This is a genomic window from Streptomyces sp. ADMS (genome assembly GCF_033441795.1).
Taxonomy (GTDB): domain Bacteria; phylum Actinomycetota; class Actinomycetes; order Streptomycetales; family Streptomycetaceae; genus Streptomyces.
Window position 1 is genome coordinate 53721 of the sequence record NZ_JAVFVX010000012.1, and the last position, 56362, is coordinate 110082.

Sequence of the window (56362 nt, forward strand, 5' to 3'; positions counted from 1 at the left end):
GTGGTCCCGGTGGTCCCGGTGGTCCCGGTGGTCCCGGTGGTCCCGGTGGTCCCGGAGTCCGTCGACCGGTCCTCGGCAACCGCCCCGGCCGGTCGTCCGGCGATGGCGGCGACCAGGTCCCGTCGGCGCTGTCCCGCTCCCACCGCGTGGTGGGCGACGCGGCCGTCCCGCAGCACGGTGACCGCGTCCGCGAGTCGCTCGACCTCCGCCAGCAGATGGGTGACGTAGACGATGGCCAGTCCCTGCGCGCGCAGGTCCTCGACCCGCCCGGCCAGCGCGTCGCTCTCGGCGGTGGAGAGGGCGGCGGTGGGCTCGTCGAGGACCAGGACCGAGGCGCTGCGGCTGAGCGCCTTGGCGATCTCCACCAACTGGCGCTGTCCCATGGGGAGTTCGCCCACCCGGTCGCGGGGTGAGCAGGTCGCCGCCACGCGTTGCAGGAGTCCGGAGGCGACCTCTTCCTGGGCGCGGCGGTCGATCCGGCCGTACCGGGTCCACTCCTGGCCGAGGAAGATGTTCTCGGAGACGGTGAGCGCGTCGACCACGCTCAGTGTCTGGAAGATGATCGCCACACCCGCCGCGATCGACTCGCGCGGGCTCAGCCGCTCGTACGCCCGTCCGCCGACCTCGATCGTGCCCGAGTCCGGCGGGAACGCCCCGCCCAGGCATTTGATGAGCGTCGACTTGCCGGCGCCGTTGTGGCCGAGCAAGGCGTGGACCTGTCCCATCGGCACGGTCAGGTCCACGCCGTCCAGTGCCCGGACCCCGCCGAAGGACTTGGTCAGTCCGCGGATCCGGAGGCTCGCCTCGGTCATGACTGCCCCCTAGCCGTTCTGGGCGAGCAGCGCGTCGATCTTCGCCGTGTCCTTGGGACCGACGAGCGCGATCGGTACCTCCACGCCGGGGTCGGCCTCGCCCGCGGCGACCGCGAGCGGCACGTCCACGATGGCGTTGGCGATGTCCTGCGGGGCGAGGGCGGCGGAGGCGCGGTAGAACGTGCCCTGCCTGATCGCGAGGAGCGAGGGCGCCGCGCCGTCCTGCCCGCCGACGAACGTCTTCGCGTCGTCCTGCGCCCGCCCCGTCTGCTCCAGCGCCTTGTACCCGCCGTACGCCGCCGCGTCCGTGACCCCGAGGACCAGGTTGAGGTCGGGGTGCTTGGCCAGGATCGCCTTGGTCCTGGTCAGGCCCGTGTCCGGGTCGATGGCCTGTTCCTCGGCGACCACGTCGACGCCCGGCGCCAGTCTGGTGAAGGCGTCGACCATGCCCTTGGTGCGCTCGCGTCCCAGTTCGATCGTGCTGTCGGTGAGGAAGGCGATCTTGCCCTTGCCGCCCAGGTTCTCCAGCGCCCACTTGGCCGCCGCCTCGCCGAGCAGCGTGCCGCCCGCCCGGAAGCTGAACCGGATGTCGGCGCTCTGGTTGTCGAGTGTGCCGCCGTACGTCACCCAGATCAGGCCCGCGTCCAGCGCGGCCCTGGCGATCGGTTCGGCGGCCTCGAACACCATCGGGAACGACACGATCGCGGGCGTCTTGCGGGCGACCCAGGTGTTGAGGTTGGTCGCCTGGGTGTCGGCGCTGCTGCCGTCGCTGGTCGTGAGCAGGGAGACGCCGTGCTTCTTCGCGGCGGCAGTGGAGAGCTTCACCAGCGTGGCGTAGAGCGGGAGCTGGGTGAACGGGTAGTCCAGGCCGATCTTCGTCAGTGGCTCACCGGAGCCCTTGCCGGCGGCCGCTTTCCGCCCCGATGACGCCGAGTCGCCGCCGGGCGCCGAACAGCCGGCGGCGGCGAGGGCGAGGGCCCCGCCGGACCAGGCGAGGAACTGTCTGCGCGAGGCCGCGGAGCCGGTGAACGGGGATGTGGTCATGGCGGTGCTCTCCCGGGGGACGTGCCCGTCGGGGACGGGCTGCGAGGGGCTTGCGGCGCTGCCGGCCGGTAGGACCGGCTGTGCCGAACAGACAAGACCCCGGCGCTCCGCCGCACCATCCGTACAAATACCGAGCCGGTCCCGACCGGGATCCACTGCGGTGGCCGGGCCGGGCCGGGCCGGGACCGATCCGGTCACGTCGTGGTGAACGTCTTGCCCGGCACCGGCGGCAGCCCTACCGTTAGGGGTCAAACGACTTTGCTGCTGGATGACTCCCGGGCAGCTCCCGGAGGCGCGCATGCTCAGCCACCACCAGATCGCGGCGGCCACCCGCATCGGCATGCTCACACGCGAACGTGACACCATGTCGGCCTGCGCCCAGGCCCTGGACGAACTCGGCCGGGCCCTGCCCCTCGACCTGGCGACCCTGCTGTCCATCGACCCGCTGACCGGCGAGCACATCCAGGTCGCCGGCATCGGCTACACCGCCGAGACCTCGCAGGCGCTGGCCGCCGAGTTCGTCGGCACGCCCTGGTACCGCAACGTCGTCAGACAGGACGTGCCGCCCTCCATCTCCGAGGACGCGGACGACCCCGGACAGCGCTTCCGGCACGGCTGGTTCTACGCCGAACGGGTCCGCCCGGCCGGCCTGCGCGACGCCATGACCGGAGCGCTCCGGCACGAGGGACGCCTCGTCGGCCTGATCATCCTCTCCACCCGCGACCCGGGCGCCTACGACACCGAGGCCCGTCGCCTCCTCGCCTCCGTCATCCCCGCGCTCGGAGCGCTCGCCGACCCGACGGCGCACACCGGCGACCTGCACGGACTGCCCCCCGAGGGCGCGGCGAGCCTCGTCGCCGAGAGCGGGAGCGTCGACCTGCCGGGGCGGGAGCGCGCCCGGGTCGCGGCCGACGAGGAGTTCCGTCCGCTGCTGCGCGCCTTCGCCGAGACGGGCGGCCGACGGCTGCGGCTGCTGTGGCCGCTCGACGGCACCTGGTACCGCGTCTCCCTGCACCGGCACACCACGTCCCCCGGTCTGACCGGCCCCGCGGTCGCGGTACTGGTCCACGAGACGCCGACGGAACTGCCGTACGGGCTCAGCCCGCGTGAGCTGGAAGTGCTCACGCGTGCCGCCACCGGCCAGACCAACCAGGCGATCGCCCAGGCCCTGTTCCTGTCCCCGCGGACCGTGCACAGCCACATCGAGCACCTGCTCCGCAAGACGGGCGCCGCCTCCCGCGCCGAGGCCACCGCCCTCGCGGTCCGCGACGGCCTGCTGCGCCCGACTCCGGACCACCTCGGCCGGTTCGTCGAGCGTGGCGGCAGCGGTGACGGCAGCGACGGGCGCCGCACTCCCCACCACCTCCGCCCGCCGCGCTGAACCCGGTGGCCCCCGAACGCGTATCACTCCACGGAGCGACGGCATCGCCGTACGCGGCCGTGTGGAGTTCTACGCAGGGAAGGGGAGCAGAGTGTCGACACCGCCTGGACCGGGCAGGCCGGAACACCGCCGGACCCTGGAGCCGACGCGCGTGCTGCGCCGCCGCCGTACCGAGGCGCTGGCGCAGCTCATGCGGGAGCACGACGAGGCGATGGCCGGAATGGCGGAGGGCTACGAGTCCGTGCCCCTGCCCAGCCCGGCGCCCGGCGCCGAGGACATGACGCAGGAGTTGCCGCCCGTCACCCGGCGCCGACGTGCCGGACGGACGGAACGGGCCGACAGCGGCTTCGGGTTCGGCCCGAACCTGCGTCGCGCCGCCGTAGCGGTGGCCGTGGCCGCGGCGGCCCTGGTCGGCTTCGGCTCGGCCCTGCTGCTCCCGGGCAGCGCCGAGGGCGAGGAGGTCCGGCCGGCGCCCTCCGTCACGCCCACCCCGTCGGCACCGGCCGCGGCCGGCCCGGACGGCGCCGGCTTCCTCCGTGAGGGGGACAGCGGTGCCGAGGTGACCGAACTCCAGGAACGTCTGCTGCGCATCCCGGACGTCTACGACAACGGTGCCACGAGCGGCAGTTACGACACCGCCCTCACCGAGGCCGTGGCCCGCTTCCAGCTCTGGTACGGGATCCGCGGCGACGAGACCGGCGTCTACGGCGACGACACACGCAGGGACCTGGAGTCCCGTACGGCGTTCTGAACGCCCGCGGCGCTCAGCGCCCGGCGTGGGTGTCGACCAGGGCCTGGGTGACCGCGCGGATGCTGCGGGCGATGTGCTGGAGCTGGAGCACCTCGGCGGCGTACATCTTGATCGTGTGCTCGATGACCGACTCGCTCAGGCCGAGACCGGGCAGGTCGGCACGGGCGGTCTGGAGGGCCGTACGGGCGACCCGGATCTCGTGCTGGACCTGGATGTGCGCATGGCGGGCCAGCAGGACGGGGTGGCGGATCAGCGTCGGGTAGCCCGCGTAGCGCGTCGGCACCAGCTCGCGCAGCCACTTGACCGCCGAGCGCTCCCAGTCGTAACTGCCGGGAATCTTGACCTGGCACGGCCAGTCCGGGCCGGTCCGCGTGGTCATCGTTGACGTCAGGGGCATGGTCATCGCTCCGGGAGTGCGGCGTCGACAGGGTGGTGCGACGGGATTCAGCGGCCCCGGCCTAGGGGATGGCCGGGGCCGCAACGGGCGTTCGCGCAGGCGATACCCGTCCGGACACCCGCGGCGCCGACGCGGGTAGGAGACGGCGGCAGCGGGTGTACAGGCGTGGAACGTGTCCCGGAGTCCCACCGGGAAGCGATCCGTGAGCAGTATTTATATATGCCGTTCGGTTTGCAAGAAGTATGAAAAAATTCATGCACAAAACGGGATGAAACCCCATACGGGCATGCAGGTCCCTGGCGGGGAGGGAAGCGGTGGAATCAGTCCCGGAGGAAGAACTGGTGCAGGTCGGCGCTCTGCTCGTACTCCTCCAGGCGCCCCTGCGTCCGCTCGGGATCGGCGTCCGTCATGGCCTGGAGCAGCGCCGCCGACAGCACCGCCGGCCCGGCGTACGAGTCGAACACCAGGCGTGAACCCGTGCCGGTGGCGAAGGTGACGTCGGCCTCGTCGGCCAGCGGGCCGAGGGCCAGGTCGGTGATCAGGGCCACCCGCAGCCCGGCCCGCCGGGCGACCCGCACCGCGGTGAGCGTCTCCTGCGCGTGCCGGGGCATCGAGAAGGCCAGCACCCAGGTTCCCCCGGCCTCCCGCGACTGGAGGAGCGCGTCGTAGGCGACACTGCCGCCCCGGGTCACCAGCCGTACGTCGGGGTGGATACGGCGGGCGGCGTAGGCGAAGTACTCGGCCAGCGAACCGGAGATGCGCAGCCCGAGCACGGTCAGTGGAGTCGAGCGCGACAGGCTCCGGCCGACCTCGATCACCCGGTCGGGGTCGGCGAAGTCGCGCCGCAGGTTCTCCAGGTTCGCGATCTCGGCGTCCACGGCCGCCTGCAGTTCGTTGCTCCGGTTCTCCTCCGCCGTGCCCGGCGCGCTCGCGAGGGTGCTGAGCGCGATGGCCTGGAGCCTCTCGCGCAGCGCGGGGTAGCCGCTGAAGCCGACGGCCGCCGCGAACCGGGTCACCGACGGCTGGCTCACGCCCACCCGGTCCGCCAGGTCCGTGATCGACAGGAACGCGGCCTCGGTGATGTGCTCGATCAGATACTGCGCGATGCGCCGTTGCCCGGGGGAGAGCCGGGGCCCGTCGAACAGCTCCCGCAGCCGGGAGGCCGGGGCCGCTTCCGCCTCGGGGGCCGTCCTCCCCGAGGTGATCGCGGATGCCTGGGCGCGTGCCTGCTGCGGCGATGGCACCGATGTGCCTCGTTCGTCTCCCACAGCGACTCAACATAGCCCACCGTTCACCTGCGGAAGATCGTGATCGAGTGGCCGACCTCGTCGACCTCGCGGCTGTCGCGGATCAGCCGCGCCAGCCGTCCCTCGGCCTTGGCGGCCGACGAGTCCGACACCACCAGCAGCCCGCGCACCTTCCGTTCGGGCTGGCGGCGCGGATCGGACGCGTGGATCCCGTAGTACGACGGCACGCCGCTGCCCTTGTAGACCAGCCAGACCCGCTGACCCGCGTACCGGTCCCGCAGCCGGTCCGCGAGCCGCCCGAGATCCTGGCCCCAGTCGACGTTGGAGTCGTGCAGCCTCTCGTGCGTCCTCGCCGTTCCGCCGAACGCCTCGTTGGCGTACGGCAGATAGAACGGGAACGTCCGCAGCGAACTGACCGCCACGAACACCAACAGCCCGGCCGCCAGGGCGGGCGCCCACCGCCGCCGCAGCGCGAGCACACCGACCGCCGCCACCGCCCCGAACATCGGCACGAAGATGGCGTACCGCACCCCGAAGTCCCGCTCCCCGCCCATGGCGGCGGCCAGCAGTACGGCCGCCGGAAGCAGCAAATAGGGTGCGACGGGCCGGAGTCGATGGGCCGTCACAAAGGCGACGGTGCCCGCCGTCCACAGCGCGAGCATGCCGAGCGGCGTCTTCACCAGGAGCGCGGCCGGCAGGTAGTACCAGAGGGAACCCTCGTAGTGCCGCCCGAAGAGGAAGCCCTCCCAGTGCGCGTTCTCCAGGCCGAACTGCGTCCGCAGCCCGTCGCGGAAGGCCTCCGGGAACGGCAGCAGACCGACCAGCTGCCCCCGCAGCCCGTGCACGGCCGGCACCTGGCCGGACACCGGTGTCCAGCGCAGCCGCGGGTCGACGGCTAGGTAGGACGCCCATACGACGGCCACCGCGACCAGCGCGACCAGGGCCGCGCCCGCGACAGCCCGCGCGAGCAGCCGCACGCGCGGGCTCGGAGCCGCCGTATGCCGGGCGTGCCACACCGACAGGCCGGCCAGCAGGAGCAGCACGGGGACGGCGGCGAGGGTGTTCATCTTCGTGGCCACGGCCGCCCCGAGCGCCGCTCCGGCGAGCGGGAGGTACAGGCGGGGCCGTCGCCGCGCCCGCCACAGCAGCCACACCGACGTCAGCACGAACCCGGCCGCCGGTACGTCGAGCGTGGCCAGTGAGCCGTGCGCGACGACGTCCGGCGAGAACGAGTACAGCGCGAGCGATCCCAACCCGCCCACCGCACCGGCGAGTTCACGGCCGAAGGTGAACACCACCAGCCCGAAGAGCAGCGTCAGCGCGATCACCGGCAGGCGCGCCCACAGCATCAGACGCCAGGGGTCGTTGCCCGACTCGTAGAGCAAATGGCGGCCCAGGTGGCTCTGGTCGCCGTCGTGGCCCCGGTCGAAGCGCGGGTCGGCCGCGGCCACTCCGGCGGCGATGACCAGCTTGCCCAGGGGAGGGTGCTCGGGGTTGAGACGCAGGCTGTGCTCGCGGAGGTAGACGGCCGCCGTGCCGACGTACACGGGCTCGTCGATGGTGGGCGTCTGCCCGACCGCAGTGGTGACCATCGCCACGGCCATCTGGAGGAGCAGGACGGCCACGGCGAGCGGGACCAGCAGGCGCCGGTGGTGTCTCGCACGGGCGGACAGTCGCGCGCGTCCGGTCGGGGGCACCGGCGCGGCGGCAGCGGCACCGGGGAGCACCTCCTCCGGAGCCTCGGGGGGAGTCCCGGGGGCGAGAACCGTGTGCCCGTCGCGCGTCATCGTCCGCCCCGCGGCGACACCGACCGCGCGGCGGCGGGAGTGATCCGGAGCCGGGCCATGGCCCTACTCTCGCATCAGCTCCCGCCCCGCAGCGTGCATTACCGCTTCAGGAGTCGTACCGACAGACCGTCAGCCGTGTAGACGGGTACCGCGCGCAGCTTGTCCGAGTTCAGCTCGATACGGTCGAACCGGCCACGCAGCACCGGAGCTTCGATGACGGAGACGACGCTGCCCGCGGCCGGCGGCCTCTCGGCGTCGAGGGTCAGCGACAGGACGCTGCCCTTCTCCAGGACCACCCGCCGCGTCACCGTCACGACCTCCTTGCGGCGGCCCGCGCGCAGCGTGACCGCCAGCGTTCCCGACTGCTGGGTGTACGTGCCGTGCAGCTGGACCGGCTCGGTCACCCGCAGCGTCCCGTCCAGCACCCGGACGTCACCGTGGCCCAGCGCGTGGGCCGAGGAGGAGACCAGCGTGCCCTCCTTGAGGACCGTCCCGCCCCGGTAGCTGTTGTGCCCGGTGAGTGTGAGCGTGCCGGTGCCCTTCTTGGTCAGTCCGCCCCGGCCGTCGATGTCGTTGCGCCAGCTGTCGGCCGCACCGAAGCCGCCGGCCGCCGCATCGAGCGCGACGGTCACGTCGGACTCGAAGGCCCCGTAACCGTCCGCCGCGGCGAACAGGTTGAGCCGCCCCCACTGCTCGAACCCGTCGAACAGGACGTACCCGGCGGGCAGCGCGGTGCTGCGCAGCACCGCACGTCGCTGCGCCGCGTCGAGGTACGGCTGACGCGTCTCCAGCAGCACCTCCGCGCCCTTCGGCACGGTCAGCGCATGGTCGCGGCCCTTCCGGTTGAGGATGTACGTCAGCCGCGGCTTGACCGCGCACTCGTTGGCGGACCGGTCGGCGTACGGGTCGGTGCCGGGGGCGGCCGAGTGCGCGTAGGCGTACAGGGTGTCCGCCGTCGTGCCGGTCTGCGCCTGGAAGTAGGCGAGAGCCTGGGCGCGCGCCGCGGCCTTGAGGCCGGCGTTGGCCGGATCGGCGAGGGCGGCGGCGGCCAGAGCGGTGGCCATGACGCGGGCGCCCAGGACGTCCACGGGGGAGTGCATGCCCGACATGATCCGGGTGTGGCTCAGCTCGAAGGCGCGCGTCACGATCTCCTGGAAGCGCTCCGGAACCGCGTACGCGAACGCCAGCGCCGCCAGGTGGAAGGCGTTGGTGTGGCCGCTGGGGAAGCCGCCGTCCTCGGCCGGGTTGGTGCTGCGCTGCCGCAGCAGCTGCGTGACGACGACCACGTCGGACTCGTACACCGGGTAGCCGAGGGCGTCGGTCGCACCGGTGGGGACGACCTCGCTGTCCGCGTTGAGGCGCCACGGGCGCGGGTACTGGAAGGCGTACTTGGCAGGGTTGCTGGAGGCGAACGGGCCGCGCACGGTGTCGACCAGCCTGGCCACCTGACCGAGGTCCGAGGTGTACGAGCCCGCACCGAGGGCCGATCCGGCGGGGGCGTCCGCCGGGACGGAGTCGCTGATGTGGGTCGCGGGCGTCGTCTCCGGCGCCGCCGTGATGGACGTGACCGCCTTGGCACCCGCCCTGTACAGGTCGGCCAGCGGGCCCAGCGCGGCGATCATCGCGTAGCTCTGGTGCTGGCGGTCGTAGACGAACGCCTCCCTCGCCTGCGCCTCGGTACGCGCGTGGGTGATGCGGGCGCAGTAGCGCACGTTGGCGCGCAGCACCTCGGGCATCAGCGGAGTGCCGGTGTTCCAGGCGTCGCCGGTCTTCCACACCTCGGCGAAGCCGCCGAGGGCCCTGATCACCGCGTTGGTCTCGGGCGTCTGGTTCGCGACGATGTTGGTCGTGTAGTCGTCGACGAACGCGGCGGCGGCCGTCGCGGCCGTCGCCGCGTTCGCCTGGCCGACGCTCGCCCAGGTGATCGCGGTCGGGGCCACGACCAGACCGGCCGACGCGGCCAGGGACGTCCTGAGGAACCCTCGGCGGTTCAGGGCGTGTTCACGGACCGACGCGGGGGAGCGGTGCCCGGCTGATGACGGCATGTATCTGCCTCTCTGGAGTTCTACGGCCGTAAGGCCGGGGAGGGATGCGAGTGACTGCGGCTCGTGGTGCGCTCGTGACGCAAGCGGTGAATGCGCTTTCCCGAGCATACGAGCGAAGATCTACGGGCGAGTTGTGTCCGGCCGGAGTTGGTCCGGCGACCGGCACATGTCATACGAGTGAACGGGCCATCGCCAGTGCCCCTTCGACCGGCGGAACGTCGAGGTGCCTCGGCCGGGCGTGGGGCACGCGTTCGGCCAGCGACGCCACGAAGGCGTCGTACAGGACGGGTTGGGCGAGGACGGTGCTGCCCGCGACCACGACGTCGTCGACCGGGACACCGCGCGCGGCGAGCCGGGCGACGAGCGCGGCGAGCGACCGGCCGCCCTCGGCGATCACCGTGCCGGCGAGCGACGAGCCCGCCTCGGCGGCGGCGAACACGGCCGGTGCGTGCCGACCCCAGTCGGCGGAGGGAGAAGTGGCGCCCTCCAGTGCCCCGCCGAGCGCGGGCACTTCGGGCACATCGAACGCGGCGAGAAGTCCCTTGGCGAGTACGTCGGGTTCCTCGCCGCGGTCGTGTGCCGCCCACACCGCGCGGACGGCCTCGCGGACGAGACCGGCGGAGCCGCCCTCGTCGCCGACAAGCGCGCCCCAGCCGCCGACCTGGACGGGGGTGCCGTCCTCGTGGCGGCCGACCGCGACGGAACCGGTGCCGGCGACCAGGCCGACGCCCCGGTCCAGACCGGCGGCGGGAACGAGCAGTTCGGCGTCGCCGACGACCGACGCGGGCGCGTCGAAGTGAAGATGCAGGGCGGTGCGGATCTGGGCGCACTGACGGGGTGTCTCGCAGGCGTGTCCGCCCACGGCGACGGCGGACGGGCGCGCGCCCGCGGGCAGGGCACCGGCGACCAGCGCGGCCAGCCAGCCGGCGGCGGCCACGGGGTCGTGCGGCCGCCAGCCGCTGCTCGGGCGGACGTGATCGGCGATCAGATCGTCCCCGGCGCAGGCGCGCAGGTGCGTCTTGGTACCGCCCACGTCGATGCCCACGACGAGCGGGCGCGGGAGGGGAGAGTCCTGCACGGATCCTCTTTCGTCGTTGCGCTGTGGCTGCGACGGTGGGCGAACCGTGCCTGGAGCAGGGAAGACCTGATGTACAGAAGAGCTAGGGAAGCCCCGGGACGGGCCTCTGAGCGGACACGGCAGGCGAGTTCCGTGACATTCGTTAGGAAGTTAACTAACGAAGTACAGTGCGTGTCAAGTGGTAGCGCGCACTCGACCGCGGCGGTGTCCCGACCGGGGACGGAACGCGGCGGGAAAACGCGTTACCAGGGCATCCCATCGCCGCATCCCACGACGTCGAGCTACCGGGGGAGCGCGGCCCTCGACCTTGGGGAGACTGTGGAACACGACGTGGCGAAGGCCCTTCGCCTGACCGAGAGCGCGAGCGCGGTGTTCGCCGTGCTGGCCGGGGCGGGCACGGCTACCCGGCCGCAGCTCGCGAGTCTGGCGGGCCTGTCGAAGCCGACCGTGTCCTCCGCCGTGGCGGAGCTGGAGAGCGCCGGGCTCGCCGCCCACTCGGGGATCGCCTCCGGCGGTACGGGCCGTTCCGCCGCCGTGTACGGACTCGGTCCCGCGGCCGGTTCCGTACTCGCCGTCGACCTCGGCCCCGCCCTGACCCGGGTGCGCGGCTGCGCCCTGGACGGCACCCTGCTGGCCGAGGCCACCGGCTCCCGCGAGGAGTCCGCCGACGTGGCGCGCGAAGCGCTGTCCGCGCTCCCCGCCGACGCTCCGCTGCGCACCATCGTCGTGGCCGTCGGTGACGTCACCGCGCGCGCCGAGGAGGGCACCGTGCGTCCGGCGACCGCCAAGGGGGGACCCGTTTTCGACGCGGTGGCCGTGGCGCTGCCGCCCGGGGTGCCCGTCCACCTCGAGAACAACGTCAACTGCGCCGCGCTCGCCGAGCTGCACGAGGGCGCGGCACGCGGCCGGCACACCTTCGGCTATCTGCGGATCGGTGTCGGTATCGGTCTCGGCATCGTCGTGGGGGGCCACGTGCTGGCAGGCGCCAACGGGGCGGCCGGAGAGCTTGCCCGGCTGCCCTACCCCTGGGACGACGGCCTGGAGCCCCGCCGTGAGGCCCTGGAGGAGTACATCGGCGCCCGCTCCCTGCTGCGCCGGGCCGCCGAGGTCTGGCCGGAATCCGACGGTTCGTGCCCCCGTAACGCCGAACAGCTGTTCTCGCTGGCCGGACAGGGTGGCGCCACGGCCCGCGCGATCGTCGACCGGCATGCAGTGGACGTGGGCCGGCTGGCCGCGGCGGTGACCGCCGTACTGGACCCCGGGCTGCTCGTCCTGGGTGGCAGCACCGGTGCGTTTCCGCAGCTCCTGCCCGGTGTGCGGGCCGAGCTGGAGCGGCTGAGCTGGCCCACCGAAGTGGTCAGCAGCCAGATCGGTGATCTCGGCACCGTGGTGGGCGCGGCGCGGCTCGCGGTCGCCAGAGGAGTCCAAACCGTGACCGAGGTGGCGCGGACGAAGGATTGACGGGTTCGGACTCGGTCTGCCAATGTCCGGACAAGCGCTTTCTAAGTCGGCCGGGACGCCGGCTTGGGGCGAGCCTCCCGCCCGTACTCGACGTACGGCAACCGCACGAGGGCGTGCCCGTGCGGTGACGGCCAGAACGGCCGGGGATCCCGCCCCGCGTGGACGACGCGGCCGGGCGAGGCTGCGCCCCCCCGGGAAGCCACTTTCCTGCAAACTGCACCCGTGCCGCCTCGGTCGGCGCCGTGCTCCGTCCCCTACGACGAAAAAGGGATCGAAGATGACCATTGTAGGTGTGCGGCGCTCTCGCCGACTCGGCCGCGGCGGTATGCGCCGCCTGGCTCCCCTCGCTGCCGTTGCCACGGCAGGTGCCCTGCTGCTCTCCGCCTGCGGAGGGGGATCCGACTCGGGCGGGACCTCCAAGTCGCTGACGTTCTGGATCTCCACGGTTCCGGGGCAGGACGCGGGCTGGAAGGAGATGGTGGCGCAGTACGAGAAGGAGACGGGCGTCAAGGTCAAGCTCGTCAACATCCCCTACGACGGCTACACGACGAAGCTGCGCAACTCCGCGCAGGCGAACTCGCTGCCCGACGTGGCGGCCGTGCCGGCGCTCGACCCGATCTGGTCGAACAAGCTGATCGACCTCAGCTCCATCGCCAACGACAAGACCAACAAGATCAACGCCAACTTCCTTGCCAAGGACTCGTCCGGGAAGGTGCTGTCCATCCCCTCGGACGTCACCGCGTCCGGCATGTTCATCAACAAGTCGCTCTTCGAGAAGGCCGGAGTCTCCTACCCGACCTCGCCCGACAAGACGTGGACCTGGACCGAGTTCATCAAGGCGGCGGACGAGGTCAGGGAGAAGACCGACGCCAAGTACTCCCTGACCTTCGACCAGTCGCCGTCCCGGCTGCGCGCCATGGTGTACGAGATGGGCGGGAAGTACGTCCACGCCGACGACTCCGGCAAGTTCTCGGTGGACGCGGCGACCAAGAAGGCCGTGAACACCTTCGTCGGATGGAACGACGACAAGACCATGCCGAAGTCGGTGTGGACCAGCGGCGCCGACCCGTCGGCCATGTTCCAGAGCGGTGACGTCGTCGCCTACTGGTCCGGCGTGTGGCAGGTTGCCGCCTACGCGGAGAGCATCACGAAGTTCGAGTGGGCGAGCGTCCCGACTCCCGCCCAGCCGGTGCAGGCCAGTGACGTCAACAGCGGCGGCATGACGGTGGGCTTCAACAACAACGCCGACGCGGCCGCCGCCGCGAAGAAGTTCCTTTCCTGGCTGTACGAGCCCGACCACTACAAGGCGCTGTGCGAGGCCTCCGGCTTCCTGCCGGTCGAGAGCGGTCTGAACCCGGAGTACCCCTTCGAGTCCGAGGCGGCGCAGGCGGCGTTCAAGCTCTACAACGAGTCCATCCCGCTCTACGACCCGATCTCCGGCTACTTCAGCGGCGCGCAGACGAACTGGGTGCTGAAGGGCAAGAGCCTCGCCGACGACCCGACCAAGGCGGAGCTCGGCAAGGCGATCAACGGCGAGCAGTCGGCCGACAAGGCCCTGCAGAACATCGTGGACGGCTACAACCAGCAGGTCGGCGGCTGATCGTAGGCCGGCGGGCCGGGCGGCGGGTCAAGACTCCGCCGCCCGGACCTGGGAGCCCACGTCATGCCGGGCTCATGGCGTGAGCCCACCGCAATCCATCCCCCCAGCACGGAGTCAGGAAGATGACAAAACGCGCCTCGGACGTGTCCGCCGTGTCCGTGAGCCCGCCCAGAAGACGCAGTAAGTACACCCTTGCGCCGCTCGTTCTCATCGCGGCCAATGTCGTGCTCTTCGCGCTGTTCTTCGTCTGGCCGGCGGTGATCGGGCTCGTCTACTCCTTCACGAACTACACGGGAGTGGGGGCGTTCCAGTACATCGGACTGGACAACTACAGCAAGCTGCTCGGGGACTCCACGTTCTACGACGCGATGAGCCGGACGCTGCTGTACACGGTGCTCTTCGTTCCGCTGAACTTCGTGTTCTCGCTGCTCATCGCCAACGTCCTGGTGAGCAAGCACGCCAAGGGCGTGTCGGTCGCCCGCATCTTCTTCTTCATCCCGTGGCTTCTGTCGCCCATCGTCGTGGGTGTCCTGTGGCGGTGGCTGTTCGGTGAGAACTTCGGACTGGTCAACTACCTCATCGAGGAGTTCGGCGGAAGTGCCGTTCCGTGGCAGTCGAACGCGGACCTGTCGCTGACGGTGGTCGTGGTGGCGGCATCCTGGGCCTGGACGGGCTTCTCGATGCTGCTGTTCATCGCGGCGATCAAGAACGTACCGACGTCGTACTACGAGGCGGCCGCGCTCGACGGTGCCGGTCCGTGGCGCCAGTTCGTCAGCATCACACTGCCGAGCATCGCGCCCACTTCCTTCATCGTCATCCTGCTCAACACGATCCACGGGATGAAGGAATACCCGCTGTTCGCCTCCCTCAACAACGGCGGACCCGGAACGTCGAACAACCTGCTTGTGCAGTACATCTACCAGACCGGCTTCAAAGCGGGCCAGATCGGCTACGCGAGCGCCGCGTCGTTCGTGCTCATGCTCATCCTGATGGCCGTCGCGATCATCCAGATGATGGTCAACCGGCGGGTGGAGAACCGATGACAACCACAGACATGCCGCGCCCGGTCGACGCCGAGCCCGGACGGGCTGTTTCCAAGAAGCGGCCCCGCAGCGCCGCCGGCGGTGGGCTTCGGCGCGCGGTGCCCGCGACGACTCTGCTGTGGGTCCTGGCAGCTCTCTACGCGGTGCCGGTGCTGTGGTTCGTCCTCAGCTCCTTCAAACCGGCGGGAGACCTGTTCTCCCTTCCGCTGACGCTGTTTCCGGAGAACCCCACGCTGTCGGGCTATACGGAAGCGTGGCGCAGCGCCAACTTCTCCCAGTACTTCATCAACACGACCATCGTGTGTGTGATCGCGACGATCCTCACGGTGGGAGTCAGCTGCTGCACGGGGTACGCGCTGGCCAAGTACGACAACAAATGGCTCAAGGCGTTCTTCATCTGCATCCTGGCCACCACGATGCTGCCGGGCGAGGTCATGCTCGCCCCGCAGTTCCTGGTGGTCCGCGACCTCGGCCTCTACAACTCGCTCGCCGGCATCATCCTCCCGGCCGTGCTCACCGCGACCGGCTGCTTCATGTTCCGCCAGTTCTTCCTGACGGTCCCCGACGAGCTCATCGAGGCCGCCCGTATCGACGGCGCGCCTGAGCTGTCGATCTTCCTCAGGATCATGGTGCCGATCTCCCGGCCCATCATGCTGACGCTCGCCATCCTGTCGTTCCAGTGGCGGTGGAACGACTACATCTGGCCGCTGCTGATGCTCAACGACCCCGAGAAGTTCACTGTTCAGATCGGCATCCAGAGCCTCGTCGGGGCGCAGAACATCAACTGGTCGGTGCTGCTCGGCGGATCGGTCATCTCCATGGTTCCGCTGATCGTCGTCTTCCTGGTGTTCCAGCGTTACGTCATGAACGCCGACATCAACGCCGGACTGAAGGACTGACCGTGTCCACCCCGCTCGACCACGAGTTCGTCCGCGCGGCGGCCCGCGCCGCCGACCGGCAGGCCGCCCCGCTGGCGGCCTGCCCCGACGAGGAACCCGCCGGTGTGACTCACCGCGCTCTGGCACGCCGGGTGAAGACTCTGATCGCGGCACACCGTTCCCCGGACTCGGCACTGCACGGCAGCGGGCAGGCCGTCGCCGCCGCGACGACCCACCTCCGCGCCCTGCGGGCCACGCAGACCACCACCGGCCTCTTCGCCGGCGGCGACAACGTGCAGTCGCCGCCGGACTCCGCCTTCACCGTCAACGACGTGTGCGACGCACACGTCCTCGCCGCCGGCGCCGGGCCGGAACTGCGCGAGGTCACGGCCGCGCTCGCCGAGATCGCCGGCGCCGCCTCCGGCAGTCTCCTGACGGGTGGGGTGCACACCCCGAACCACCGCTGGGAGCTGTCGGCGGCGCTGGCTCGGCTGCACCGGTCGTTCCCGGACGACCGGCTGCTCGACCGCGTCGAGGAGTGGCTCGCCGAGGGCGTCGACATCGACGCGGAGGGCCTGTACGCGGAACGGAGCGCCAACTACGCGGCCCATGTGTCCAACCCGTCGCTGCTGCTGCTGGCCGAAGTGCTCGGCCGCGCCGACCTGCTGTACGCCGTCGAACGCAATCTCGCCACGACCCTGGACCTCATCAGGCCGGACGGCACGGTGGAGACCGTCCACTCGCGACGGCAGGACCAGAACCACCCGTTCCCGCTGGCGCCCTACCTGCCGCACTACCGGCTGCTCGCGATCCGCACCGGCCGGGGCGACTTCGCCCGGGTGGCGCGGCTGGCGGCCGCCGGCGGTATCGACGACCCCGACCTGCTCGCCGAGACCCTCCTCACCCCGGACCTGTGCCGCGCCCTGCCGGCCCCGGCCGCGGAGACGCTCCCGCGCGACCGGTACATCACCACCGCACACCTCGCCGTACGCGCCTCGGCCACGGCGCACACGGTGGTGTACGGCGGCTCCGACGTGCCCGAGCACCGGCGCATCCGCTCGGGCCTCGCCTGCAACCCCACCTTCCTGCGCCTGTTCGCCGGCGACGCCGTCCTCGACGCGGTCCGTCTGACGCGGGGGTTCTTCGACCTGGGCCCGTTCCGCGCCGCCGACATGCAACAGCCCGCCGACAACCGGTACCGGCTCACCGAAACCCTCACGGCCGCCTACTACCAGCCGCTCCCGACGGACCAGAGGCGGGGCGACGGCGTCTACCGGCTGGTGGACGAGGGACGCTTCTCGGCTGCGATGGCCTTCCCGGACCGGCCTCGGGACGAGGTCTCACACACGACCCGCGTCGAGGTGGACCTGCGGGAAGACGGTGCCGACCTGCGGATCGGCATCAGCGGACCACGGGTGCCCTGGGCCCTCGAACTGACCTTCAGACCGGGCGGCGCGCCAGAGGGCGCCGTACCGATCGGCGACGGACGCTGGTGCCTGACGACCGGGCCGATGACCTACCGGGTCGGTGACGACGAGATCCGGGTCGAGGCCGGCATCGAGGCAGGCGAACCGCTTGCCGGGCCGGACCGGAGTGACGTACTGCGGTACGACCCGGGTCAGGACCACACCGTAGTGGGGGGCACCGATGCGACGACCGGGAACCGCGTCTACATCGGTGGACATGGCCCGCACACACTGACCGTCGCACTGCGCGCCCGCCGGCCCGCACCCGTCGTGTGACTCCGACGAACCACACCATGGGCCACCCCAGGCATGAAGGGCTGATCCCCGTGCACCTCACGTCCCCTCCCGTGCACCTCACGCACCAGCGCGGCCCCCTGCACGACCTGCCCGACAGCCCCGACGCGTACGACGCGGTCCTCGCCGACGTCGTCGAGCAGGCCCTTGCGCGCATCACGCCCGAGGGCAACCTCGAACACCCCGACTGCGTCGACGACATCGGCGACACCTCGCTCGGCATCACCTCGCTCCTCGCCATCGCCTGGCAGCGCGGCAAGGACCCGCGGCTGCCGGAGGTGGTGCACCGCAGCCTCGCCTTCCACCTGCGCGAGCGCGTCCACGTCAGGGACAACCCCGGCTACCCCAACCTGAGAATCCGCAACTCCGGTCTGCCGTATGCCCGTTACACTCTCGCCGCGGGCGCACACCCCATCGGTGACTGGCCCAGTACGGTCTGGGCGCTGCTCCAGGCGGTCGACGTGCTGGACCTGGCCGACGGCCTGGTCGACGACGCACCGCGCGCACGGCTGCTGGAGGTGGCGCGCGGCTACTGGCGCTGGCTGACCGAGGCGACCTTCTTCAATCCCCAGGAGGCGGGCAACCAGGCGATCGGCTGTGTGGTCGGCGGCCTGATGCTGGCACGCCATCTGTCCCCGAAGGAGGGGGAGTCGGTCCGCGCCCGCGCACTGGAGCTGTACACGGACGAGATCCGCGCCCACCGGGTCCGCGACCGCGGCGCGCTGCTGCCCGCCGAGCACGGCGGCGCCTACGACAACAACTACGGCCCGATCTCCCTGTCCTTCCTCGCCCAGGCCCACCGGATCAGCGGTGAGGAGATCTTCGCCGAGGACGGCGACGCCCTGGCCCGCTACGTCGACGCCCGCCTCACCAACGGCGGGTTCGACAACGGCGGCCCCCGCTACAGCGAGCAGCACTCCGCCTTCGAGTCCGTCCTCGGCCTGCGCTACTTCGGCGCCCGCATCGGCTCCGACCTCGGCCGCTACCGGGGCGACAGGCGCTGGGCCCGGCACGCGGCCAAAGCCGACGGCGGGGTCGACGGCCACTTCGCGTGGATGCTGGTCTGGCAGATCCAGGACACCACGCGCTGGCACCGCACCCCCTCGACCGAACCGCTGCGCCACCAACTCCGCGCCGGCGCGGTCTCGGTGGCTTTCGACGACAGGATGACGCCGTCGCTGGTCGAGGCGGCCGGCACGTACTACCTCCCGGCGGCGGTCAACCGCCAGCACGGCTTCGGCCCGGTGGTGGACGGCTTCCTGCTCTGCCGCCCGATGGGCGAGGTCCGCGTACGTGACCTGCGCACCGCCCACCTCGCGGCCAAGCTGGTCACCAAGCCGGTCGTCGGCCGCGACCACGTCCTGCGCCACCTCCAGTCCCTGTACGTCACGGACGGCACGACCCTGTGGGTCACGGTCGCCGTCGAACACCTCGACGGCACCCCGTACCTGCTCGCCGGCCTGCCCTACGCCACGGACGACGGCGACCGGGTCCGCAGGACGGCGGAAGCCGGCGATGTGAGTTCCGCGGGCCCGCTGCGCCTGACGCACCCGCGGACCGACGGCGTGGACCACTTCGACGCCCGCACGGAGGCGACCCAGGAACAGGCGGCCTTCGCCCTCGCGGCCGACCCGCGCGGCTACGGCAACCCCGACGAGGGCTGGCGCCACCTGGTCTCCTCCACGGCTCTGGAGGCCGACCCGGCCCCCGGCGCACCGGAGGGGCTGAGCGTCTTCGCCGTACGGTACGGCGGTGACGGCGACGCCGAGTTCGCGCCGGTCATCGAGGCGACGCCGCAAGGTCTGCTCGTGCGCACCGAGGCGTTCACAGCCGTGATCGGCGACACCGCGGGCGACGCCCACGGCGAACCGGAGCTGACGCTTCTCGACTGAGAAGGCCGACGAACGAGACGTACGAGGCCGAGCAGCCCACCCGCGCGCTGCTCGGCCTCGTCGTGTCCGTCAGGTCTGCTTCTTCACTGCTTCTTCACGACCAGGTCCGCCCGGTCCCGGGTCGCCGCGACCAGTTCGGCGTTGTGCTGGTCCGTGCCCAGCACCCACGCGACCGCCGTGTCGTGGTCCTTGCCGAACTCCTCGTGCCGGGCGACGAGCCGGCGGATCCGCTCCTCCTCGTCCAGCTCGCAGAACCACACCTCGTCGAGCTGGGCCCGCACCCGCGCCCACGAACCCTCCGCAAGGAGAAGGTAGTTGCCCTCGGTGACGACAAGCCGCGCCGACGGAAACACCGGGATCGCGCCCGCGGTCGGCTGCTCCAGAACCCGTTCGAACCCCGGCGCGTAGACGATCTCCCCCTCGCCGTCTCCGTCGTTCTCCTCGCGCAGCCGCCGCAGCAGCGCCGCGTACCCCGCCGCGTCGAAGGTGTTCGGCGCGCCCTTGCGGTCCCGCAGGCCCAGCCGCTCCAACTCGACGTCGGCGAGATGGAACCCGTCCATCGGCACATGGGCGACCCAGGGCGCGCCGTCTCCGTTCAGCACCCGGACGAGCCGCTCGGCGAGCGTCGTCTTGCCCGCCCCGGGGCTCCCGGCTATACCGAGTACGGCACGCCGGCCGTCCCGGACCAGCCCTCGGGCCCGGCCGAGGAGATCGTCGAACGTGGGGGAGGAGAGGGGTTGTTCCACGCGGCCGAGTCTCTCACCTACACGGACAGCCCTTCGGCATGACCGGATCCGCGGGCCGGTGGCATCCACGGCGTGGGACGAACCGGGGCGGATGGCACCGGCTCACCCGGCCGCATGCCCATTCCGGCAGCGGCTACACACCCGCGTCACATCCGGTCGATATGTACGTTCGTCGACTTCACACGGGCCGTGGCCTCCACGCCGACCTCAAGGCCCAACTCCTCCACGGCCTCCCGGGTCAGCAGCGACACCAGCCGGTGCGGGCCCGCCTGGATCTCGACCTGAGCTGCGACATCGCCCAGTTTCACGGCCGTGACGATGCCGGCGAAGGCGTTACGGGCGGAGGTGTACGACGGCTCCTCCTCACCGGAGCCGGTAGCCGCGCCGGTGTTGGCCAGCTCGGTCGAGAAGGCGGCCAGATCCCGGCCGTCGATCAGCCGCCGCCCACCCTCGTCGCGGTGGGTCTTCACCCGCCCCGCGTCCGCCCACCGCCTCGCGGTGTCGGGGCTCACGCCCAGCAGACGGGCGGCCTGACCAATGGTGTAGGACTGCATACGCGCCAACTTAGCCCGTTCCCCGGTCTCGCAGAATGAGCAACCGCGCCCGTCCCGGCGTACTGAAGTGGTAGGGAACGAACGCACGCAGCACAGCCACGCCCGGAGGTACCTCACCCGTGAGCATCACCAAAGCTGCCCCGCCCGGGGCCGGCCACCGCGACCCGGAGGTTCCGCGGGACGGGGCGCAGGGCGATGCGCCGGGCGAGGAGGGCTGGCAGTTCAACTCGCCGCTCGTCCTGACCATGCTGCTGATCCTGGTGGTCGCGTTCCAGGGGCCGATCCGCCGGGCGGTCTCCGAGCCGGTGATGCAGAGCTGGATGACGGTGTTCGTCGCCGTCGTCGTACAGGCCCTGCCCTTCCTCGTCCTCGGTGTGCTCCTGTCGGCGATGCTCGCGGTGTTCGTCCCGCCGTCTTTCTTCGTCCGCGCCCTGCCCAGCAGGCCCGGTCTCGCGGTGCCGGTCGCGGGGATGGCCGGAGCGGTACTGCCCGGCTGCGAGTGTGCGTCGGTGCCGGTGGCGGGCGCGCTGGTGCGGCGGGGTGTCGCCCCGGCGGCGGCGCTGGCGTTCCTGCTCTCCGCCCCGGCGATCAATCCGATCGTGCTGACCGCGACCGCCGTCGCGTTCCCCGGCCGGCCGGAGATGGTGGTCGCCCGGTTCGTCGCGAGTCTGCTCGTGGCGTGTGCGATGGGATGGCTCTGGCAGCGGCTCGGCCGCACCGAGTGGCTGCGCCCGCCGGCCCACCCGTCGGACGAGGGCCTCGGGAAGGGCGCCGCGTTCTGGAGTTCCGTACGGCACGACGTGATGCACGCGGGAGGCTTCCTGGTGGTCGGCGCGATGGCCGCGGCCACCCTGAAGGCCGTCGTGCCGGCGCACTGGCTGAGCCTCGCGGCGGACAACCCCGTGGTGTCGGTCCTCGCGCTCGCCGTCCTCGCGGTGCTGCTGTCGATCTGCTCGGAGGCGGACGCGTTCGTCGCCGCGTCCCTGACCCAGTTCTCCCTCACGGCCCGGCTGGCGTTCCTCGTGGTCGGCCCGATGATCGACCTGAAACTGTTCGCCATGCAGACGGCGACCTTCGGCCGCGGCTTCGCCCTGCGCTTCGCCCCGGCCACCTTCGTCCTGGCCGTGGCGTCGTCGGTCCTCGTCGGGGCGGTGCTCCTGTGAACCGGCAGGCACAGGCGGTCGTCCTGTTCCTGGTCGGCGGAGCGATGGTGCACGCCGCTGCCACCGACCTCTATCTGCGCTACGTCAAGGCAGGGCTCCGCCCGCTGGTCATCGGTGCCGGCGTGGTGCTGATCGTGGCCGCGCTGGCGACGGTCTGGTACGAGCGGAATCGCTCAGGGACCGTCCCCGCGAAGGAGGTTCACGTCCACCGTGAACCGCGCGTCGCCTGGCTCCTGGTGCTGCCCCTGTTCGCGCTGATCCTGGTGGCCCCGCCCGCCCTGGGCTCCTACAGCGCCCTGCGCACCGGTACGGCGCTCCAGGAGCCGCTGGCCTACGCGCCCCTGCCGTCCGGTGACCCCGTGCGCCTCAGCCTGGTCGACTACGCGGGCCGCGCGGCCTACGACCACGGACGCTCGCTGGGCAACCGGCGGATCGTGATCACCGGGTTCGTCGCGCTCGACGGCAAGGGCACCCCGTACCTCGTCCGGATGGCACTCAACTGCTGTGCCGCGGACGCCCAGCCGGTCAAGGTCGGCCTGACCGGCCGGATCCCCCCGGTGCTGCAACCGGACACCTGGCTCGAACTCACCGGCACCTACACCGACAAGCGAACCAGGGACCCGGTGAACGACGGTGTCATCCCGTTCTTCGACATCGCCGAGGCCAGGCCGGTTCCGAGCCCGCGCGACCCGTACGACGAGAGCTGGAACAGCTGAGGCGCGGGTGGGGGCGGCGAGGGCTGGTCAGGGCTGGATCAGCCCTCGCTCGTACGCCTTGACCAGCCGCTGCGGCACCATGTGCGCGACCCCGTCGACCGTGACCGGCACCAGCTGAGTGGCGGTCGCCTTCCATTGGGCGCGGCGGTGACGGGTGTTGCTGCGGGACATCTTCCGCTTGGGAACGGCCATGGGATCCTCCTCGGTTGGCGAGCGAGACAGGACGTTACATGAAAATGGATCCCATTAACAGTTGAGTCCGGTCGGGTGTGCGCTGCGAGGACGACCATGTTTCACGGAGTCGTGCGCATGGATCCCTGAGGGTCATGGGGACGTGTCTGCGTCTCCGGTCCGTCTCCGGCCAGCCAGTCGGCGACCGTCTGTGCGATGGGTTGCCCGGTGTCCATCTCGACGAAGCCGAACTGGCCCGACTGATTGCATTCGAGAAACCACCAGATATCGTCGAAATCCTCCGCGAAGTCAAAGGCGCCATAGGCGAGTTCGGCGTCCCGCAGATATCGGTGCACGGCCTCGGCGATATGCGGCGGTACGTCGACCGGCCGCCAGGGCTCGTCCGAGGGGGCGAAGCGGACATCGATGTCGTCAGGATGGGCGTCGGGTGCCACGGCCTTGCGGGCGGCGAGGATTTCCGCGCCGACCGCCGTCAGCCGGATGTCGGCCCGCTTGTCGACCCGGCGTTGCAGCAGCGTGGGCCCGAAGGTGACGGCGGTGAAGTCGACGTCGGGTGGCACCCGGCTCGTCGGCACCACCCTGGGCGGCTCCTGCGGATGCGAGCCGGAGACGGGTTTGACGACCAGGTCGGGGAAGCGCTGCGCGAAAGCACGGGCGGCCTGCGGGAACGTGGTGATCAGCGTGGCCGGCACCGGCAGCCGGCTGCGCTGGGCGAGATGGAGCTGCCAGGGCTTGTGGCGGGCCCGGCGAGCGGCGTCGGGATGGTTCATCCAGCGCGCGCCGGTGCCCCGCAGCATGCCGTAGAAGGCCTGCGAGGCCTCCTCTGTGAGCCAGCCGGACGGCTCGGCGGCCCGCGCCCCCGGGACTCCCGGCCGGCGTACCCAGACGGACCGCAGTCCGCCCATGCTCACCAGGCGGCCGCCGGCGGACAGATGCCCGCGAAAGGCGCCGTGCGCGTACTCGCCGGACAGGGCGACCTCGCCCGGCAGGCCGGCGGGATCGATGCGGACCACGGGAACGCCCATCCCGTTCAGCCGGGCCACCACCAGATCCGCCGTCACATCCTGTTCGGACGTCAGAACCAGGACCGTCATCGCGTCAGGTCCATGTTCAGTCGTCGAAGTGCGTCTTGGAGCCGGCCGTTGACGTAGTGGCTCCGAATTCACGCATCACGGCATGGTCATGAGCGGCAATCCGCCCGCCCGGAAGCAGATTCAACTGCAGTCCGCAGTCGTAACTGTACGGAGTGCTTACCTCCAACTGCTCAACGGGGCGCGCGTAGTTCAGAACGAACAGCTGCATCGCTTCTCCTCGATCGGCGACGACGTCGGTCAAGTGGACGGTGGCGCTCCGGTATTGCAACTGTCCCGTCCCGCGTGCCCCGCCTCCAAGGAGTTATACGAATCGAACGAGTGAATGGTTGCCTCACGTTGTACTCAACTGTCTCCGGTCGGCCATCCGGGCCGCACGACCCGCGCTTCGCGGGTCGTGCGGCCCAGGCCGCGGGTCGCTCAGTGGCGGCCCAGGCCGCCACTGCCGAAGGAGCCGCTGGAGCCGGGATCCCAGCGTCCTCGCTGCTGGTCCTTCCGGCGTCTGGTCGACGCGCGGTGGAGCTCGTACGGCATGAGCCGCTCCCGCTCCTCGGCCGCGCGCGGCATCTCGTCGGGCTCCCTCATCTCGCGGACCTCATGGACCGCACCGGAAAGCGGGAGTGTGGGTTGTTCGTCGGGACGGGGCCGGGGGGATTCACGGTCCCGGACCCGCATGCCGAACCAGAAGGCCCAGATCAGTGCACCCGCGATGAACAGGCCTGCGACGAATGCGGCCGTTACGTTGAGTAGATCGCTCGACGCGGCCAGTAGTTCAGACGTTGTCGTACTCATATACCAATTATCGCCGACAGCGTATGAATGCGCGCCTGAAGGATTCTGTGGCGGAGCTGTCCCTTTCTTGTCCGGTCAGGGCTTCACTGCGACGGCACCGAATTGCGGAAGAACGTCGGCGGAGTCGTTCTCCGCACGCCACTGCGCACAGGAGACCAGCCCCGGTGCGAGAAGGTCCAGGCCGTCGAAGAAAGCGGCGACCTCGGCACGGGGACGTGCGGTGATCGGCGGGGTGGCGTTGTCGTTCCAGAACTTCATCGCCTCGATGTTCCCCTCACCGTCGAGATCCGGGTCGGTCGTCGGATGGGTGAGGACCAGATAGCTCCCCGAGGGAACCGACGCCATGATCCGGCGCACGATGCCCTGCGCCTGGCCCGTGTCGAGCACGAAATTCAGGATGCCGAGCATCATGACGGCGACGGGCCGGTCGAAGTCGAGGGTCTCCGAGGCGCGCCGGACGATGGCGTCGGGGTGGTGGATGTCGGCGTCGATGTAGTCCGTGGCCCCCTCGCGGGTGCCGGTCAGCAGCGTTCGGGCGTGCGCGAGCACGATCGGATCGTTGTCGACGTACACGATCCGCGACTCGGGAGCGATGCGCTGGGCGATCTCATGGGTGTTGTCCACGGTCGGCAGCCCCGTCCCGATGTCCAGGAACTGCCGAACACCCCGCTCGGCGACCAGGAAGCGCACGGCTCGCCCGAGGAAGGCGCGGTCCGCGCGGGCCACGCTGCGGATCAGCGGGAACATGGCGTCGATGTGGTCACCGACGCCCTGGTCGACGACGTAGTTGTCCTTTCCGCCGATCCAGTAGTTCCACACCCTCGCGTTGTGGGCCACCGAGGTGTCCAGCCGGCTTCGTCCCTCTGACGTGCTGTCCTGCTCGCTCACGACGTTTCCTCTCGTCACTTCCCTTGCCCCGCGGGGACATTGACGAGCACCCGAGCCGTCAACATCGTTCGCGCCTACGAGGGTGATCTTATGACCGGGTTCTTCGCTGCCAGGGCGGCAGGCCCCGGTCCTCGCCGCCCGCCGGGGCCAGGTGGTCTTCGCGGCCATGACCAGGGCGTACGGCAACCGCACAGTCATCGACCACGGAACGATCGAGGGCAAGCGCCTGGAGACCACGTACAGCCATCTGTCCGCGCTTGACGTGACCGCCGGACAGTCCGTGTCCGGCGGCGGCCTGATCGGCCGGGTCGGCTCGACCGGCCTGTCGACCGGTCCTCATCTGCACTTCGAGGTGATCGACGACGGCTACTGCGCTGACCCGCAGCCATGGCTGGGGACCGGCTGACCGTGCAGCCCGTCGAAAAGCGGACGGTGGCTGTGCCGCCAGCCTCCCCCGACCCGTCGCGCGTCGGTCACATGCGGATGCCCGGCGGGGAGATCGGCGTGCTCGTGCTCGGCGGGCGCGGCTTCCCCCGCCGGCCACAGACGTACGGCGAGCAGCCCGGCGGCCAGGGCGACGGCGCCCAGGGCGAGCACCGCGGACCCGAGCCCGGCCGTCGCGCCGAGCCGGCCGGCCAGTGGGTACGTGAGCAGCCAGCAACTGTGCGAGAGGGAGAACTGGGCCGCGAACGCGGACGTCCGCTCCTCGGCCGGCGCCGCCCGGCGGATCAGTCGCCCGGTCGGAGTGAGCACCATCGAGCAGGCGGCGCCGAACGCGGCCCAGGATGCCAGTAGTCCGGGCCAGCGCCAACTGCCGTTGTCCACCGAGGTGATGGCGCCGAGCGCGATGAAGACGACGGTGAGCAGCAGCGCTCCCCGCAGCATCACCGTACGGTCCGGTACCCGGTCGAGGATCCGGGGCACAAGCAGCGCGACGGTCATCGAACCCGCACCGAACGCGCCGAGCGCCAGCGGTACGTCGGCGGCGCCCCGGCCGAGCAGGTCGCGGACGTACACCACGGTGTTGACGGTGACCGTGGCGCCCGCGGCGGCCACCGCCAGATCGAGGGCGAGCAGGGCGCGCAACTGCGGGACGGCGAGGAAGAGACGGGTGCCCGCGGTCGCCCTGGCGTACACGCTGCCGGTCCGTGGGGCGGTGGCGACGAGGGCCTTGGGCAGTACGGCGGAGACGACCAGGGCCGCCGAGGCGAGGAACCCGGCCGTCGTGCCCAGGAACAGCCAGTTGTAGGTGACCAGTGAGAGCAGCGCGGCGGCGAGGGCGGGGCTGAACAGGCTCTCCAGGTCGTAGGCGAGCCGGGACAGGGACAGGGCCCGGGTGTAGTCGCTTTCGGCGGGCAGTACGTCCGGTACGACGGCCTGGAAGGTGGGGGTGAACGCGGCCGACGCGGCCTGGAGCAGGAAGATCAGGACGTACACCTGCCAGATCTGGTCCACGAACGGCAGCAGCAGTGCGACCCCGGCCCGCGTGAGGTCCGACCCCACGAGCAGCGCGCGCCGTGGCAGCCGGTCGGCGACCGCGCCGACGGCCGGAGCGATCACCACGTACGCCACCATCTTGACCGCGAGCGCCGTGCCGAGCACCGATCCGGCGTCGGGACCCGCGAGGTCGTACGCGAGCAGGGCGAGGGCGACTGTTGCCAGGCCGGTGCCGGTCAGGGCGACGACCTGGGCGGTGAAGAGGCGGCGGTAGGTGCGGTTGCGGAGTACGGAGAGCATGCGTCGGTCCCTTGGCGGTCGGGGAGCGGGCGCGGTCCACCTCCACTGTAGCCATAGGTGCGCACCTGTGCACATGTTGATGGGGTAGTCGGCCGGCGACGCCCTCGACGAGACCGTCCTGCCTCTACGCTGAGGACATGCCTGCTCGCGAAACCTTGCCAACTGCGGCCGATGCGCATCTGCGTGCGCCGGACAGCGCGCGTCTCGCGGAGGCGACCGAGGTGTTCGCGCTGCTGTCCGACGCGACGCGGCTGCATCTGCTGTGGCTGCTGGCGCAGGGCGAGTCGGACGTCGGCTCGCTGACGGAGCGGTGCGAGGCGTCGCGGACGGCGGTCAGCCAGCATCTGGCGAAACTGCGCCTCGCGGGGCTGGTGGAGACCCGGCGGGAGGGCCGGTACGTCCACTACAGCCTGCGCGACGGGCATCTGCGGCGCCTGGTGATGGAGGCGCTGAGCCATGCCGACCACCGGGTCAGCGGCAAGGCGCCGCACGACTGAGGGGCGGCGGGGGTGCTGTTCTCGCCCCCGCCGCCCCTTGCCGTCCCATCCCGTACCTGGGGGCTGCGCCCCCGGACCCCGCTACGGCCCTGAACGGGCCTTGTCCTCAAGCGCCGGACGGGCTGAGACGGCCTGGGCCCGGGCTGGATGGATGCGGTAACCGGGTGGTCGGGAGACGCCGGACGAGCCGGCTACTGCTGACCGGCGCCCCGGCGTCGTACGAGATACACGGCTGCACCCGCCACCACGACCACCGCCGCACCGATGCCGGTCCAGACCCCCGCGGACATCCCGCCGTCGTCGTCGCTCGTGGCCTCGGCGGCCGGCGAGGCCGGCGCCTCCGTGGCCTCGGCCGTCGGCGTCGCGGACGGAGACGGGGACGCCGAACCCGTCTCGCTCGGCGCCGGGCTGACCGGCTTCGCGCCCGGCGCGGCCGTCTTCAGCTTCAGCACCGGCGCGGGCTGCTCACCGCTCTCGTCGAGTTCGATCCAACGGTCGATACTGCCGTCGCCGTAGGTCTGCAGAGACTTGAAGGCGAGTTCCTTCACGTCGGGGAGCTGACGTACGACCACGGAGTACTCGGCGCTCACGCCGGTCTTCAGGGCCGCGCCCTTGACCGTGTAACCCTCGTCGTCGGTCGCGAACTTCCAGCCCCTGGGGCCTTCGCCGTACGTCACGTCACCGGGTGCGATGCCCTCGGGAAGGATCACGCGGACCCCGGTGATCCCGGCGGTGTCGGACTCCGCCTCCGCGTGGAAGGAGATCTCGACGTTCTCGGCGAGCGCCTGGGCCTTGTCGGACTCGACCTCCATATGGGCGGCTGCCGGTCCGGCGGTGAGGAGGACGAGGGAGGCGGCAGCGGCGGCCACGAGGGTCAGGCGGTGTGCGGTGCCGCGCTTGGTGAGGGCAGTGAACATGGGTGTCTCCGGGTTTCTCCGGGCGTGCGGTGGCACGGAGCGGCCGACCTGCGGCGGGCCGTTCCTGTGGGGTCAGTTGGCGGGAGCGGGCCACGCCGGCGGGGGACCCCGCCGTACCACCGCGTCCGCGAGGAGCGCTCCCCTGAGCGGCGGCGGCTCCGTCCGGCGCGGGCGGCGCACCCGCGATGCGCGCCCGGTCGGCGCCGGACGGCCGTCGAGCAGTGCCCGTACGGTGGCCATCCGTGTCCGTACCGCGCCGGCGGCCCCGCTCAGTCCGCGCGCCAGCGACCAGCAGGCCGCGTCCGCGCGGTGCAGCAGCACGGCGACGAGTACGGCGGCCACGGCATGGAGCACCGTCATCGCCGCCGAGTCGTACAGCCGCTCCTGCCAGGCCCCGTGGGCAGGCATCGCGTGATGCGCATGCGCATGCGTGGGCACGGGGGCGGCGCCGGCTGACGGGTGGCGTGAGGGTGCGGCCGACAACCACACATGGAGGCCGGTCTGCGCCACCGCGCTCGTCACCACCACCGAGGCGAGTGAACGCGGGCGGCGGGCGCCCGCAAGCCCCACGGCGAACAGCAGTGCCGTCACGGCCGCGCCCGACCGCCAGGGAGGCGGCCCCTCGGCGGCCAGATGATGTGCGCTGACCCCGAGCACCGTGCCTACGACGGCGAACACCGCTGCCCGGAACACGGGCAGTGGCGCGGAGTGCGTCGTCGGCGTACGGGGCATGGTCATGACCCGCCCATCATCAACCATGCGGCGGCCGGACAGCTGCCGGGTCTCAGGAATTTCTCATTCCTCTCCCATGGGGTACCCAGGTTTCGGTCACAGGATGGTTAAGTACCCAAGGGGGGTGAGGGTTCTTTGTACCGGGGGTCAAGGAGGCACGGTCATGGTCGGTCCGGAAGTACGCAGAGTGGCCCGTGGGTTGCGGCGGCGCGTACGGCGGCTCGCGGAGCCCCCTGTGCCGCAGTCGGCCCACCGGCTCGTCCCGGACCCGGTGTTCGTGATCTCCTCCGTGCGCTCCGGCTCCACACTCCTGCGCGTCCTGCTCAACAGTCACCCGCAGATCCGGGCGCCGCACGAGATGCACCTGCGCACCCTGGCGGTCGACCTCACCAAGCCGTACACCACCAAGGCAATGGCCCAACTTGACCTCGACCAGCGAGAGTTGGAGTACCTGCTGTGGGACCGCATCCTCCACCGGGAACTCGTGCGCAGCGGCAAGCAGATCATCGTGGACAAGACGCCGGGCAACGCGGGGTTCTGGGAGCGGCTGGCGGAGGCCTGGCCGCAGGGCCGGTACATCTTCCTGCTGCGCCACCCCGCCTCGATGGTGAGTTCCCTCATCAACAACCGTCCCGACCGCGACCTCGGCGCGACCGTCCGGGAGGTGCGCATGTACGTCGAGGCGGTCGAAGCGGCCCGGAACGGCCTGGACGGCCTCACGGTCCGCTACGAGGACCTGACGGAGCGGCCCGAGGCGGTCACCCGGGAGATCTGCGCGTTCCTCGATGTGCCCTGGACATCGAAGATGCTCGACTACCGGAAGGGCGATCACGGCCCCTTCGTGCCGTTCATCGGTGACTGGAGCGAGAACATCAAGTCAGGGAAGATCCAGAAGGCCCGTCCGCTGCCGGACGCGGAGGACGTCCCGGAGGCGTTGCGTGACCTCGCCCGCGCGTGGGGGTACCCGTGTTGAGCAGGGTGACGGTGCCGGCGGTCCGTTGAGAGGCGGGAAGGGGAAGTCCGGCTCCTCATCTGAGCCCGGTGCCTGATCCCGACGCCCGCCTTTCCGACGGGAGCGGAGAGGCCGACTTCCGGCGCCAGGTGTCCGGACTGTCGGTCCGGGTGACCGGATTCGGCCTGGTCAAGTCCCTTGCCGCGCAGGCGGAACCGGCTTTCTCTTGGCCTGCCTGCCTGCCTGCCTGCCTGCCTGCCTGCCTGCCTGCCTGCCTGCCGGCAGGAAGGGGCGAACCAGCCGCGCGGCCCCCACTGCCCCCACTGCCCTCAGTGGCCTCTGTCGGCGAATGCCTTCAGGATGCGCTCGGCGGCGAGTGTGGCCGTCAACTCGCCGTTCCTCACCTGCTGTTCAAGGCCGGGTGTGACGGCACGTACGCCCTCGTCGGCGTGCAGGCGGCCCAGCAGTTCGTCGCGGACCATCGTCCAGGTCCAGTCGACCTGCTGGTCACGGCGTTTGGCGGTGAGGCGGCCGGTCGAGTCGAGCAGGGTGCGGTGCTGTTCGAGGCGGTCCCAGACGGTGTCCAGGCCGCTCGACTCACGGGCGCTGCAGGTCAGCACGGGCGGTGTCCAGGCCGCGTCCTTGCCGTGCATCAGTCGCAGGGCGCCCGCCAACTCCCTTGCGGCGGACTGGGCGTCATGCTCGTGCGGGCCGTCCGCCTTGTTGACGGCGAGCACGTCCGCGAGTTCCAGGACGCCCTTCTTGATGCCCTGCAACTGGTCGCCGGTACGGGCGAGCGTCAGCAGCAGGAAAGAGTCGACCATGTTCGCGACGGCGGTCTCGGACTGTCCGACGCCGACCGTCTCCACCAGCACCACGTCGTAGCCCGCCGCCTCCATCACCACGATCGACTCCCGCGTCGCCTTGGCGACCCCGCCCAGCGTTCCCGAGGTGGGGGAGGGCCGGATGAAGGCCGCCGGGTCCACCGCCAGGCGCTCCATCCGGGTCTTGTCGCCCAGGATCGACCCACCCGTACGGCTGGACGACGGGTCCACCGCGAGCACCGCCACCCGATGCCCGAGCCCGGTCAGCATCGTGCCGAACGCGTCGATGAACGTCGACTTCCCGACCCCCGGGACCCCGCTGACCCCGATCCGCCGGGCCCGGCCGCTGTGCGGGAGCAGTGCCGTCAGCAACTCCTGCGCCGACGCCCGGTGCTGGGGGCGGGTCGACTCGACGAGCGTGATGGCACGGGCCACGATCGCCCGCTTCCCGTCGAGCACGCCCTTGACGTACGCGTCGAGATCGATCACAGGTCGTGCCCGAGATCGGCCGAGAGCCGCTGGACGAGGTCGTACGCCGCGTCAGGGATCACCGTCCCCGGCGGGAACACGGCCGCGGCGCCCATCTCCAGGAGGGTCGGCACGTCCTGCGGCGGGATCACCCCGCCGACGACGATCATGATGTCCTCCCGGCCCTCGGCCGCCAGCTCCTCGCGCAGCGCCGGTACGAGGGTGAGGTGCCCGGCGGCCAGCGAGGACACCCCGGCGATGTGGACGTCCGCCTCCACCGCCTGCCGGGCCACCTCGCCCGGCGTCTGGAACAGGGGGCCGACGTCGACGTCGAAGCCGAGGTCGGCGAAGGCGGTGGCGATCACCTTCTGGCCGCGGTCGTGGCCGTCCTGTCCCATCTTGGCGACCAGGATGCGCGGCCGGCGCCCCTCGGCCTCCTCGAACGCGTCGACCAGCGTGCGCGTGCGGTCGACGGACGGGGACTCGCCTGCTTCGTTGCGGTACACGCCCGCGATCGTACGGATCTGGCCCGCGTGCCGCCCGTACACCTTCTCCAGCGCGTCCGAGATCTCCCCGACCGTAGCCTTCGCGCGGGCGGCGTTCACCGCCAGCTCCAGCAGGTTGCCGTCACCGCCCGCCGCGCGGGTCAGCGCGTCCAGCGAGTCCTGGCAGGCGCGCTCGTCGCGCTCCGCACGCAGCCGCCGCAGCTTCTCGATCTGCTGGGTGCGTACGGAGGAGTTGTCGACCTTGAGGACATCGATCTGCTCGTCGGTCTCCACAAGGTACTTGTTGACGCCGATGACCGGCTGGCGCCCCGAGTCGATGCGGGCCTGGGTGCGCGCCGCGGCCTCCTCGATGCGCAGCTTGGGGATGCCCGCGTCGATGGCCTTCGCCATGCCGCCCGCCGCCTCGACCTCCTCGATGTGCTGCCAGGCGCGGCGCGCGAGGTCGTACGTCAGCTTCTCCACGTACGCGCTGCCGCCCCACGGGTCGATGACCCGCGTCGTGCCCGACTCCTGCTGGATCAGCAGCTGGGTGTTGCGGGCGATGCGCGCCGAGAAGTCGGTGGGCAGCGCGAGCGCCTCGTCCAGGGCGTTGGTGTGCAGCGACTGCGTGTGGCCCTGCGTCGCCGCCATCGCCTCCACGGCCGTACGCGTCACGTTGTTGAACACGTCCTGCGCCGTCAGCGACCAGCCGGACGTCTGCGAATGGGTGCGCAGGGAAAGGGACTTGGCGTTCTGCGGGTCGAACTGCCCGACCAGCTTCGCCCACAGCAGGCGCGCCGCGCGCAGCTTGGCGATCTCCATGAAGAAGTTCATGCCGATCGCCCAGAAGAAGGAGAGCCGCGGCGCGAACGCGTCGACGTCCAGGCCCGCTTCACGGCCCGCCCGGATGTACTCGACCCCGTCCGCGAGGGTGTACGCCAGCTCCAGGTCGGCCGTCGCACCCGCCTCCTGGATGTGATAGCCGGAGATCGAGATGGAGTTGTAGCGGGGCATTCGCTGCGAGGTGAAGGCGAAGATGTCGGAGATGATCCGCATCGACGGCTTCGGCGGATAGATGTAGGTGTTGCGGACCATGAACTCCTTGAGGATGTCGTTCTGGATGGTCCCGGCCAACTTCTCGGGCGGCACGCCCTGTTCCTCCGCCGCCACGATGTACAGCGCGAGAACGGGCAGCACCGCGCCGTTCATCGTCATCGACACCGTCATCCTGTCCAGCGGGATGCCGTCGAAGAGCTGCCGCATGTCGTAGATCGAGTCGATCGCCACGCCCGCCATACCGACGTCACCGGTCACGCGCGGGTGGTCGCTGTCGTAACCCCGGTGCGTGGGCAGGTCGAAGGCGACCGACAGACCCTTCTGGCCGGCCGCGAGGTTGCGGCGGTAGAAGGCGTTGGACTCCTCGGCGGTGGAGAAACCCGCGTACTGACGGATCGTCCAGGGCTGGTTGACGTACATCGTCGGGTACGGGCCGCGCAGATACGGGGCGGCACCCGGGTACGTCGACAGGAAGTCCAGGCCCTCCAGGTCACGGACGGTGTAGAGCGGCTTGACCGCGATGCCCTCCGGGGTCTCCCAGAAGGTCCCGTCCGAGCCCGTGGCCCCCTTGACGGCCGTACGCCAGTCGTCGGCGCCGGCCGCGGTCTCGGCGGTCGGGGTCCCCAGTTCGATTCCGGAGAAGTCGGGGATTCCCATCAGAACGCTCCCATGCGGTCGAGGGTGGCGGAGAGCACGGCTACGGCGTCGCAGCCCGCGAAGACGTACGCGTCGACGTCCGTGTACTGCCCGGGACGGCCGGCGAGGAACACATGCGAAGCGCCGGCGGCCTTCAGCTCCGCCGCCACGGTCGCCGCCTGCTCCTCGTACAGCGTGTCACTGGAGCAGAGGCAGACCTCCGAGGCGCCGCTCTCCTCGAACGTGCCCTCCGTGACGGGCTCGATGCCGCCGGCCTGGAAGAGGTTCGAGACGAAGGCCGTCCGCGCGCTGTGCGCGGCGGCCGGGCCGATGGCCGCCAGATAGACGCGCGGCCGGGTTCCGGTGGCGGCGAGGCGGGCGTCGGAGCGGGCGCGCAGAGCCTCGTACGCCTCGTCGCGCCGCACCCGGGGGAGCCCTCCGGACGGTGGCTCCGGCGCGGGCTCGCGCTCCACGGGGCGCTCGGCGAGGTTCGGGAACTCGCTGACACCGGTGATGGGTTCGAGCCGCTTGGCCAGCTTGGCGGACCGGGCCGCCCAGGTGGCCGCCAGGGCCTTGCCCAGACGACCGGAGCGGAGGGTGGCCGCCTGACCACCGGCCCCCTCGGTCCACTGGAAGAACTCCCAGCCCGCGTGGGCGAGTTCGTCGGTGAGCCGCTCCACGTACCAGGAGCCGCCCGCCGGGTCGATCACCCGCGCGAGATGCGACTCCTCGACCAGGATCGCCGAGGTGTTGCGGGCGATCCGGCGCGCGAACGCGTCCGGCAGGCCCAGCGCGTGGTCGAAGGGGAGGACCGTGACGGAGTCGGCGCCGCCGACCCCGGCGGCCAGCGTGGCGACAGTCGTGCGCAGCATGTTCACCCACGGGTCGCGGCGCGACATCATCACCGGCGAGGTCACCGCGTGCTGGACCTGGGCACCCGCGCCCGGCGCCCCGCACACCTCGGCGACCCGCGCCCACAGCCGCCGGGCCGCGCGCAGCTTGGCGATCGTCAGGAACTGGTCGGCGGTGGCCGCGTACCGGAACTCCAGCTGCGCACAGGCCTGTTCGACGGACAGTCCCGCCTCGGTCAGCTCGCGCAGGTAGGCGACCCCGGTCGCCAGGGAAGCGCCCAGTTCCTGCGCGGCCGAGCCGCCGGCCTCGTGGAACGGCAGCGCGTCCACGGTCAGAGCGCGCAGCCCCGGGTACTGCTCGGCGCACAGCCGCGCCAGCGCGACGACCGGCGCGAAGGCCAACTCCTCACCCGTACGGGCTTCGTGGCCCAGCGGGTCGGCGCCGAGGTTGCCGCGCGCCGCCTCCCTTGCGACGCCCCGCTCCTCGTACAGCCGCAGCAACTCCCTTGCAGCGGACTCGACTTCCTGTCCGGCGTCGAGGACGACGGGGGCCAGGTCGAGATGGACACCGTCGAGGGCCCGGTCGAGGGACGCCACCGGGATCGCGTCCGGGCCGACGGTCAGCCAGAGCGAGGTGACGCCGTTCTCCAGGTCCGCGAGCACCGGGTCGCCGGCGAGGGTCGCGTGCCGCTGCCGTACGTCCCAGCCTCCGACGGTGTTCCCCTCGGGCCGTCCGCCGCGTACGAAGGGGGCGAAGCCGGGGAAGCCGGGCTCGGGAGCCTCGTCGTGCGCCGTGTAGAGGGGCCGGGTGGTGAGCCCGTCCTCCAGCGGGGTGGACAGCGCGTCCTCGGCTGTCGCGGCGGAGACCTCCTTGCCCGCTTTGCGCAGTACGCCTTCCACCAGGCGCTGCCACTGCTCATGGGTCGTGGAAGGGAACTCGGCGGCCAGCGAGAGCCCGTCGTTGGGCAGGACTGTCATGCCCGGATGCTAGGGCAGAGAGGTGCGGCCGGAGCAGAGCTCCAGGCTGTGACCTTGACCTCGGGGGAACTGTGACCTCGGCCTCACGGGCGGTTCTGGACCCCGCGAGGACGGTGGGGAGACCCTCACCGGTCGGGATCGTCGCCCATGCCGGTGCGGCGAGTCAACGCACCGGGTTTCCACGGGACCGCAGGGACGTCATGTCCCCGTCCGGCGTCGGCGGGATCGGCTCGGAGGACCCGGCACACCCCCACTTGATAGGCAAGTACACACTTGCCTATGGTGGAGGTGTGGCCGATGAACTGTTCAAAGCCCTGGCCGACCCCACCCGCCGGAAGATCCTCGACGAACTCACAGAGCGGCCGGGACAGAGCCTGTTCGAGATCTGTTCGCGGCTGAGCATGCGACACCACCTCGGCATCTCGCGTCAGGCGGTCTCCCAGCATCTTGCCGTGCTGGAGGCCGCCGGTCTGGTCGAGAGCCGGCGGGAGGGGCGCTACAAATTCCATGACCTGAACACCGCACCGCTCAAGCGCATCGCCGAGCGGTGGATCAGGCCCGACGAATCAGAGAGCACACCATGAGGATTCACCTGACCAGCGTCTTCGTCGACGACCAGGACAAGGCCCTGCGCTTCTACACCGACGTGCTGGGCTTCGTGAAGAAGACCGAGGTCCCGATCGGCGAGGACCGGTGGCTTACCGTCGTCTCGCCCGAGGACCCCGACGGGACCGAACTGCTGCTGGAGCCCTCGGGCCATCCTGCGGTGAAACCGTACCGGGACGCGCTGGCCGACGACGGAATCCCGGCCACCGCCTTCGCCGTGGACGACGTGCACGCCGAGTACGACCGGCTGCGCGCGCTGGGCGTGCGGTTCACCCAGGAGCCGCTGGAGATGGGCCCGGTCACGACCGCTGTCCTGGACGACACCTGCGGCAACCTGATCCAGATCGTCCACCAGGCATAGCGGGCGGTGACCCGGAGGACGGCGGCGCGGACGGGCTCCGCGCCGGCGCGGTTAATCGGTGGCGCACCGTGTGGACGCGCGCGACCATGCCTCCATGGACCCGCGTGAGCACGACAACGACACAACGGCGGCCCGGTGGACGGTCGCGACTGTCTATGCCGACATGTGGGTCGACCCGGACGACGACCCGCGCGAGACCGATGCCGAGATCGTCGACGAACGCGGCACGCTGCTCGAAGGCCTGCGCCACTACCGCCTCACCGTGGAGATGAAGTGCGCGGGACTGGACGCCGAACAGATGGCCCGGCGCTCCGTACCGCCGTCCACGATGTCCCTGCTCGGCCTGGTGCGGCACCTGACCGAGGACGAACGGCATTTCCGCCGGGTCATGGCCGGCGAGGAGGCGCCGAAGCTGTACCGCACCGAGGAGGACCGCGACGGCGACTGGAACGGCGCGGTCGCCGACGCGGGGGTCGTGGAGGACGCCTGGAGGCAGTGGCGGCTGGAAGTGGAACGCACCGACCGTTTCATCGCCGGAGTCGAGGACCTCGGCACCTGGAACGCCGGCTTCTCCGACCTCGGCCCCGAGCCCGGCGGTAAGCTGCAACTGCGCGACGTCCTGGCGGCACACGTCAACGAGTACGCGCGGCACTGCGGCCACGCCGACCTCCTGCGCGAGCGGATCGACGGCCGGGTGGGTCAATGATCGCCTGATCAGGCTGAACAGGCTGATCAGCGACAGGCGGAGTCACACCTGAGACGGACCGGGCGGAACACCTCATCGCGCCACCGATGAGTTTCCGCCCGAGGACCGGTCGAATGAGGTGACAGCGTTCCCGCCCCAGGAGGTGCTCCATGACCACCGACGGATTCACCACGTGTCTCTGGTTCGACGGCCAGGCCGAGGAAGCCGCGCACTACTACGTCTCGGTCTTCAGGAACTCGACCCTCGGCAAGATCGGCTACTACAACGAGGCAGGCCCCGCCCCCGCCGGCGGCGTGCTGGCCGTCGACTTCGTGGCCAACGGGCAGAAGTTCGTCGCCCTCAACGGCGGCCCGGAGTTCAAGTTCAGCGAGGCCGTCTCCTTCCAGATCCACTGCGCGGACCAGCAGGAGGTCGACCACTACTGGACCAAGCTCACCGAGGGCGGCGGCGAGGGCGGCCCCTGCGGGTGGCTCAAGGACAGGTACGGACTGTCCTGGCAGGTCATCCCGGACGGCCTGATCGAGATGATCAGCGACCCGGACCCGGAGAAGGCCGTCCGTACCACCAAGGCCATGTACGCCATGGGCAAGCTGGACATCGCCGCCCTGAGGAAGGCGTACGAGGGGGAGTAGGGGCGACCGTCCGCCGGCCCGAGGCACCCCACCCCGGTGGCTCAGGCCGGCCGCCCGCTGCGCAGCGCCGCGCGGACGCCACCGCGCCGCCACGGCGTCGTACGCCCTGCAGAAGCCGTGCCGGCGCCTCCTGCACGAGCGACCCGGGACCGGTGTCCAGGGCGGACATCGCCTCGTCGAGGATCAGCACCCGGGGGTCGCGGATCAGTGCCCGCACGACGGCGAGCCGTGGCCGCCGGCCCCGGGACAGCCGTGCGCCGTGCGCGCCGACCAGAGTGCCGGGGCCGTTGCGGCAACCGGTCGACGAACTCGAGCGCCGTGGCCCGCACCGTCGGTGGCGTCCATGCCGTACGCCACGTTGTCCCGGGCCGTCCCGGAAAACAGGATCGACTCCTGCGGCACCACCGACACCAACCGCCACCGGTCGGCCCGGAGCAGACGGGTGAGGGCGCGTATCGGGGCCCGACCCGGTGGCGATGCCCGAGTGGCTGCCCCCGACCGCCGGGCGCGTCACCTTCCGGAAGTCCGGAAGGGCCCGACCCGGCGCCTCACTCACCCGCGCTCGGCCAGGATCTCCCGGATGACGTGCCGGGAGTTCGCCGCGAGTACCGGATTCGTCTCCCGGTAGTACGGCAGCTGGATCAGCGAGATCGACGGGGCCCAGCCGCGCCCACTCGGCGTCGTCGGTGCCGGCCGCCTCGCGGAAGGTGTCGCGGCGCCGGGATGTCGTGGCAGCCGGACCACCAGGTCGCCGCCGAGCCGGAACATGGCGTTCTCGGTCCCGGCGGACTCCAGCCGCTCCACAGGCAGACCCGACCACTCGGGAAGCCGCCGGGAGATCAGGCGCTGGACCAGCGGGGCGTCGATCTCCGCCTCGTCCGCATGCATCTTCAGGGCACACATGGGGCCATCCCAGCCCGCCGGCGGGCCTCCACTCCAGCGATTTTCGACCGTACGGAAAGGCAGGCGCCGGCGCGGGGCCGTCCGGTGCGAACGTCCCGCGTCCGGCGCTCAGTTCACGGCGTCATGCCGTTGGTGCACGCGGCACCCGGCTCGGGCGTCTGCTCGCCCTGGACGTACTTGTCGAGGAACTTGGTGACCCGCGGGTCCGAAGCCTTGTCGACCTTGAGCTGGTGCTCCCAGGCGCTCAGGACGATCGGCGACGACTGGTCCTCGTACGGACTCATGAAGGTGTACGACGTGTTGGTCACGCGCTCGGACAGCGTCTCGACGTCCGCCTTGGCCGCCTTGTCGTTGTACGTGATCCAGACGGCGCCGTGTTCGAGGGCGTGCACCGCGTTCTCGTTGGGGACCGCCTTCGTGTAGACCTGCCGGTCGCAGTTGACCCACACCTGGTTGTGGTCGCCGCCCACGGGCGGACTCATCTTGTAGGTGACGGCCGTGTCGACGTGGTTCTGGGTGAGCTTCGACCAGCTCTTCACGCCCGAGATCGGCGCCGCCTTCGCCTCTTCCTTGTCCTGGGCGGAGTCGACCAGGTACCAGCCGCCGCCGGCCAGGCCGACGAGTATGACGGCGGTGGCGCCGAGCGTGAGCAGACGCATACGGCGCTCACGGGCCTGCTCGGCTTTGCGCAGTTCTTCCATGTGGGCGCGGCGGGCCGCGGTCTTCGCCTTGGCGTTGGATGTACCCATGGGATGTCCTTCTCCGGCCGTGCCCTTCTCCGGGCACGGCGCTGCAAGCTGGGGTGATGGTCGTGGCCGAGCGGATCGGGCCGGGGAACGCGGGGGCCCGGCCACGGCCTAGACCCGGAGCAGTTGCAGCTCGTGGAGATCGGGAGGGCGGGCGCCGCCGGGAATCCGCGAGGGGCCGAGCGGCAGCCGGGCGGGGGCGGTGCTCGGCTGGTCCAGCGCGGCGGCCCGGTCCGCGCCGACGAAGGGCGCGTGGTTGAGGACGCCGTGGTTGCCGGGGGTGTGACAGCCGTGGTGCGGGCCCTTCTGGCAGGGGTCCTGGTCGGCGATGTGCACGACATGCACCGACGCCGACCGTGAGGGCCCGGTGTCCGGTGAGGGCAGGGCGCCGGCGCAGGAGAACGCGACTGTCACGAGGACGAGGACCAGGACGCTCAGCAGATGCGGAAGGCCACCGCGGGCATGCCGCGTCGCGAGGCGGCGCACCCGTGCAGCGGACATCTGGACACCTGGAGGTTCGGGGAGGAGCCAAGGAGACGAGCGCCGATGAAATTATCAGACCGCAGGGGTGTGTTACTGCCTCGCCCTACGCTCCAGCGGCACCAGCGATGGCGCCGATCGCGGAACCGCGCCCTGAAGGGACGCGGGGAACTGCGCGACAAGCCCCACCGGCCCGCAGTGGACGAACAGCGTGGAGCGTTCGGCGCGCGTCCCGGACGAAGCCTGGCTAGCGTGAGGATCCGGACCACCCGACGAGACCCACAAGACCGGAGAGGCCGGAGCCATGGCCGTACAACCTGAGGGAACCCCCTGTTGGGCCGACGCGATGTTCAGCGACGTCGAGGGAGCCAAGAGCTTCTACGGCGAGGTGCTGGGCTGGACCTTCGGCGAGTCGTTGTCGGAGTACGGCAACTACACACAGGCGTACGCCGACGGCAAGGCGGTCGCCGCGGTCGTCCCGCCCATGCCCGGGCAGGAGGGGCAGTCGGCGTGGTGCCTGTACCTCGCCTCGCCGGACGCCGCCGCCACGGCCTCGAAGATCCGTGACAACGGCGGCGAACTGCTGATGGAACCGATGCAGGTGGGCGAGTTCGGCACCATGTGCCTGGCCCGCGACCCCGGCGGTGTCGTCTTCGGTGTCTGGCAGAGCGGTACCCACGAAGGCTTCGAGGCGGCACCGGAACAGCCCGGCGCCTACTGCTGGGCGGAGGTCTTCACGCGCGAGGCCGAGAAGTCGGACACCTTCTTCCCGGCCGTCTTCGGCTACTCGGCGAAGCAGATGCAGGACGACGCCATCGACTTCCGCATGTACAACCTGGGTGAGAACACCGTCCTCGGCAGGATGCGGATGACGGACGACTTCCCGCCCGAGATGCCGCCGTACATCAACGTGTACTTCAGTGTCGGCAACTGCGACGACGCCGTCGCCACGGCCACCAGGCTCGGCGCCGTGCTGCGCTTCGGGCCCATGGACAGCCCGTTCGGCCGGTTCGCCGCGCTGAGCGATCCGCAGGGCGCCAACTTCTCCGTCATCGACGTCACGACGACGGCCGGCGAGATGCCCAAGTCGGCGGACGTGGGCTGACGCAGGTACCCGACGAGGGCCGGGAGCCCGGTTCACGCATGGCATGATCGAGCGCATGCGTGAACGTGTGGTGGCCGCGTGCGACGGGGCTTCTAAGGGAAATCCGGGACCGGCGGGCTGGGCCTGGGTGGTGGCCGACGGCTCGGAGAGCCCCGCCCGCTGGGAGGCCGGGCCGCTCGGCCGGGCCACCAACAACGTCGCCGAACTCACCGCGCTGGAACGGCTGCTGACGGCCGTCGCCGCCGACGTACCGCTGGAGATCCGGATGGACTCCCAGTACGCGATGAAGGCCGTCACCACCTGGCTGCCCGGCTGGAAGCGCAAGGGCTGGAAGACGGCGGCCGGCAAGCCGGTCGCCAACCAGGAACTCGTCGTCCGCATCGACGAACTGCTCGACGGCCGCTCGGTCGAGTTCCGCTACGTGCCCGCCCACCAGGTCGACGGCGACAAGCTCAACGACTTCGCCGACCGCGCCGCCAGCCAGGCCGCGATCGTGCAGCAGCCGGCGGGCAGCGACCTCGGCTCCCCGGAACCCCCGGCCTCCCCGGACACCCAGCGCTCCACGGCCACGAAGACGTCTGCCAAGAAGACGTCCCGCCCGCGCACCGGCAACTCCAGCCGCACCCTCAACGCGAAGTTCCCCGGCCGCTGCGTCTGCGGACGCGCCTACGCGGCCGGCGAGACCATCGCCAAGAACCCCCAGGGCTGGGGTCACCCGGAGTGCCGCACCGCGGAGGCCTGAGCGCCCCCGACTTCACCGGCCTCCGCCGTGGAGGCCGTTCGGCGACCTCGCATCCTGCTACCCTCCGACGCGAACTGACCACCTTCTGTAATCGCTAGGGGTGTGTGTGAAGGTCGCCTGTGTCGGAGGCGGGCCCGCCGGCCTGTATCTCTCGATCCTGATGAAGCTGCAGGACCCGTCCCACGACATCAGCGTGTACGAGCGCGACCCGGCCGGCTCGACCTACGGCTGGGGCGTCACCTACTGGCGCGGACTGCTCGACAAGCTCCACGAACACGATCCGGAGTCCGCGCGGGCCATCGGCGACGCCTCGGTGTGCTGGAACGCCGGAGTCGCCCACGTGGGCGACAGTACGACCAGGCACCCGGGCGACGAGGGCTTCGGCATCGGCCGCCGCAAACTCCTCGAGATCCTCGCCGACCGGGCCCGGCAGGTGGGCGTACGGCTGGAGTTCGAGCACGGGATCACCGACGCCTCCACGCTGGCCGACGCCGACCTCGTCGTGGCCGCCGACGGCGTCAACAGCGCACTGCGCGAACAGCACACCGCATACTTCGGCGCCGACCTGAAGGCCGGGCGCAACCGGTACATCTGGCTCGGCACCACCAAGGTCTTCGACGCCTTCACCTTCGGCTTCAAGGAGACGGAGCACGGCTGGATCTGGTGCTACGGCTACGGCTACAGCCAGGACCACAGCACCTGCGTCGTCGAATGCGCCCCCGAGACCTGGAGCGGACTCGGTCTCGACCGGGCGAACGAGGCCGACGGCCTGGCCCTCCTGGAGAAGCTCTTCGGCGACCTGCTGGACGGACACCCCCTGATCGGCCGTTCCGCCGCCGACGGCGCCGCCCAGTGGCTCAGCTTCCGCACCCTCACCAACCAGACCTGGCACCACGGCAACCTCGTCCTGCTCGGCGACGCCGCCCACACCACGCACTACTCCATCGGCGCCGGCACCACGCTCGCCCTGGAGGACGCCATCGTCCTGGCCGACGCCCTCCGGACACACCCGGAACTCCCCGCGGCCCTCACCGCCTACGAGGAGCAGCGCAAGTCCGAACTGCTCTCCATTCAGAGCGCGGCCCGCTACAGCGCCCAGTGGTACGAGAACCTGCCCCGCTACATCCGGCTGCCCCCGGAGCGGATGTTCGCCCTGCTCGGTCAGCGCCACTCGCCCCTGCTGCCCTATGTGCCGCCCCAGCTTTACTACGGCCTCGACCGGGCGGCGGGACGCCTCGAAGCGCTGCGCCGGTTCAAGCGGTGGCTCGGACCGAAGCTCGCCCGCACCGCGCAGACCCGGGCGCTGGCCTCCCGCACCCGGGAAGAGGCCGAGGTCTCCGGCAAATAGCCTGGTCGCGGTGGTGATTATTGGGTGAATGGCGATTCACCGCTATGGTGAATCGCCATTCACCCCTTTTTCGTGTCGCGCGGAGCGGCCGCCCGCTGGAGTGCCGATAAACCACCCCGTCCCGATACCCGCCACGCGGCCCCTGCGCGACCGGATGACCGTCCCGGTGCTCGCGTTCGGCGGGATGCTGATGGCGGTCATGCAGACCGTGGTCATCCCGCTGCTGCCCGACCTGCCCCGGCTGACCGGCGCCTCACCGGGCGCGGTCTCCTGGATGGTGACCGCGACCCTGCTGTCCGGCGCCGTTCTCACCCCGGTGCTGGGCCGCGCCGGCGACATGTACGGCAAACGGCGGGTCCTGGTCGCGGCCCTCGGGCTGATGGTCCTCGGCTCGGTCATGTGCGCCCTGTCGTCGCACATCGGCGTGCTCATCACGGCGCGCGCCCTGCAGGGCGCCGCGTCCGCCGTCGTCCCCTTGTCGATCAGCATCCTGCGCGACGAACTGCCGCCGGAGCGCACGGGAAGCGCGGTCGCCCTGATGAGTGCCACCGTCGGGATCGGCGCGGCCCTGGGGCTGCCGCTCGCCGCGCTGATCGTCCAGTACGCCAACTGGCACGTCATGTTCTGGGCGACCGCCGGCCTCGGCGCGGTGGGCGTTTCGGCGGTGTGGTGGGCGGTGCGCGAGTCGCCCGTCCGGGAGCCGGGGCGCTTCGACGTCACGGGTGCGCTGGGACTCGCCGTCGGCCTGGTGTGTCTGCTCCTCGGGATCGTCGAGGGCGGCGAGTGGGGGTGGGGCAGCCCGCGCGTCCTGGGGTTGTTCACCGGCGCCGTCGGTGTGCTCGGCCTGTGGTGGTGGCAGCAGTTGCGCAGCCGACAGCCACTGGTGGACCTGCGGTTGGTGGCCCGTCCGCGAGTCGGCCTGTCCCATGTCGCGGCCCTGCTGACCGGGTTCGCCTTCTACTCCAACTCCCTGGTGACGGCCCAGCTGGTCCAGGCGCCCGAGGCCACCGGGTACGGGCTCGGGCTGTCCATCGTCGAGACGGGCCTCGTCCTGCTGCCCGGAGGCATCGTCATGCTGGTGTTCTCACCCGTGTCGGCCCGCGTCTCGGCGGCGTACGGGCCGGGCGTCACCCTCGCCATCGGCACCGCGGTCATCGCACTCGGCTACGTGGTGCGCATCGCGGACAGCCGCGACCTGTGGATGATCATCGTGGGTGCCGCGGTCGTCGGCATGGGCACCACGCTCGCGTACTCGGCTCCGCCCATGCTGATCCTGGGGGCCGTTCCGCCGGGTCAGACCGCATCCGCCAACGGCGTCAACGTCCTGATGCGCACGGTCGGGCAGGCCATGTGCAGCGCCGCGGTCGTCGCCGTACTGGTACGCCACACCAGCCCGGTCGACGGAGCCCCGGTGCCCACCCTGCACGGCTTCCTGCTGGCCTTCGGGATGGCGGGCGTCGTCGCCCTGCTGGCCTGCACGGCTGCCCTGACCATCCCCGGTGACCCGGCCACCGGCACCACCCGGCGTGCCCGTGCCCGTGGCCGCACCCCGGGCGCGCGGGACGAGGCGATGGAGGGAGCATGAACCCCGTGCGCACACCACAGACGACCGGCACCGAGCCGACCCCGGCCACACCCCCGCGCCGGGACGCGGAGCAGACCAGGGCCGCCATCCTGCGCGCCGCCCGCCACCTCCTCGCCCGCTACGCCCAGGCGGACATCACCCTCAAGGCGGTCGCCGAACGCGCCGGTGTCAGCCCGCCGTTGATCCTTAAGTACTTCGGCAACAAGGACGCCCTCTTCGCCCGCGTCATGTCCTTCGAGCAGGACGCCGACACCCTGCTGGACGCGCCACTCGACGACCTCGGCCGCCACATGGTCCGCCATCTCCTCACCGGCCAGACCGAGCGCGGCGCCGACCCCGTCCTGCGGATCGTGTTCGCCCCCTTCCAGGGCGACCGGGGTGACATCATGCGCGCCAACTTCCGCACCCAGGTGAGCGACCGACTCGCCGGCCGCCTCACCGGCGCCGATCCGGGCCTGCGCGCCGAACTGGCCGTCGCCACCCTGCTGGGCCTGGGCGTCATGTACGGCATCGCCCGCGGAACGCATCTGCGGGAGGCGACGATCGACGACATCGTGGACCTGTATGCCCCCACCGTGCAGGCGCTGCTGACCCCCTGACGGAGTTGTCCCTTTCATCAATTCACTCGTATAGGTGAATTGGAGGAGTGGGGTTCTGAGGGGTCCAGGCGGTGGCCCCCGTCCGCCCGGCCTGCGGACAGATGACAGACTGACGCCATGGACGAGCGTGTAATCGGTAGGTCGGGTCAGCGGGCGTCGGTCATCGGCCTCGGAACGTGGCAGTTGGGCGCCGACTGGGGCGACGTGGAGGAAAAGGACGCCCTCGCGGTGCTGGACGCGGCGGTCGAGTCGGGAGTGACCTTCTTCGACACCGCCGACGTGTACGGCGACGGGCGCAGCGAACAGACCATCGCCACCTTCCTGCGCGGCAGGCCCGAACTGGATGTGCTGGTCGCGACCAAGATGGGCCGCCGGGTCGACCAGATCCCCGAGAACTACGTCCTCGACAACTTCCGTGCCTGGAACGACCGCTCGCGGCGCAACCTCGGTGTCGACCGCGTCGAGCTGGTTCAGCTGCACTGCCCGCCGACCCCGGTCTACTCCTCCGACGAGGTCTTCGACGCCCTGGACACCCTGGTCGACGAGGGGCGCATCGCGCGGTACGGCGTCAGTGTCGAGACCTGCGAGGAGGCGCTCACCGCGATCGCCCGCCCAGGCGTGACCAGCGTGCAGATCATCCTCAACGCGTTCCGTATGAAGCCCCTCGCCGCGGTGCTCCCCGCCGCCGGGAAGGCCGGCGTCGGCATCATCGCCAGGGTCCCGCTCGCCTCGGGCCTGCTGTCGGGCAAGTACACCAAGGACACGGTGTTCCCCGAGAACGACCACCGCACCTACAACCGCCACGGCGAGTCCTTCGACCAGGGCGAGACCTTCTCCGGCGTCGACTACGCGACCGGCGTCGAGGCGGCGGCCGAGTTCTCCGCCCTGGCCCCGGAGGGGTACACCCCGGCCCAGCTGGCCCTGCGCTGGATCCTCCAGCAGCCCGGTGTGACGACGGTGATCCCGGGCGCCCGCTCGGCGGAGCAGGCCCGCGCCAACGCGGGGGCCGCCGCCCTGCCGGCGCTGTCGCAGGAGACGCTCACCGCGATCCAGGACCTTTACGACCGCCGGATCAGGGCGCAGGTGGAAAATCGCTGGTAGCGGACGTACGTACGCGTCTCACGGCTCCAGGAGCAACTGCTGTTCCTGTTCCTGGTCGCCGGAGACGCTGCCCCGGTCGTGGGCGGTGAACGTGCCGGTGAGGGTCGCGCCCGCGCAGCGGACGGCCTCGGGCGTGCCCTGCACCGTCACGAGCACGGGCGCCGACAGCCGCTCCCGTGCCGGATGACCGGGCGCGTGCGACTCCGTGCCGACGGTGAACGCAGCCGTGTGCACGGTGGAGTGCCCGTCGTCGTCCCCCGGGGACTCGTCAGCCGGGCCGAAGGCCGACTCCAGGGCCCGTACGACCGTCTGCGCGTCGGCGGCGCTGCCGCCGCTGAGCGTAAGGGTGAGCTGCGTTCCGGACATGGCCGGACCTCCTCCACTGTGGCCACCGCGATTGCACTGCGGGTATCCATCGCGCCGATCGGCCAAACCGCCTGGCCGCGATCTGATCGAATCCCGCTTCGCGGGGAACCCGGTACAGGTAGTCAGGACGCGGAGGCCAGGAGGAACGATGTCGGACACCGACGGCGAGGTCGGTACGCTCGACCGGGGGCGCGAAGAGACCGAGGAGGAGCGGGCCGACCGCAAGTGGGGCGAGCTCATCCAAGAGGTCCGGGTGGCCCAGACGGGGGTGCAGATCCTGTTCGGCTTCCTGCTGACCGTCGTGTTCACCCCGAGGTACGAGCAGTTGGGCGACACGGAGCGCACGATCTACATCATCACCGTCGTGCTGGGCGCCGCCACCACCGGCGCCCTGATCGGACCGGTCGCCCTGCACCGGATCGTCTCGGGCCGCCAGGTGAAACCCCAGGCCGTGCTCTGGGCCTCGCGCCTGACCTTCGTCGGCCTGGTGCTGCTGTTCGCCACCATGACGTCCGCACTGCTGCTGGTCCTGAGGGTGGCCACCCACGACGCGTACGTGCCCTGGCTGGTCGCGGGGATAGTCGCCTGGTACCTGGCCTGCTGGTTGCTGGTGCCGATGTGGACGCGCCACCACTACACGGACTGAGCGCGCAGGGCCGCGAGCTGCCGGTCGTGGAAGCGGCTCAGCAGGAGCAGCGAGACCGTCGCCCCGGTCAGCGCGCATAACCAGTCCCACTGGGCGTCCCACACGTCGCCCTGCGTGGCCAGGAAGTCGCCGGCCGCGGCGCCACCGATCAGGGCCGCGGCCCGTTCGAACATCTCGAAGACCGCACTGAGGGCCAGACAGGCGCACACGGTCAGCGGGGCCGGCCGGCGGCTGCCGCGCAGCGGTGACGTACGGCTCGGCAGCTCCCGCACGAGCACGGCCGGTACGAAGCCCTGCACGAGGTGACCGAGCCGGTCGTACGGGTTGCGGTCGAGACCGAACGTGTCGCGCGCCCAGTCGCCCAGCGGGACCTGCGCGTAGGTGTAGTGGCCGCCCACCATGAGGACGAGTGCGGGCAGGGCCAGCAGACGGCACAGCAGGTTCGTGAGCGGGAAGCGGCGCCAGATCAGGGCGATCACGGGCAGCCCGACCAGGATCCACACCGTCTCCAAAAACGGGGTCGTCAGGTCGTGCGGATGCCGCATCGGGACCGCGAGTCCGACGGCCACCAGCCCGGCGAGCAGCACGGGAAGGTGCCGTCGAGGGGCGTCGGTGACCGCCGGGAGGGTGGGAGAGACGGTGTCGACGGCGGGCGTCGGGGCGCTCCTCGTGGTGGGAGCAACATGGTGCGGGAGCGTTCCGGCCCCGGCATGTACCCGTACTCAGCCCGGGGCGCCCGTGTCACCAGGTGCTACGCGGGGGTGGTGCGTGCTCCGCGCAGCGACGTGATGCACGAGGCGATGGCCTCCTGGAGCTCCTCCAGTTGCTGGACCATGTCGTCCTCGGCGAACTCCTGGACGTCGTCGAAGGTCAGCTCCTCGAACGCCTTCGTCGCCTTCGTCAGGCTGCTGTAGAACTTGGTCCGCCGTTCCTGGACGCGCAGTTCGGGGTCGGCCTCCACCGCCTCGACAACGAGGCTCTTGAGGGTGTCGTAGGCCTCGGTCGCCCACTCGCCGGTGTCCTCGTCCTCGTCGAGCTCGTCGAGGAGGGACAGATGCCGTTCGGCCTCCTGGCGCAGGTCGACGGGCGCTTCGATGGTCTGGCCGGCGGGCGTCCTGACCTGGCCGGACTCGGCGATCTGGCGGACGTATCCGACGCGGTCGGCCGACCGGGACTCGGAGGCCACGGCCTTCTTCAGGTCGTCGGTGCGGACGATGTCGCGCGCCAACTCGGCCTGGAGATCCGGGTCTTCCTTGATCCGGTCGAGCAGCGCGTGCCGGGCGGCGCGGGCGGTCGAGGGGTCGGCCATGATCGCGGCCCGCAGCGCGGTGGGGTTCTCCGCGACCTCGAGCGCCTTGGTCGGCCGGATGCCCTCGGCCTCGGCGGCCTCGGTGATGGCGGTGCCGCGCTCCGAGCCCGCGCTGGAACGGGAGCTGTAGTACGTGAGCCACAGGTCGGCGCCCGGGAGTTCGACCTCCTCGCCCGGGGCCAGCGACTCGAAGTGCGGGACCACACCGTCGTCCGCGGCCCTGTCCCAGGCCTTGTAGTAGCGCATGACCCGTTCGGGCGAGCAGTCGGCGAGCCCGGCGAACTCCCTGGCGGAGACCTTCGGCGTCTCACCGGCGGGCTGACCGCCGGGCCGCACGCTCCGCGCCACCTTCAGCCCGAAGGCCCAGCCCCCGGTCCGCGCGTAGACCCCGAACTCCTGTGCGTCGCGTGCCACGAGCGGGGACACGGCGAGGGAGGGGGCGCCGGGCTCGTCGGGCCCGGCGGACGGCTCGGACCAGTCGGCCCCGTCGAACTCCTCGGAGACGGGCGACACGTGCGACACCTCGGGTGTCTTGGGGGACTCGGGCATCTCCGATGTTTCGGACGGGGCGATGGCTACGGTCACAGGTGACTCTCCCGGGCAGGCTGGACGGATTGCGAAGGTGCAGACAGGCAGCCTATATGCGCGCATTGACAGTGCTTTGACGGACCGGGCCCGACCCGGATCCACGCCTGTCACCGAGTCCGTACGCCCGGTGGTCGACACGTGTACCCGCCCATGGACGGGGACCGCTCACTCTCTGAAGGTATCGAAAAAGGTGTCCAGGGCCTGCCGGTTGGCGGTGTCGTTCCAGTCGGCGGCGGGCGTCGTCCAGCGCAGCGAGTACCCCGTGTTCTCGCCGGTGAGGAAACCCCGGCCGAGCGTACGTGTCCGGGTGCCCTCGAAGTCGGACAGCCACTCCATGTCGGCGGCGCTCCGGCCGCGATAGGTCGTCGCCCGGATCGCGCCGATGCGCTGGAAGCCGATGCCCGCCTGGACAAGGCCGGGTTCGACATCGTCGCGCCACACGGCGACGGGGTCCGGGCGGAGCCGCTCGCTGTACGTGACGGTCAGGGTGCGCGGGTCGTCGTCGGCGCCGAACACGATGCGGTAGGCGACGTTGCCGGGAGAGACGTCTTCGCTCAGCCGTTTCCACCCCTGGGGGAGGGCGACGGAGAACCCCTCCGGGGCGTTGTACACCCGGAACCCGGCCGGCAGTGCGTTGGCGTCGGTGGCGGGGGGAGTGGGGGTGGGCGCGGGGGGCTCGGACGGCGTGGCCGAGGGTGCCGGCGACGCCGGCACGGAGGGGGAGGCGCTGGGCTCGGGGCTCTGGCTGGGGAGGGCGGTGTTCCCGCCGGTGGAGGGGACGGAGGGGGCCGGGGCGGCGGCAGACGGTGTGGTGTCCGCGCCGGACGCGGAGACGTCGAGGCCGGGCAGACTGTCCGTCGTGGCGAGGACCGCGACGGTCGCCGTGACGACGGCCAGGGCCGCACCGGCGAGGGCCATCCTGCCGGTGGCGCGTCCGGTCCGGTTCCGGCCGGCGCGCCGCGCGGCGGCACCGGCGCCGCGCAGCCGGGTGGTGGGCACCGGTTCGTCCGAGGTGTCGGGGTCGTCCCGGATGACGCGGAGCAGGGCATCCCGTGCCACCGGAGCGGTCAGCCGTTCCCGGGCGTTCTTGCGCAGCAGCCCCTGGATGACCTGGGTGAGGGGGCCGGCGCGCACCGGGCTCCGCAACGGCAGCCGGTCGACCGCCTTGAGCGTCGCGTCGGGCCGCCCCCGGTCACGGAACGGCGGCCGTCCCTCCGCCATCGCGTAGAGGAGCGCGCCGAGCGCCCACAGGTCGGCCGACGGCTCGGCGCGCGCGCCGTGGGCCTGTTCAGGCGAGGCGTACGAGGGCGCGCCGACCCGGGACGCGGACGTGGCCCCCGCCAGTCCGAAGCCGGTCACCACGACCGGGCCCTTGTCCGGCACGAACACCTGGCCGGGGCTGAGCTCGGCGTGCACGATGCCCTCGCGGTGCGCGGCCTCCAGGACGTCGAGCACTTCGAGCGCGATGCGCGCCGCCCGCACGTAGTTGAACGTGCCCTGCCGCTCCATGAGTTCGCTGAGAAGCGTGCCGTCGATCCACGCGGCGACCGTCCACAGGGTGCCGAACTCCTCGACGACGTCGATCACGACGCCCACCCGCCCGGGCAGGGCCAGCCCGAGGATCTCGGAGGCGCGCATCACCCGGGCGATGGTCCGGCGCGCGGTCTGCTCCCGGGGGTCGGGCGGGAGCTGGATCTGGGTGAGGACGACAGGGCGCTCGGACGCGGTGTCCTCGCCGTACCAGGAGACCCGGTTCGTTTCGCGATGGACGACATCGAGGAGTCGGTACCTTCCGGCCACCAACTCGTGTGTGGAGACGTGCGCCTTGACCATGGCCATCCCTCGCTGAACCCCCGGCTCTCACCTTTCCCAGTGGTACGAGGGGTGCGACGGGGTCTGTTCAAATATTCCGCAACTCCCGGGCCCGATTCTCCTTTTATTCATCTGCGCCGCGCAGGTGTGCGAAGAATTGGGTGAATTCACTGGACCTGAGGTGGCGGCCTGTACACGATCTCCCCACGTGATCTCCTTCACAGCCCGGGCCGGCCGCCTCGCCCTCAGGGCACCGGAGGCCGGCGGTGTCATCGTGCGGCCTCCGTGTCCGTGTCGAGGCCGAGTTCGGTCCGCGCCCGCGCCACCATCGTGCGGGCGTGCCGCAGCCCGATGCGCTCCAGCTCGCGGGCCAGAGCGGTCAGTTCGGCGGCCGTCTCGGTGCGGTCGCGGCCGAGGCGGGCCAGGGACTTGGCCAGCCCGAGGCGGGACAACGCCTCGCCGCGGAGCTCGCTCATGGCGCGGAACTCCGCCAGCGCCCGCGTGTACAGGCCGCGCGCCTCGGTGTAACGCCCGGCGCGGTAGAAGACGTTGCCGCGCATCTTGTGGTTGTAGGCCAGCGCGCTCGACAGGTTCATCGCCGTGCAGGTCTCCTCCGCCTCCGAAAGCAGGGCGAGGGCGCGCTCAGTGTCGCCGTCACGCACGGACACGATGTCGGCGAGACCGCGCAACGCCCAGGCGTGCCCTCGCCGGTCGTCGGCCCGCGCGGCGATCCCGGCCGCCTCCTCGAACATCGCGTACGCGCTGTCGTACGAGCCGGTGTTGCGCTGCATCTGCGCGATGCCCTCCAGTGCCCACACCGTGTGCCGCGCCTCGCCGCGCTCGCGCGCCTCGGCGAGCAGCTGCTCGTGGAGCCGCCCGACCGCCTCGTAGTCGCCCTCTATACGGCCGGTCTCGGCCAGTCCGGCGAGCGAGTAGCTGCGTACGAGCCTGTCGCCGCCGCGCTCGCCGAGTTCGGCGGAGAGTTCCAGCAGTCGCTTGGCCAGCGCGAACGCGCCCCGCTGCCGGGCCAGCGTGCCGCCGCTCCACAGCGCCCACGCCATCGCCGCCGTGTCCCCGGCCGCCCGGGCCGCGCGGTAACTCGCCTTCCAGGCCCGGTCGGCGTCGCTCACCTGCCCGAGCCGCCGGTGTGCCTCCGCGACCGCGAGCCCGGAGCGGGCGGCTTCGTCCGGTCGCCCGGCCCGCTCGGCCGCCGCCAACTGCGCGGTGCCCGCGGCGAGTACGTCGACGAGGGAGGAGTTCACCGAGAGGCCGGTGAGTGCGCCCTGGTACTCCGGTGCGAATGCCTTGCCGTACATGCATCCCTTTCGGTATACGCTCAGCGTATACATGGTGTGTATAGTGCGCCGAAATTTCGCCCCGGCCGGTCGGGCCGGGGCGAAACCGTGCGGTCGTCGGTCAAGACGGCGGCGACGGCGGTGAGGTTGCCTGTGCGGCGCACATCACGTCCGGGACGCGGCTGGCAAGTGACGTCAGTGCTGCTGGGGCTTCTGCGGAGTCGCCTCGCTCGGCCGTACGACGACGAACCCCTCACCCTGGAGCATCAGTTGGGCGGCTTCCCCGGAGCCGCCGCGGATCATCGAGCCGAAGGACTGTGAACGGTGCAGCGACGTCTGGAGGTTGGCCGTCCACCCCACGACCGCGTCCGTGTCGACGTACACCGGATACTGCGGCGACACCGGAATCACCAGCGGACTGCCCTCGCACACCAGCCCCAGCCGCCCCTGCCCGGTGAAGACGCTGTTGAACAGCCCGCCGCCGCTGATCCCCGCCCCCTTCACGGTCTTGATCTCGTACGTCAGGGACGCGTCGAAACACAGCACGTTGCGGCCGTTGACCGTGAAGACGTCACCCGGGTCGATCTCGACGATGAAACAGCTCTGCGCCTCGTGCGCGAACCATGCCTCGCCCTGCCCGCGCACCGCCATCAGGGGCAGTCCCTCACCCGTGACCGCGCGCTTCAGCATGCCGCCGACGCCCTGCCCCTTGCGCTCGAACTGGAGATTGCCGCGGAAGGCGATCATCGCGCCCTGCCGGGCGAACATCTCGCCGTTGACCGCGTACTTGATGGACTTGGCGTTCTCGGCGGTCATACCGGGCGCTGTGGCCGGCTGCACCATGTACTGACTGGAAAAAAGATCACCCTTCATGCGGGCATCGTGTCCCGGAGCGTGCCGTTCCGCCAGGAGAACGCGCGGAGTATCTCCTTCCGTGTGCAGAACGGGACACGGAAAGCAGGGGCCAAGTGGCGGGAATCGCAATGCGTCTGGCGAAAGGAGGCCGGAAGGGCGCCCTTGCGCAGCGGACGATCCCCTGTCGGCGGAGCGGTGACGCTACGTTGTACGACAGGGCCAACCACGGTTCCTGGCAAGGAGGTTGCCCGGTGACGCAGGACTCGTCCGGCCACGGCACACAGACGCCGGAGAAGATCGACACGACGGTGCCGCACTCGGCCCGCATCTGGAACTACTGGCTCGGCGGCAAGGACAACTATCCGGTCGACCACGAAGCGGGCGAGGCCTTCCGCGACATCTTCCCCGGCATCACCGACCTCGCCCGGGACTCCCGCGCCTTCCTCGGCCGCGCCGTGCGCCATCTGGCCGGCGAGGCCGGGATCCGGCAGTTCCTCGACATCGGCACGGGCCTGCCCACGGCGGACAACACCCACGAGATCGCCCAGCGTGTGGCCCCCGACGCCCGCATCGTCTACGTGGACAACGACCCCCTCGTCCTCACCCATGCCGAGGCCCTGCTCACGAGCGCTCCCGAGGGCGTGACCGACTACATCGACGCCGATCTGCACGATCCCGACGCCGTCCTGCGGGAAGCGGCGCGGACCCTCGACCTCACCCGGCCGGTCGCACTCACGATGATGCAGGTCAGTGGATACATCGCCGACTACGACGAGGCGCGGTCCATCGTCCGTGCGCTGATGGACGCGCTCCCGCCTGGCAGTTTCTTCGCGTTCAACGACAGCGTGGACACCAACAGGGCCAACGCCGAGGCCACCCGGCTCTACAACGCGAGCGGCGCGGCTCCCTACTGCCTGAGGAGCCCGCGGCAACTCACCGGCTTCTTCGAAGGCCTGGAGCTGCTGGCCCCCGGTGTCGTCCCCATCACCGACTGGCGCCCCGGTCCCGAGGCGGCGGCCGCCGCCGGGGACGTGATAGCGCTGGGCGGTGTCGCCCGCAAGCCGTAGGCAGCCCGGGCTCGCGCCGAGGGGGTGTTCAGGCGCCGAAGAGCTGGGTCCAGTACGTGCCCGCCCTGCCGCCCCCCGCGAAACCGATGCCTATGTGCGTGAACTCCCGTTTGAGAATGTTGGCACGGTGCCCGGGGCTGTTCATCCACCCCTCCACGACCTCGGCGGAGGAGCGCTGCCCGCACGCGATGTTCTCGCCGATCGTCCGCCGGGTGGACCCCGCCGCGGCGGCCCGGTCCCACGGCTGGCTGCCGTCGGGCCCGGTGTGCGAATAGAACGCGCGGACCACCATGTCCGTACTGTGCGCCTGCGCGGCACGGGTGAGCAGAGTGTCGTACGCCAGCGGCGGCAGCCCGGCTTGGGCCCGCTCCCGGTTGGTGAGGTCTGTGACCTCGGCGGCCGTCCGCTCCAGGTCTCCGGGCATGAGGGGCCGGGCCCAGAGCGCGGTCCAGTAGGTGTCACCCGTGCGGGACCCGGCGACGTGTGCCAGGCCGGCCTGGGTGAACGCCGGGTCGTGCAGGGTGCGTCGGGCCTGCTCCGTGCGCAGGCAGTAGTCGACGAACTCCTCGGGCGTACGCGGCCCGGAGACCAGGTGCTCGCCGACGGTCAGATACGTGTATCCGGCGGCGGTGACGCGCTGGTGGACGGAGGTGCCGTCCCGGCTCTCGGTACCGAGCCGGCCCGCCGCGGCCATGTCGGCGGCGTGCGCCTGCGCGGCGGCGCGGAGCCGCTCGTCGAGGGTGACGGGTGGGGAGCCGGCAGCGGCACGGGCGGAGTTGACGAGGGCGAGGAACCCGTCGGCGGGGGAGAGCGAGCCCGGGGTGCCGGCGGGGGCGATCCGGGGCGTCGAAACCGGCCGCGCGCCCGGCACAGGCGCGGCGGCCGGGGGAACAGACCCGGCAGCGCCGGCTGGTGACGGGGCGCCTGCCGACCGGGACCGACGGGAAGCGGCCTCCGACAGGCGAGAGGCCGCGCCCGACAGCCGGGAGGCGGCGTCGGACCAGCGGGACGGTGTACGGAGGGGCACACCTGCCGCGGGCGCCGGGAACGGTGAGGCGGACCCCGCCGGGGCAGAGGGGGCCTCGTCGGCGACATCCACCCCGAAGTCCCGGGCGAGGCCCGCCAGCCCGTCCGCGTACCCCTGGCCCAGCGCGCGCAGCTTCCAGCCGGTACCCCGCCGGTACAGCTCCGCGAGCAGCAGTACCGTCTCCCGCTGCGGGCGCGCCGGCGTGAACCGGGCGAGCGGGCGTCCACCGGGGCCGGTGACCTGGAGTGTGGGCGCGGGCAGCCCGCCCAGCGCCGTCCCCGGGTCGGCGGCGCTGACGACCACCGTGACGCGGGTGGCCCCGGGGCGCAGACCCGCCGGGTCGACGGTGAGAGTGTCGCCGTGCAGCCGGGCTCCCGGTGCCGACGGCTGGTTGTAGAACACGAAGTCGGCGTCGCCGCCGACCTTGCCGCCGTCGTCCGTCACGAGCGCGCTCACGTCGAAGGGGCCGGGCACCCGGAGCGTGAGGGTGCCGCCCGGAAGGGGCGTGTTGCCCCCGGGGACCAACTCGCTCATCGCGCCTGCCCTGGGGTCGTCGTTCGTGCCCCCATGGGGGCGTTGCCCCTGTAACGCCCGGCCGGGGCGTCGCGGTTCCCCGGCCGACCACGACCGACCGGGGAAGGGGTCCGGCTACGACTCCCGTACGCGCACCAGATGCACGGCCGTGCTGGACCAGTCGCCGGGCGCGAGGTCGAGCCGCATCCCGTACTCGCCGAGCACGTTCGCGTGGTGGACGGCACCCGTGCGCGCGTCCCGGTACCGGGCGCCGGGCGTGAGGCCCCGCAGCCGCACGGGAATCCGCGGGAGACCGTGCCGGGGGCCGTACCGGAAGCCCAGCACCAGGGCCTCGGCCGCGTCCTCGCCGACGTACTGCACCACCGTCGGCTCCTCCCCGAGTGGACCCGACAGCCGGTACAGCTCACCCTGCTGCACCAGATGCCGTACCTTCTTGTACTCGGCCACCAGCGCCGCTCCCTCCGCGAGTTCCTCCTCGGACCAGCGCGTGAGGTCACC

General features: G+C 71.2%; 55 protein-coding genes and 2 pseudogenes (1 of these 57 running past the window's edge). 25 read left to right on the top strand and 32 right to left on the bottom strand.

The window, feature by feature from the left end:
* Together RB628_RS08165 and RB628_RS08170 are read right to left on the bottom strand one after the other, a co-directional pair.
* Positions 1-812 (bottom strand): ATP-binding cassette domain-containing protein (locus tag RB628_RS08165; protein ID WP_318319627.1); only part of this gene is annotated, 812 nt, incomplete at its 3' end.
* 9 nt (positions 813-821) lie between these two features.
* Entirely contained in the window at positions 822-1856 is a 1035-nt protein-coding gene (locus RB628_RS08170; protein WP_318319628.1) for a sugar ABC transporter substrate-binding protein, read from the bottom strand.
* A 298-nt stretch (positions 1857-2154) separates the two neighbouring features.
* On the opposite strand from RB628_RS08170, the gene RB628_RS08175 reads away from it, so the two are divergent.
* Together RB628_RS08175 and RB628_RS08180 are read left to right on the top strand one after the other, a co-directional pair.
* On the top strand, positions 2155-3237 hold the full coding sequence (locus RB628_RS08175; protein WP_318319691.1) for a helix-turn-helix transcriptional regulator: 1083 nt from the start codon (positions 2155-2157) through the stop codon (positions 3235-3237).
* Positions 3238-3328: 91 nt separating this feature from the next.
* On the top strand, positions 3329-3988 hold the full coding sequence (locus RB628_RS08180; RefSeq protein WP_318319629.1) for a peptidoglycan-binding domain-containing protein: 660 nt from the start codon (positions 3329-3331) through the stop codon (positions 3986-3988).
* Between the two features lie 13 nt (positions 3989-4001).
* On the opposite strand, the gene RB628_RS08185 is transcribed toward RB628_RS08180, so the two are convergent.
* From RB628_RS08185 to RB628_RS08205, 5 genes are all read right to left on the bottom strand, one after another.
* Positions 4002-4391, bottom strand: a complete 390-nt coding sequence (locus RB628_RS08185; protein WP_318319630.1) for a hypothetical protein — start codon at positions 4389-4391, stop codon at positions 4002-4004.
* Between the two features lie 314 nt (positions 4392-4705).
* The gene (locus RB628_RS08190; protein ID WP_318319631.1) at positions 4706-5629 is read right to left on the bottom strand and encodes a MurR/RpiR family transcriptional regulator; all 924 of its coding nucleotides are present in this window, start codon (positions 5627-5629) and stop codon (positions 4706-4708) included.
* Between the two features lie 47 nt (positions 5630-5676).
* Positions 5677-7419, bottom strand: a complete 1743-nt coding sequence (locus RB628_RS08195; protein WP_318319632.1) for an ArnT family glycosyltransferase — start codon at positions 7417-7419, stop codon at positions 5677-5679.
* 98 nt (positions 7420-7517) lie between these two features.
* Entirely contained in the window at positions 7518-9464 is a 1947-nt protein-coding gene (locus RB628_RS08200; protein WP_318319633.1) for a phosphatase PAP2 family protein, read from the bottom strand.
* A gap of 169 nt (positions 9465-9633) precedes the next feature.
* Complete coding sequence (locus tag RB628_RS08205) at positions 9634-10542, bottom strand: N-acetylglucosamine kinase (RefSeq protein WP_318319634.1); 909 nt, start codon at positions 10540-10542, stop codon at positions 9634-9636.
* A gap of 330 nt (positions 10543-10872) precedes the next feature.
* Between RB628_RS08205 and RB628_RS08210 the strand changes: the two genes are divergently transcribed.
* The 6 genes from RB628_RS08210 to RB628_RS08235 all read left to right on the top strand — a co-directional run bounded on the left by RB628_RS08210 (position 10873) and on the right by RB628_RS08235 (position 19176).
* Complete coding sequence (locus RB628_RS08210) at positions 10873-12003, top strand: ROK family transcriptional regulator (RefSeq protein WP_318319635.1); 1131 nt, start codon at positions 10873-10875, stop codon at positions 12001-12003.
* 277 nt (positions 12004-12280) lie between these two features.
* Entirely contained in the window at positions 12281-13603 is a 1323-nt protein-coding gene (locus RB628_RS08215; protein ID WP_318319636.1) for an extracellular solute-binding protein, read from the top strand.
* A gap of 122 nt (positions 13604-13725) precedes the next feature.
* A complete protein-coding gene (locus tag RB628_RS08220; protein ID WP_318319637.1) occupies positions 13726-14646 on the top strand; it encodes a sugar ABC transporter permease in 921 nt (306 codons plus the stop codon).
* Positions 14643-15545, top strand: coding sequence for a carbohydrate ABC transporter permease (locus RB628_RS08225; protein WP_318319638.1), 903 nt, complete (start codon positions 14643-14645; stop codon positions 15543-15545). Before RB628_RS08220 ends, RB628_RS08225 begins: the two co-directional genes overlap by 4 nt.
* Before the next feature lie 2 nt (positions 15546-15547).
* Positions 15548-17266, top strand: coding sequence for a hypothetical protein (locus RB628_RS08230; RefSeq protein ID WP_318319639.1), 1719 nt, complete (start codon positions 15548-15550; stop codon positions 17264-17266).
* 71 nt (positions 17267-17337) lie between these two features.
* Positions 17338-19176, top strand: a complete 1839-nt coding sequence (locus tag RB628_RS08235; protein ID WP_318319692.1) for a hypothetical protein — start codon at positions 17338-17340, stop codon at positions 19174-19176.
* Positions 19177-19259: 83 nt separating this feature from the next.
* On the opposite strand, the gene RB628_RS08240 is transcribed toward RB628_RS08235, so the two are convergent.
* Both RB628_RS08240 and RB628_RS08245 read right to left on the bottom strand, forming a co-directional pair.
* The gene (locus RB628_RS08240) at positions 19260-19922 is read right to left on the bottom strand and encodes a nucleoside/nucleotide kinase family protein (protein ID WP_318319640.1); all 663 of its coding nucleotides are present in this window, start codon (positions 19920-19922) and stop codon (positions 19260-19262) included.
* Between the two features lie 146 nt (positions 19923-20068).
* Positions 20069-20476, bottom strand: a complete 408-nt coding sequence (locus tag RB628_RS08245) for a helix-turn-helix transcriptional regulator (protein WP_318319641.1) — start codon at positions 20474-20476, stop codon at positions 20069-20071.
* A 119-nt stretch (positions 20477-20595) separates the two neighbouring features.
* Here RB628_RS08245 and RB628_RS08250 point away from each other — a divergent pair, with 119 nt between their 5' ends.
* Both RB628_RS08250 and RB628_RS08255 read left to right on the top strand, forming a co-directional pair.
* Complete coding sequence (locus RB628_RS08250) at positions 20596-21639, top strand: permease (protein WP_318319642.1); 1044 nt, start codon at positions 20596-20598, stop codon at positions 21637-21639.
* Positions 21636-22355: a TIGR03943 family putative permease subunit gene (locus RB628_RS08255; RefSeq protein WP_318319643.1), complete on the top strand. Its 720-nt coding sequence runs from the start codon at positions 21636-21638 to the stop codon at positions 22353-22355. The genes RB628_RS08250 and RB628_RS08255 overlap by 4 nt, the downstream gene beginning before the upstream one ends.
* A gap of 27 nt (positions 22356-22382) precedes the next feature.
* Here the strand turns inward: RB628_RS08255 and rpmF are convergent, their stop codons facing one another.
* From rpmF to RB628_RS08280, 5 genes are all read right to left on the bottom strand, one after another.
* Complete coding sequence (gene rpmF, locus RB628_RS08260; protein WP_318319644.1) at positions 22383-22547, bottom strand: 50S ribosomal protein L32; 165 nt, start codon at positions 22545-22547, stop codon at positions 22383-22385.
* A gap of 101 nt (positions 22548-22648) precedes the next feature.
* Positions 22649-23641, bottom strand: coding sequence for an ATP-grasp ribosomal peptide maturase (tgmB, locus tag RB628_RS08265; protein WP_318319645.1), 993 nt, complete (start codon positions 23639-23641; stop codon positions 22649-22651).
* Positions 23642-23657: 16 nt separating this feature from the next.
* Positions 23658-23849, bottom strand: coding sequence for a putative ATP-grasp-modified RiPP (gene tgmA / locus RB628_RS08270; RefSeq protein ID WP_318319693.1), 192 nt, complete (start codon positions 23847-23849; stop codon positions 23658-23660).
* 209 nt (positions 23850-24058) lie between these two features.
* Positions 24059-24430 (bottom strand): DUF6479 family protein, encoded by a 372-nt coding sequence (locus RB628_RS08275; protein ID WP_318319646.1) that lies wholly within the window; start codon positions 24428-24430, stop codon positions 24059-24061.
* A gap of 75 nt (positions 24431-24505) precedes the next feature.
* On the bottom strand, positions 24506-25318 hold the full coding sequence (locus RB628_RS08280) for an SAM-dependent methyltransferase (RefSeq protein WP_318319647.1): 813 nt from the start codon (positions 25316-25318) through the stop codon (positions 24506-24508).
* 121 nt (positions 25319-25439) lie between these two features.
* On the opposite strand from RB628_RS08280, the pseudogene RB628_RS08285 reads away from it, so the two are divergent.
* Positions 25440-25724: pseudogene (locus tag RB628_RS08285) on the top strand (M23 family metallopeptidase); the annotation flags it as partial.
* Here the strand turns inward: RB628_RS08285 and RB628_RS08290 are convergent.
* Positions 25685-27055, bottom strand: a complete 1371-nt coding sequence (locus RB628_RS08290) for an MFS transporter (RefSeq protein ID WP_318319648.1) — start codon at positions 27053-27055, stop codon at positions 25685-25687. The pseudogene RB628_RS08285 and the gene RB628_RS08290 sit on opposite strands and share 40 nt — an antisense overlap.
* Positions 27056-27192: 137 nt before the next feature.
* On the opposite strand from RB628_RS08290, the gene RB628_RS08295 reads away from it, so the two are divergent.
* Positions 27193-27552 (top strand): metalloregulator ArsR/SmtB family transcription factor, encoded by a 360-nt coding sequence (locus RB628_RS08295; RefSeq protein WP_318319649.1) that lies wholly within the window; start codon positions 27193-27195, stop codon positions 27550-27552.
* Positions 27553-27743: 191 nt separating this feature from the next.
* On the opposite strand, the gene RB628_RS08300 is transcribed toward RB628_RS08295, so the two are convergent.
* Positions 27744-28469 (bottom strand): DUF1775 domain-containing protein, encoded by a 726-nt coding sequence (locus tag RB628_RS08300; protein ID WP_318319650.1) that lies wholly within the window; start codon positions 28467-28469, stop codon positions 27744-27746.
* Between the two features lie 72 nt (positions 28470-28541).
* Complete coding sequence (locus tag RB628_RS08305) at positions 28542-29207, bottom strand: hypothetical protein (RefSeq protein WP_318319651.1); 666 nt, start codon at positions 29205-29207, stop codon at positions 28542-28544.
* A 157-nt stretch (positions 29208-29364) separates the two neighbouring features.
* Here RB628_RS08305 and RB628_RS08310 point away from each other — a divergent pair, with 157 nt between their 5' ends.
* Positions 29365-30174 (top strand): sulfotransferase, encoded by an 810-nt coding sequence (locus tag RB628_RS08310; RefSeq protein WP_318319652.1) that lies wholly within the window; start codon positions 29365-29367, stop codon positions 30172-30174.
* Between the two features lie 308 nt (positions 30175-30482).
* Here the strand turns inward: RB628_RS08310 and meaB are convergent, their stop codons facing one another.
* The 3 genes from meaB to RB628_RS08325 are packed head-to-tail and all read right to left on the bottom strand — an operon-like array spanning position 30483 to position 35451.
* Complete coding sequence (gene meaB, locus RB628_RS08315; protein ID WP_318319653.1) at positions 30483-31466, bottom strand: methylmalonyl Co-A mutase-associated GTPase MeaB; 984 nt, start codon at positions 31464-31466, stop codon at positions 30483-30485.
* Positions 31463-33643 carry a methylmalonyl-CoA mutase gene (scpA, locus tag RB628_RS08320; protein ID WP_318319654.1) on the bottom strand — a complete coding sequence of 727 codons (2181 nt, stop codon included), beginning with the start codon at positions 33641-33643 and terminating at the stop codon, positions 31463-31465. Before scpA ends, meaB begins: the two co-directional genes overlap by 4 nt.
* Entirely contained in the window at positions 33643-35451 is a 1809-nt protein-coding gene (locus RB628_RS08325; RefSeq protein WP_318319655.1) for a methylmalonyl-CoA mutase family protein, read from the bottom strand. Before RB628_RS08325 ends, scpA begins: the two co-directional genes overlap by 1 nt.
* A gap of 290 nt (positions 35452-35741) precedes the next feature.
* Between RB628_RS08325 and RB628_RS08330 the strand changes: the two genes are divergently transcribed.
* The 4 genes from RB628_RS08330 (at position 35742) to RB628_RS08345 (ending at position 37756) form a co-directional block, all read left to right on the top strand.
* On the top strand, positions 35742-36035 hold the full coding sequence (locus tag RB628_RS08330; RefSeq protein ID WP_318319656.1) for a metalloregulator ArsR/SmtB family transcription factor: 294 nt from the start codon (positions 35742-35744) through the stop codon (positions 36033-36035).
* The gene (locus RB628_RS08335) at positions 36032-36418 is read left to right on the top strand and encodes a VOC family protein (RefSeq protein WP_318319657.1); all 387 of its coding nucleotides are present in this window, start codon (positions 36032-36034) and stop codon (positions 36416-36418) included. Before RB628_RS08330 ends, RB628_RS08335 begins: the two co-directional genes overlap by 4 nt.
* Before the next feature lie 94 nt (positions 36419-36512).
* Positions 36513-37124, top strand: a complete 612-nt coding sequence (locus RB628_RS08340) for a DinB family protein (RefSeq protein WP_318319658.1) — start codon at positions 36513-36515, stop codon at positions 37122-37124.
* 149 nt (positions 37125-37273) lie between these two features.
* Complete coding sequence (locus RB628_RS08345) at positions 37274-37756, top strand: VOC family protein (protein WP_318319659.1); 483 nt, start codon at positions 37274-37276, stop codon at positions 37754-37756.
* A gap of 103 nt (positions 37757-37859) precedes the next feature.
* Here RB628_RS08345 and RB628_RS08350 read toward each other — a convergent pair.
* From RB628_RS08350 to RB628_RS08365, 4 genes and pseudogenes are all read right to left on the bottom strand, one after another.
* Positions 37860-38173 (bottom strand): annotated as a pseudogene (locus tag RB628_RS08350) (ATP-binding cassette domain-containing protein); the annotation flags it as partial.
* 135 nt (positions 38174-38308) lie between these two features.
* Entirely contained in the window at positions 38309-38659 is a 351-nt protein-coding gene (locus tag RB628_RS42535; RefSeq protein WP_412180613.1) for a hypothetical protein, read from the bottom strand.
* Positions 38660-38772: 113 nt separating this feature from the next.
* Positions 38773-39408 carry a DUF3105 domain-containing protein gene (locus RB628_RS08360; RefSeq protein ID WP_318319660.1) on the bottom strand — a complete coding sequence of 212 codons (636 nt, stop codon included), beginning with the start codon at positions 39406-39408 and terminating at the stop codon, positions 38773-38775.
* 108 nt (positions 39409-39516) lie between these two features.
* Positions 39517-39906, bottom strand: a complete 390-nt coding sequence (locus RB628_RS08365; protein WP_318319661.1) for a hypothetical protein — start codon at positions 39904-39906, stop codon at positions 39517-39519.
* 283 nt (positions 39907-40189) lie between these two features.
* Between RB628_RS08365 and RB628_RS08370 the strand changes: the two genes are divergently transcribed.
* The 6 genes from RB628_RS08370 (at position 40190) to RB628_RS08395 (ending at position 46365) form a co-directional block, all read left to right on the top strand.
* Positions 40190-40990: a VOC family protein gene (locus RB628_RS08370; RefSeq protein WP_318319662.1), complete on the top strand. Its 801-nt coding sequence runs from the start codon at positions 40190-40192 to the stop codon at positions 40988-40990.
* Between the two features lie 43 nt (positions 40991-41033).
* Positions 41034-41732, top strand: a complete 699-nt coding sequence (locus RB628_RS08375; protein ID WP_318319663.1) for a ribonuclease H — start codon at positions 41034-41036, stop codon at positions 41730-41732.
* A gap of 106 nt (positions 41733-41838) precedes the next feature.
* On the top strand, positions 41839-43080 hold the full coding sequence (locus RB628_RS08380; protein ID WP_318319664.1) for an FAD-dependent monooxygenase: 1242 nt from the start codon (positions 41839-41841) through the stop codon (positions 43078-43080).
* Between the two features lie 106 nt (positions 43081-43186).
* Positions 43187-44665, top strand: a complete 1479-nt coding sequence (locus RB628_RS08385) for an MFS transporter (RefSeq protein WP_412180614.1) — start codon at positions 43187-43189, stop codon at positions 44663-44665.
* Entirely contained in the window at positions 44662-45264 is a 603-nt protein-coding gene (locus RB628_RS08390; RefSeq protein WP_318319666.1) for a TetR family transcriptional regulator, read from the top strand. The genes RB628_RS08385 and RB628_RS08390 overlap by 4 nt, the downstream gene beginning before the upstream one ends.
* A gap of 117 nt (positions 45265-45381) precedes the next feature.
* A complete protein-coding gene (locus RB628_RS08395) occupies positions 45382-46365 on the top strand; it encodes an aldo/keto reductase (protein ID WP_318319667.1) in 984 nt (327 codons plus the stop codon).
* 18 nt (positions 46366-46383) lie between these two features.
* Here RB628_RS08395 and RB628_RS08400 read toward each other — a convergent pair whose 3' ends face one another.
* A complete protein-coding gene (locus RB628_RS08400) occupies positions 46384-46731 on the bottom strand; it encodes a hypothetical protein (protein WP_318319668.1) in 348 nt (115 codons plus the stop codon).
* Between the two features lie 148 nt (positions 46732-46879).
* Between RB628_RS08400 and RB628_RS08405 the strand changes: the two genes are divergently transcribed.
* Entirely contained in the window at positions 46880-47377 is a 498-nt protein-coding gene (locus RB628_RS08405; protein WP_318319669.1) for a DUF6328 family protein, read from the top strand.
* Here the strand turns inward: RB628_RS08405 and RB628_RS08410 are convergent.
* The 5 genes from RB628_RS08410 to RB628_RS08430 form a co-directional block, all read right to left on the bottom strand.
* On the bottom strand, positions 47365-47922 hold the full coding sequence (locus tag RB628_RS08410; RefSeq protein ID WP_318319694.1) for a DUF2238 domain-containing protein: 558 nt from the start codon (positions 47920-47922) through the stop codon (positions 47365-47367). The two genes, RB628_RS08405 and RB628_RS08410, sit on opposite strands and share 13 nt — an antisense overlap.
* 206 nt (positions 47923-48128) lie before the next feature.
* On the bottom strand, positions 48129-49271 hold the full coding sequence (locus tag RB628_RS08415) for a hypothetical protein (RefSeq protein WP_318319670.1): 1143 nt from the start codon (positions 49269-49271) through the stop codon (positions 48129-48131).
* A 168-nt stretch (positions 49272-49439) separates the two neighbouring features.
* Positions 49440-51107, bottom strand: coding sequence for a protein kinase domain-containing protein (locus tag RB628_RS08420; RefSeq protein ID WP_318319671.1), 1668 nt, complete (start codon positions 51105-51107; stop codon positions 49440-49442).
* 248 nt (positions 51108-51355) lie between these two features.
* Entirely contained in the window at positions 51356-52402 is a 1047-nt protein-coding gene (locus RB628_RS08425) for a tetratricopeptide repeat protein (protein ID WP_318319672.1), read from the bottom strand.
* Between the two features lie 174 nt (positions 52403-52576).
* Complete coding sequence (locus RB628_RS08430) at positions 52577-53254, bottom strand: AIM24 family protein (RefSeq protein ID WP_318319673.1); 678 nt, start codon at positions 53252-53254, stop codon at positions 52577-52579.
* 233 nt (positions 53255-53487) lie between these two features.
* On the opposite strand from RB628_RS08430, the gene RB628_RS08435 reads away from it, so the two are divergent.
* A complete protein-coding gene (locus RB628_RS08435) occupies positions 53488-54303 on the top strand; it encodes an SAM-dependent methyltransferase (protein WP_318319674.1) in 816 nt (271 codons plus the stop codon).
* A 28-nt stretch (positions 54304-54331) separates the two neighbouring features.
* On the opposite strand, the gene RB628_RS08440 is transcribed toward RB628_RS08435, so the two are convergent.
* On the bottom strand, positions 54332-55864 hold the full coding sequence (locus RB628_RS08440; RefSeq protein ID WP_318319675.1) for a CAP domain-containing protein: 1533 nt from the start codon (positions 55862-55864) through the stop codon (positions 54332-54334).
* A gap of 114 nt (positions 55865-55978) precedes the next feature.
* Positions 55979-56362, bottom strand: the end of a protein-coding gene (locus RB628_RS08445; RefSeq protein WP_318319676.1) for an alpha-galactosidase. 1746 nt of this gene lie beyond the right edge of the window; 384 of the gene's 2130 nt are visible here — the last part of the coding sequence; its start codon lies off the right edge, out of view — the gene reads right to left on this strand; it ends in the stop codon at positions 55979-55981.

Excerpts from the sequence above, each read along its gene's own strand:
- RB628_RS08170 (WP_318319628.1), bottom strand. The coding sequence starts at position 1,856 with ATGACCACATCCCCGTTCACCGGCTCCGCGGCCTCGCGCAGACAGTTC.
- RB628_RS08175 (WP_318319691.1), top strand. The coding sequence starts at position 2,155 with ATGCTCAGCCACCACCAGATCGCGGCGGCCACCCGCATCGGCATGCTC.
- RB628_RS08185 (WP_318319630.1), bottom strand. The coding sequence starts at position 4,391 with ATGACCATGCCCCTGACGTCAACGATGACCACGCGGACCGGCCCGGAC.
- RB628_RS08195 (WP_318319632.1), bottom strand. The coding sequence starts at position 7,419 with ATGACGCGCGACGGGCACACGGTTCTCGCCCCCGGGACTCCCCCCGAG.
- RB628_RS08200 (WP_318319633.1), bottom strand. The coding sequence starts at position 9,464 with ATGCCGTCATCAGCCGGGCACCGCTCCCCCGCGTCGGTCCGTGAACAC.
- RB628_RS08215 (WP_318319636.1), top strand. The coding sequence starts at position 12,281 with ATGACCATTGTAGGTGTGCGGCGCTCTCGCCGACTCGGCCGCGGCGGT.
- RB628_RS08220 (WP_318319637.1), top strand. The coding sequence starts at position 13,726 with ATGACAAAACGCGCCTCGGACGTGTCCGCCGTGTCCGTGAGCCCGCCC.
- RB628_RS08225 (WP_318319638.1), top strand. The coding sequence starts at position 14,643 with ATGACAACCACAGACATGCCGCGCCCGGTCGACGCCGAGCCCGGACGG.
- RB628_RS08245 (WP_318319641.1), bottom strand. The coding sequence starts at position 20,476 with ATGCAGTCCTACACCATTGGTCAGGCCGCCCGTCTGCTGGGCGTGAGC.
- rpmF (WP_318319644.1), bottom strand. The coding sequence starts at position 22,547 with ATGGCCGTTCCCAAGCGGAAGATGTCCCGCAGCAACACCCGTCACCGC.
- tgmB (WP_318319645.1), bottom strand. The coding sequence starts at position 23,641 with ATGACGGTCCTGGTTCTGACGTCCGAACAGGATGTGACGGCGGATCTG.
- tgmA (WP_318319693.1), bottom strand. The coding sequence starts at position 23,849 with ATGCAGCTGTTCGTTCTGAACTACGCGCGCCCCGTTGAGCAGTTGGAG.
- RB628_RS08275 (WP_318319646.1), bottom strand. The coding sequence starts at position 24,430 with ATGAGTACGACAACGTCTGAACTACTGGCCGCGTCGAGCGATCTACTC.
- RB628_RS08290 (WP_318319648.1), bottom strand. The coding sequence starts at position 27,055 with ATGCTCTCCGTACTCCGCAACCGCACCTACCGCCGCCTCTTCACCGCC.
- RB628_RS08295 (WP_318319649.1), top strand. The coding sequence starts at position 27,193 with ATGCCTGCTCGCGAAACCTTGCCAACTGCGGCCGATGCGCATCTGCGT.
- RB628_RS08300 (WP_318319650.1), bottom strand. The coding sequence starts at position 28,469 with ATGTTCACTGCCCTCACCAAGCGCGGCACCGCACACCGCCTGACCCTC.
- RB628_RS08305 (WP_318319651.1), bottom strand. The coding sequence starts at position 29,207 with ATGACCATGCCCCGTACGCCGACGACGCACTCCGCGCCACTGCCCGTG.
- RB628_RS08310 (WP_318319652.1), top strand. The coding sequence starts at position 29,365 with ATGGTCGGTCCGGAAGTACGCAGAGTGGCCCGTGGGTTGCGGCGGCGC.
- scpA (WP_318319654.1), bottom strand. The coding sequence starts at position 33,643 with ATGGGAATCCCCGACTTCTCCGGAATCGAACTGGGGACCCCGACCGCC.
- RB628_RS08325 (WP_318319655.1), bottom strand. The coding sequence starts at position 35,451 with ATGACAGTCCTGCCCAACGACGGGCTCTCGCTGGCCGCCGAGTTCCCT.
- RB628_RS08335 (WP_318319657.1), top strand. The coding sequence starts at position 36,032 with ATGAGGATTCACCTGACCAGCGTCTTCGTCGACGACCAGGACAAGGCC.
- RB628_RS08340 (WP_318319658.1), top strand. The coding sequence starts at position 36,513 with ATGGACCCGCGTGAGCACGACAACGACACAACGGCGGCCCGGTGGACG.
- RB628_RS08345 (WP_318319659.1), top strand. The coding sequence starts at position 37,274 with ATGACCACCGACGGATTCACCACGTGTCTCTGGTTCGACGGCCAGGCC.
- RB628_RS42535 (WP_412180613.1), bottom strand. The coding sequence starts at position 38,659 with ATGTGTGCCCTGAAGATGCATGCGGACGAGGCGGAGATCGACGCCCCG.
- RB628_RS08360 (WP_318319660.1), bottom strand. The coding sequence starts at position 39,408 with ATGGGTACATCCAACGCCAAGGCGAAGACCGCGGCCCGCCGCGCCCAC.
- RB628_RS08365 (WP_318319661.1), bottom strand. The coding sequence starts at position 39,906 with ATGTCCGCTGCACGGGTGCGCCGCCTCGCGACGCGGCATGCCCGCGGT.
- RB628_RS08370 (WP_318319662.1), top strand. The coding sequence starts at position 40,190 with ATGGCCGTACAACCTGAGGGAACCCCCTGTTGGGCCGACGCGATGTTC.
- RB628_RS08375 (WP_318319663.1), top strand. The coding sequence starts at position 41,034 with ATGATCGAGCGCATGCGTGAACGTGTGGTGGCCGCGTGCGACGGGGCT.
- RB628_RS08390 (WP_318319666.1), top strand. The coding sequence starts at position 44,662 with ATGAACCCCGTGCGCACACCACAGACGACCGGCACCGAGCCGACCCCG.
- RB628_RS08395 (WP_318319667.1), top strand. The coding sequence starts at position 45,382 with ATGGACGAGCGTGTAATCGGTAGGTCGGGTCAGCGGGCGTCGGTCATC.
- RB628_RS08400 (WP_318319668.1), bottom strand. The coding sequence starts at position 46,731 with ATGTCCGGAACGCAGCTCACCCTTACGCTCAGCGGCGGCAGCGCCGCC.
- RB628_RS08405 (WP_318319669.1), top strand. The coding sequence starts at position 46,880 with ATGTCGGACACCGACGGCGAGGTCGGTACGCTCGACCGGGGGCGCGAA.
- RB628_RS08410 (WP_318319694.1), bottom strand. The coding sequence starts at position 47,922 with ATGCGGCATCCGCACGACCTGACGACCCCGTTTTTGGAGACGGTGTGG.
- RB628_RS08420 (WP_318319671.1), bottom strand. The coding sequence starts at position 51,107 with ATGGTCAAGGCGCACGTCTCCACACACGAGTTGGTGGCCGGAAGGTAC.
- RB628_RS08425 (WP_318319672.1), bottom strand. The coding sequence starts at position 52,402 with ATGTACGGCAAGGCATTCGCACCGGAGTACCAGGGCGCACTCACCGGC.
- RB628_RS08430 (WP_318319673.1), bottom strand. The coding sequence starts at position 53,254 with ATGAAGGGTGATCTTTTTTCCAGTCAGTACATGGTGCAGCCGGCCACA.
- RB628_RS08440 (WP_318319675.1), bottom strand. The coding sequence starts at position 55,864 with ATGAGCGAGTTGGTCCCCGGGGGCAACACGCCCCTTCCGGGCGGCACC.